Source organism: Sphingomonas alba (assembly GCF_023516555.1).
GTDB lineage: Bacteria > Pseudomonadota > Alphaproteobacteria > Sphingomonadales > Sphingomonadaceae > Sphingomicrobium > Sphingomicrobium album.
Genome location: NZ_JAMGBD010000001.1, coordinates 1,106,927 through 1,161,371 on the forward strand (window position 1 = coordinate 1,106,927; position 54,445 = coordinate 1,161,371).

The following is a 54,445-nucleotide window of genomic DNA, read 5'->3' on the forward strand; positions in this document are numbered from 1 at the left end:
TCGCCGCCGCCGGGCGCCAGGGTCTCGACTTCCCGATCATCGTCCGCCTTGCCGGTTCGCACATGGGCAAGATCGTCGGCCTCGTCGAAACACCGCAGCAGCTGGACGAGGCCTGCAGTGGCAAGGGCGAATTCCTGCTAATCGAATTCGTGGATTTCAGGAGTGCCGACGGCCTCTATCGCAAGAGCCGCCTCTGGTCCCTCGGCGGCCGGACGATCCTCCGGCATTCGGTGGCCCAGGATGACTGGAACGTCCACGTGCGCGCCAGGCATTATATGCTGTCGCACCCCGAGTTGATCGAACAGGAATTGCACCTCTTGCGGCGGCTGGAGGGCGATTTTCCGGAGCCGGTCCATAAGGTTTTCAATGCGGTCAAGGAGCGCATGGGTCTCGACTTCTTTGGCATGGACTTTGGCATTGCGCAGGACGGCCGCGTCGTCCTGTTCGAAGCCAATGCAACGATGAGCTTCTTCCCGCTCGTCCCCCACCCGCGTTTCGCCTATTTCGAAAGCTTGCTGCAGCCGGCCCGTGCCGCGGTTGCCGCCATGATCGGACGTCGGGAGTGAATGCATGACCAATGACCGCCGCACCCTCTACCCAGAGTTCGAGCCTTATGAGAGCGGCATGCTGGACGTCGGCGACGGTCACAGCCTCTATTGGGAGCTATCGGGCAATCCCGACGGCAAACCCGTCGTTTTCCTGCACGGCGGTCCGGGCGGCGCCTCCAGCCCGAGCCACCGCCGCCAGTTCAATCCCGAGAAATACAAGATCCTGGTGTTCGACCAGCGCGGCTGCGGCAAGTCGACACCCTTTGCCAGCCTCGACAACAACACGACCTGGGACCTGGTCGCGGATATCGAGAATCTGCGCACGCAAGTCGCGGAGGTAGAGAAATGGCAGGTGTTCGGCGGAAGCTGGGGGTCGACGCTGAGCCTTTGCTACGCTGTCACCTATCCCGATCGCGTCACCGAGCTGGTGCTGCGCGGCATCTTCCTCTTCGACCAATATGAACTCGACTGGCTCTACAAGGAGGGCGGCGCCTCCTCGCTTTACCCGGACAAGTGGGACGACTTCGCCGGCTTTATTCCCGAGGCCGAGCGCGGCGATCTCCTCACCGCCTATCGCAAGCGGCTCACCAGCGAGGACCAGGATATCCAGCTCGCCGCCGCCAAGGCCTTCGCGGTCTGGGAAGGCAATGTCGTCACCTTGCTTCCCGACCCGGCCGTGATCGATGACTTCGCCGAGCCTCACAAGGCGGTCGCCATCGCCCGGATCGAGAACCATTACATGATCCACAAGGGCTGGCTGGACGACGGCCAGTTGCTGCGTGCGGCGGCGGAAAAGCTGCGCGGCATTCCGGGAATCATCGTCCAAGGGCGTCACGATTGCTGCACTCCGCCCCGCGCCGCCTGGGCGCTCAAGAAGGCATGGCCCGAAGTCGACCTGCAAATCGTCCCCGACGGCGGTCATCTGTACAGCGAACCCGGTGTGCTCGACGGACTGGTGCGGGCGACAGACAGGTTCGCGGAACTTTGAGGCAAGCGGGCACGCGACCCTTCGCTAAAGCCCAAAGGAGCGGGCCGAAAAAGGCCGTTAGTCAGGCGGCAGCCGCATCTTTCATGCGCTCCGGCATCGGACGCACGATGCGGTTGTGCAGCCGGAAGTCACGGCTGAAGAGGACATGGAATAGGAGCCTGGTCCACGACCGGTGGTGATAGAGGTGATCGTAGAACTCCGGTGCAGCCGCGCGGACGGCCGGAAGCCGCGACCACGACACGTGGGGAAAGTCATGGTGCTCATTATGGTAGCCCATGTTGAACGATAGTTTGTTGAGCGGGCCATAATAAGAATAGGTCTCCTGCCCATCCTTGAACATGTAATGCTCCTGGATCCATCGCGCGCCCACGGGGTGCACGCCGAGGGCGAAGACAGTCGAGGCAAACAGATAGGCGACCGGCCACCACCCAAAGAACCAGATGACAGGCGCCATGGCCCCGACCATCGCGACGGCGTTGATCACTACCCAGCGGTCGACGCGGCGGATCGCCCTTACGGTGGTTGGACGCAATAGGCCCTGCACTGCCCAAAACATGCCGAGCCACACAGTCTTGCGCCACGGACTGTTGCCGACCCAACTCGCTTCTTTGGGTGTCGGCACGTCGGCGTCGAGCCCCGGTGTGCCGAGATAGGAATGGTGAAGGAGATGGTAGTTTCGAAAGCCGATCGCGGCCGGGAAGACAATGGCGACATTGGCGAAGATTGCGCCAAGACGGTTGGAGTTCGCGGTCCTGAATACCAAGTTGTGCGAGTAATCGTGGATCAGCACGAACAGTGCATGATTGGCGAAAGCGCCGACCGCATAGGCCGCGACGATGATGATCCACCAGTGCGCCCCGAGGACCGTAAGGCCAACGCCGATGGCCAATTGCAAGGCGACGAGCAATATTGTCCACAGAGCCGACCGTCGGTCGCGCTTGAAGAGCGCCCGAACCTCGGGATGGTTTGCGAGGATCTGCTTTGCCCGCTCCCGGTGCGGGATCGGCAGGTTGCTCAGCGCGAACGCCGTAGGTGCTGGTTCGGCGACCACATGCTCACATTACGACAGTCAAGATTGTCTGCAATGGGTCGAAAGCAAACCCTAGGCGTTCGGCAGCTTTTGCTTCGCTTCGCCCCAGCCGGCGAGCAGCTTCGACGACGCACGCTCGATCAGCTTGTCGGCGTCGAGGATGGAAAAGATGTTGCCGCTTTTGATGTCGTCCAGCTCTTCCCAGGCGATGGGAGCGGCGACGGGGGCGCCGTCGCGGGCCCTTGCCGAATAAGGCATGACCGCCGTCGCGCCGCGCTGGTTGCGGAGCCAATCGAGGAAGATGCGGCCCTGCCGCGCCACTTTGCGGATGTTGGCGGTGAAGGTCTGCGGCTCGGCCTCGGCAATGGCGCGGGCGAAGCGTTCCGCGAAGTCGCTGACTTTGGGCCATGCCACACTTGCGTCCAACGGCACGATGACGTGAATGCCCTTGCCGCCGGTCACCATCGGGAAACTGACGAGACCAAGGTCGCCAAGAAGCGCCTTTAGCCGCACCGCCGCGGCGCGGACGTCGGCGAAGTCGAGGCCGACATCCGGATCGAGGTCGAAAACCAGGCGGTCCGGTTTCTCCAGCGGCTTCACCCGGCTGCCCCAGCCATGCACTTCGATCGTCCCCATCTGCACCAGGGTCAGCAGGCCCTTGGGGTCGGCGATGTAGAGATAATCCTCCGTTGCGCCGTTCTTTTCCTTGACCGGGACATGCTTCACGTCCGGGCCGAAACTGCCGCTGTCATGCTTCTGGAAGAAGCATTTCTTTCCTCGACCCTGTGGACAACGCACCAGGCTGATTGGCCGGTTGGCGCTGTCGACCATCATCAGGTCGGCGACGGCGGCATAATAATCGGCGAGCTGGCCCTTGGTCAGCTTGTCGGCGTCGAAGATGATGCGGTCGCGGTTGGTGACCCGGATACCCAGCGCCTCGGCGGTCGGCCGGTCTCCCTTGGCTTCGGATTTGGCGAGATGCTTGGGCACTTCGCGGACCACCTCTTTCGCGCTCTTGTCATCGCGCAGGGCGATGAAACTCGGATGCCGTAAAGTACCAGCAGTCGTGAATTCGGTGAACGCCACCTCGCCGACCAACTTGGGCTGCAGCCAGTGCGAGCCGCGACGGGCGGAGCGTGGGACCTCGAGCGGCGGTGCATCGACCTCCAGCGGCTTCATCGTCGCGATGAGGTCGCTAATCATCTTGGTGTCGAAGCCGGTGCCGACCTTGCCGGCGTACGTAAGCTTGCGGCCCTCCTTCACTGCCAGGTGCAGCGAGCGGAAGCCGCGGCGTTTGTCGCTTTCCTGCCAGCCGACGATGATGAATTCCTGCCGCTGGATGCATTTGATCTTCAGCCAATTACGGGAGCGCGTGCCGGAATAAGGTGCGTTGGCCTTTTTCGAGATAATTCCCTCGCCACCCTCCTTGCAAATGGCGTCGAACAGGGCCTCGCCCTTGCCGATAACATGGTCGCCGTAGAGGATCGGATGGCTCGCCGACTTGAGCAACGCCGCCAGGCGCTCCTTGCGCTCGACGTTGGGCAGCTTGGTGATGTCTTCGCCGCGATCGACGAGCAGGTCGAAAGCGTAGAAAGCCAGGTCGGCCTTCCCGCCTTTGAAGCTCGCCTGGAGGAGCTGAAAGTCAGGCTTGCCGTTGGTATTTAGGGCCACGGCCTCGCCGTCGATCAGGCATCCGGCTGGTAATGCCGAGGCAGCTTTAACGAGTGATCGGAACTTATCGCTCCAGTCATTGCCCTTACGGGTGAAAGCGGTCGCAGCCCCGCCAGCCGTCGCGATAAGGAGCCGATAACCGTCATATTTATATTCATGCAGCCAGCCGCTGCCGGTCGGCACTTCGTCGACCAATGTCGCCAGCTGCGGCGCCTGGAATTTCGGCGGTCCGGCGCCGGCCTTTTTCTTGGCGCGGCCGCCCTTCTGCCGGCCGCGATCGGAGCGCCACACGTCGGCCCCGGCGGCGATCTCGGCCATGGTCCGCCCGGTGGTGACGCTGGTCACGCATTCCTCAACCAGCGCATCGCCCTCTTCGGGCTTGGCAAAGTCATCGGTGATCTTCTTCAGCATCCACGGCTCGGCCTTCTCTCCTGGCTTCGGTTTCAGGCGGAACATCACCCACTCTCCTTTCATCCGCTCGCCATCGAGAGCGAAGTGGAGATGGCCTTCCTGGATCGTCTTGCTGGGGTCCTTGCCGGGTTCGGGAATCCAGCGGCCCTGGTCCCAGAGCATGACCGTCCCGCCGCCATATTCACCCTTGGGAATAGTGCCCTCGAACCCGCCATAGTCGAGCGGATGGTCTTCGGTCCGCATGGCGAGCCGGTTTTGGCCCGGGTCGAGGCTGGGTCCTTTGGGTACCGCCCAGCTTTTCAGCACGCCGTCGAGCTCCAGCCGGAAATCCCAGTGCAAGCGCGAGGCATCGTGCTTTTGGACGACGAAGCTGTCGCCCCTGCCTTTCAGCTTGCGGCCTCTTGGCTCCTTCGTCTTCGAGAAGTCGCGTTTCTTGTTGTAGGTCTCGATATCGAGGGGAACCTTGCGGGCCATGACCTAGCGCCGCCCTCCCGCTGCGCGCTTCTTTGGGGCGGCTTTCTTCGCCGTGCTCCGCCGCGGCGCCGGTTTGGCCGAGGCAGGCTTCACTGCCGGCTTCTTCTTTGGCTCTTCCTCATCACCGCCGAGGCTCTTTTTCAGCGCGGCCATCAGGTCGATGACGTTGGAGCCCTTGGGCGGTCCCTTGTCCGGATCCTGGATGACCAGTTCGCCCTTCTTCTTGCGCTTTTCCGCGATAAGGCCCTTCAGCGCGTCGACATAACGGTTGTGGAACTCGCTGGCGTCGAACTTGCCCGCCTTCTTGTCGATCAGGCTTGTCGCCATATCGAGCAGGTCTTCGTCTGGCTTCGTGTCGCCGATGTCGCGGAAGTAGCCCTGGGCCTTGTTGACCTCGTCAGCATAGCGAAGTGTCTCCAGCAGCATGCCGCGGCCACAGGGCTTCAGCGCTACAACATATTCCTGGCCGCGCATCGCCAACTGGCCGATGCCGTATTTCTTCGCTTGCCGAAGCGCCTCGCGGATAACGACGAATGCCTCTTCCGCGAGGTCGTCCGCCGGCACCACGTAATAAGGCTTGTCGAAATACATGGGATCGATGTCGCTTGAATCGACGAACTGGACGAGGTCGAGAGTCTTGCGGCTCTCCAGCTTGACGTTCTCGATCTCTTCGGGCTCGAGCAGGACATATTCGCCCTTCGAGACCTCATAGCCTTTGATGATTTCGTCGCGGTCGACCGGCCCGATGCCGGGCACGACCTTCTCATATTTGATCCTCTTGCCGGTCGGCTCGTGGATTTGATGGAAGGCGATCGTCGCGCCGCTCCGGGTCGCCGAATAGAGCTCGACCGGGATCGAGACCAACGCCAACCTGATCTGTCCACGCCATATCGGCCGCGCCGCCATTCTCGCCTCCGTTGCTGCCGGGGGGATTCAATCGCTAGCCATGCGGACTCGTTCCGCATCTGCCCATCGGCTAGAATGCCGAGACGGGAGACTTTTGCTTATGGTGCCCATGACGACGATCAATGCTGCGTCCGCCCAGAAGCAGGCCGCGAGGCAGAAGATCATCAAGCAGTTGCAGGGGGCGGGCGCCACCAGCATGCAAATGCCGGGCTCGGTCGAAGTCGAGGCCGACGAGGCCCAAGAAGCGCTTGCCGACTTGCTGGCTAAGGGCGAGGTGCGGGAAGCCCGCTCCGGGCTCTATTACCTGGATGAGACCAATGTGAAAGAAGCGCAACCGGGAAACGGGTTTGTCGCCCTTCTGATCATTCTTATCGTCATCAGCGTCACGGCCTCGGTCGTCGCACTGACCACCAGCGGCGGATAATTATTTCCGCGGGGCTCATCCAAAGCCCAGATCCGCAGCGTCTATTGCTCAGAAGAGCGAAAGGACCAGTCATGGAAGCGGATATTGCAGGTTTCATCACCATTGGCGCAGTCGTCGCGTTCGTTGCAGCGCAATTGCTGCGGACCCTCAGGACGCACATTACCCAGAAGACGCTACGGGAGGCGGTGAAGAAGGGGACGGCGATCGATCCGGAACTGCTGATGGACGCGGACCGTCCGGCGCCGGCCGGCACCAACGACTTGCGCATCGGGATGGTGCTCATCGCGCTGTCGCTGGCGATCGCGGCTTTCGGCCTTTTGGAAGGCGGCAGCTCGATAAGGGAGTCTATGGAAATAGCGCTATTCCCACTGTTTGTGGGGTTGGCACTCCTGCTTCGCCTCCGGCTGGTCCGTGATCGGGTTGAAGGCTGATCCTGGATTCCACATCCGAGCGCATGCTCGCTCGCCGCACCGCGGCGGGCGAGCTTGGCGCGTTCGGCGAATTGGTCCGCGCGCATGAGCCCGCGCTTCGATCCATGTTGCGGCGATTGGCCGGGGATGCCGCCGACGACCTCGCCCAGGACACGTTCATCGCTGCGTGGCGGGCCGCCGCTGGCTGGCGGCAGGACGGCAGTTACCGATCGTGGCTTTACCGGATCGCCTGGCGGCAGTTCCTGTCCTACCGGCGCCAGCAACGCCCGACGGAACCGCTTGAGGTCGTCCAGGACGTCGGCATGGACAATGGCGCCGGTCCCAAGGCGGAGATCGCCCAGGCCATGGCCCGCCTCGGCGAACGCGAACGAATGGCAGCACTGCTTTGCTTTGCGGAAGGATACAGCCACGGGGAGGCGGCGGACATCATGTGTGTGCCTTTGGGAACGCTGAAAAGTCTGGTGGCACGGGCAAGGCGGGGGCTGGTTGAATGCCTGGAGGACGAGCAATGAACGAAGCTGATCTCGACAAGCGACTGTCGGCCCTGTTGCAGGAGCCGGACGCCGCGCCGGATCCGGCCTTCGTCGATCGAGTCGTCCTGGCCGCGCGGGTAGATCGCCAGATCCGGGTCGCGCGGCGACGAGCCTTCAGGCGGACCTTGATCGAATGCGGCGCAGCAATCGCGGTCGCGGGCGCATTCTACCTTATGTCGCAGGAACAGGCGCCGCTTCCGGACGGGAGATTCTCCTTGTTCGGGCCGGCCATGGCAGGGCTGGTCATGCTGGGGCTCTGGGCTCTTGTGACGCTCCCGACGCCTGGATACGCTTCGACCGCTTCTTGACCGAAGCGCTCGCGCAGGGCATCGGCAGGCAAGCGAGCGGGTGTAGCTCAATGGTAGAGCAGAAGCCTTCCAAGCTTACGACGAGGGTTCGATTCCCTTCACCCGCTCCAGTCTAGCCAGTCCGAGGGACGGGCGTTGGCTGGAGCGCCGGAAGGGACGACAATTTCCTAGTCGCATCGGTTGACAGCGGCATCTGACGCCGCCAATTGGCGCGCCTGCCAACACCTGGAGAGGTGGCCGAGTGGTTAAAGGCAGCAGACTGTAAATCTGCCGGGCTTCGCCCTACGCTGGTTCGAATCCAGCCCTCTCCACCATCCCGACATCGCCGGCGCCCAAAATGAGCCCAAGCAACGCTCATGACTATAAACGTTCATAAACTAAACTTTGTTAAGCAAACGAGCCTTTTGACCGGCGCAGCAACAGGGTTTTGCCTTCGCTCGTCTTTGTCGGTAAACCGCCATTCGTGCCGATGCCCGGGGAATTCACAGACGGCCATTCCAATGGCGGTGGCGCGATGCCGCTTGAAACGGATTCGCGCGCCGCGAATCTCGTCGCCAGGCTGAGCAAGGGACAGCTCGATGCCCTGCTCCTCGTCGACCAGCATCTTTCCTCCAAGGAGATCGCGGTCGAGCTCGGCATTTCGCCCCACACTGTCGACCAGCGTATTCGCGGCGCCCTTCAGGTTCTCGAAGTGGAGCGCCGTGCCCACGCCGCCCGCATGGTCGGGCAGGTCCACGGGCCATATCAGCGATTGATACATCAAACGCCGCACATTGAGAGCGGCGATTCCAAGGGCCAACCCGATGAGGCGGTCGGTTTACAGATTCGGCACGCTGACCGTGCAGGAAGGGCTGGCGACCTCGGTGTCATTACCGAGCAGAGACCGGGGGCAAGCTGGTCTTTCCTGCCTTTGCCGTTCGCAACGAGGAGTCGCCCCAGGAATGAGATGAGCGTTGGCCTTCGGCTGGTCTGGATCCTCCTGATCGCCATGGGCGCAACCCTCTCGGCCGGGATGTATCTCGCCGGCCTTGAGAGCCTGGCCCGAATGTTGGGCCACTAAGGCCGCCGACGCTTCGCTTCAGTCCTGTTCGGTTTGACCGGGAATGCGGGGACCCGCGCTTCCGGAAAGGAGAAGGTCATGCGCAAGCAACAAATTCAAAATGCCGCTTTCGAAGTCGCTACCCAGGTTCGGGCTGTCGAAGGCACAATCGACACGGCGTTGGCCGAAATGGCGGAGCTGCAGGCACGAATCATGCGCGCCAATGCGGTTGCCGGCGCCGGCGTCGTCACTGCGCACGAAGCGATTGAGCAGCTCTCGGCCGCCCTGGGCGGACTGGTCAGAGCGCGCGGCGCCATGGGAAGCTGCCATTCGGCCCTCGTCGAGGCGAAAGACCGGGTTCCGGGCCTGCGCACGACGTCGTTCGGCGACGGCACCGAATGCCCGCCGCAGACAGGCTTCAGCGACCTCCGCATCGTCGCCTGATAAAGGCTTGACCGGGCCGTGTCGAAAGGCATGGTCCGGTCGACTTCCCCATGACCCCTCACCTCTACTGGACCATCCTGACTCTGACCTGCTTGTACGCAGGGATCGCCGGCGGCAGCGACGAACGCAGTGTGGCAATCGTCTGCCTGGTGGCGAGCGTTGTCACCGCCTTCGTGCTTTCCCCCTGGGGACACCGCTATTCCCAACTCGAAGCCGGCGAAATGGTGGTGGATCTTGCGGTCTTTGCGTCCTTCGTCCTGGTCGCGTTGCGATCCGACCGCTTCTGGCCATTGTGGATCGCGGGTCTGCAGCTGACCTCCAGCCTCGCCCACCTCATGAAGGGGATGAATCTGGACCTCGTGCCGCAGGCATATGCGGCGGCGACCAAGTTCTGGAGCTATCCGATCCTGCTGATCGTCATAATCGGCACCTGGCGCCGGCAGCAGCGCGTACGCCGCGAACACCGCACTCACACAGCCTAGCCCCAAGACATCAGGCTGGGCTAGAGGACGGCCCATGCTGCTGTCGATCGACTTGGCCCGTTCACTCATCGGAGTGCTCGACGAGCCTGCACTGATTATAGAGGGCGCGCGAACCGCAGCGGCCAACGACGCAGCGAAGTCCCTTTTGGGACAAAGGATCGAGGACTCGGACCTGCGCTTTGCGATCAGGCATCCGGAAGCATTACGGACCATCCTTGCAGGCAAGGTAGCAGACGTTGAAGTCGTTGGGATCGGCTCCGCTGATCGTCCCTGGTTGCTGTCGGTGCGACCAATCGAGCGCGGGCTTACACTTGCCCGGCTCATTGATCAGTCGGCGGGCCGCGCCGCCGAGAGGATGCGAGTCGACTTCGTGGCCAATGCCAGCCACGAATTGCGGACTCCCCTCGCCACCATTGCGGGCTATGCCGAGACGCTTGCTGACGAAGGCGAAGTCGATGAACAGACGCGCCGACGTTTCGGTTCGGTCATTCAATGCGAAGCTCGGCGCATGCTCCGCATTGTCGAAGATCTGATGAGCCTGTCCCGGATTGAAGCCGAGCGTTTCCTGGCGCCCCGCGAAGCAGTCGATCTTGGCGAAGTCGCCCGCCTTGCGGCCGACCATGCTGGCCCATTGATCGAGAAGCGCAGCTGCACCGTCGAGCTCAAGATCGAAAGCGGCATGCCGCCTGTCGCCGGCGACTTTGCCCAGTTGCTGCAGACGGCGGACAATCTTGTCGGCAACGCCATCCGTTATGGCTGCACTCAGGAGAATGCAGCCGTCATCATCGAAGTGCGACGCGACGGTGATCGCGCCCTGTTCTCCGTCCATGACTCAGGGGATGGAATAGCCGCCGAACACCTTCCGCGCCTCACCGAGCGGTTTTACCGTGTCGATGCCGCTCGCAGTCGCGACAGCGGCGGTACGGGTCTAGGTCTTGCGATCGTAAAACACATCGTCGAGCGGCACCGCGGCCGCCTGACAATTGAAAGCCAATTGGGTCAAGGCACGACCGTACAGGTTGCGCTGCCATTCGAAGCCGCCGCGCTCTAAGGCTGGATCGGTGTCACATATTTGTAATGACAACGTCACTTCGAAGTCGCGATTGCGTCGTAGACGCGTCGGCATGATCTCATCGACTGCACGGGGCGCGGCAGGCGCCCTTTTTCTCATCCTGCTGGCAAGTCGCGCGGAAGCTCGTGACGACAACCAGCTGTGGACTGGCGCCACCGCCACCGTCAAAGTCAGCGACAAGTTCCGAATATCGCAGGAGGTCGTTGCCCGCTTCAGCGACAATCGCAACGGCCTTTACGAAGTCGAGGCGGTGACGATGCTCGGCTACAAGCCGACCAAGAACGTCACGATCGCCGCCGGCTACGTCCACAACCCGCTCTATTCAAGCGGTGATTTCACCGCGATGGAGCATCGGGCTCGAGAGCAGGTGCAGGTCGACAATTTCGCCCAGGTCGGCTCCGGACAGCTGAGTGCGCGACTGAGGTTGGAGCAGAGGTGGCGCGAGCATGCCGACGGCACGGCCTGGCGCGCCCGTCCTTATATCAAATATGCTATTCCGCTGACCAAGGACGGTAAGACGAACCTCAACCTCAGCAATGAGACCTTCATCAACCTGAAGAACACCGCATTCCAGGCCGCCGACGGCGTCGACCGGATGCGAAACCTGATCTCGATCTCGACGCCACTGTCGGGCAAGCTCGGGATCGAAGCCGGCTACCTCAACCAATATGGTTTCGTGAAGCATGGCGACGACACGATGGACCATGTCGCCACCGTCACGCTCAGCCTCAACCTGTGATGCGTGTCACAAAACTGAAATCATAACGTCACAAGCGGGTCCCCATTCGGACGCTAGGGCGTGCCTCAGGGAATTGAAAACCCGGCACGGGGAGTAACAGAGCAATGAAGAAGATGATCTTTGCGCTGCCGATGGTAGCGCTCGTCGCCGCATGCGGCGGTAACGATTCCGGCGGCGCCGCTGGCGCACAGATCAAGATTGTCGGTTCGTCGACGGTCTATCCGTTCACGACCGCGGTCGCCGAGGAATTCCAGCGCGCCAATCCCGGCATCAGCGTGATCGTCGAATCGACCGGCACTGGCGCCGGCATAAAGCTGTTCTGCCAGGGCATCGGCAAGGACTTCGCCGACATCGTCGACGCCTCGCGGCCGATGAAGGCCAGTGAATATGCCGACTGCGCGAAAGCAGGCGCCAAGCAGGTGATCGAAGTGCCGATCGGCATCGACGGCCTTACGCTGATCGAAGGCAAGGACGGCCCGGGCTTGGACCTGACCGTGGCCGATATCTACAAAGCGCTCGCCGCTGACCCGTTCGGCAAGGGCGCGAACACCGCCAAGACCTGGAAGGACGTCAACCCGGCCCTTCCCGCGATCAAGATCCGCGTCCTCGGCCCGCCCCCGACGTCCGGAACGCGCGATAGCCTGGCCGACCTCATCCTCACCAAGGGCTGCGAAAGCGACCCGGCGATGAAGGAACTCAAAAAGTCGGACGATGCCAAGCACAAGGAGCTTTGCACCAAGATCCGCGAAGACGGCGCTTATGTCGAAGCCGGAGAGAACGACAATTTGCTGGTCCAGAAGGTCGCCGCCGACCCCGATACGCTGGGCGTGCTCGGCTACAGCTTCCTTGAGGAAAATGCGGACAAGGTGAAGCCGGTGAAGCTTGCCGGCGTGGCTCCGACCGAAGCAACCATCCAGGATCTCAGCTACCCGGGCAGCCGCACGCTCTACATTTATGTGAAGGGCGAGCACATGGCGGCCAAGCCGTCGATCAAGGCATTCGTGGAAGCTTATTCGAAGGCATGGGTGAAGGACGGTTCGCTCGAGAAGCGTGGACTGGTTCCGTTCGGCGCGGCGCAGGCGGAGACCGCCAAGGCGCAGGCCGCGGCGCTCAAGCCGCTTGACCCGACGACCCTGAAGTAGGCTGGAGCGGCGGGCGCATGACGCTCCTCATCGCGCTCATCGCAATCGGCCTCGTTGCCGTGTCAGCCTGGTGGCTCGCCATCGGCCGGGCACGCGACCTGCGCGGAAAGGGAAGGCTCAACAGCCTTCCCGCCTACCATGGCGTCCATACCCTCCTGTGGGCCCTCCTCCCGGCGCTTTTGATGCTGGCGGTCTGGGCGCCGATCCAGACGACACTGGTCAACCAGGCGGTGCTGGCGAGCGCGGAGGGCAAGGCGCTCCCCGCTTTCGACATGCAGCGGGACGCCATCCTCGATGAGGCCCGCCAGATCGCGGCCGGGAACATCGATCATGGCTACAACCCGCAATCGGAGCAGCTTGCGCCGCGCTTCAGCGAAGCCGAAAGCCGCTACGGCGCGATCGGCGGCGGCATTGCCCTGCTCCTCACCTTTGCCGGTGCGGCGCTGGCATTGCGCCGGGTCGTTCCGGAATTCCGCGCACGAGCTGGAGTCGAACGGTGGATTCAGGCACTGCTGGTCGCGGCATCGCTGATCGCCATCCTGACGACTCTGGGCATCGTCCTGTCGTTGCTGTTTGAGTCGCTGCGCTTCTTCAAGCTGGTCAGCCCGGTCGAATTCCTGTTTGGCACGAGTTGGAGCCCGCAGACCGCGTTGCGGGCCGACCAGGCCGGGTCGTCGGGCGCTTTCGGATCGGTGCCGCTCTTCTGGGGCACCGCCTTCATCGGTGCGATCATCGCTATGATCGTCGCCATCCCGCTGGGCCTGATGAGCGCGATCTTCCTGACACAATATTCGCCGCCGCGCCTGCGCGCATGGCTGAAACCGATCCTGGAAATCCTCGCCGGCGTCCCGACCGTCGTTTACGGATATTTCGCCGCGTTGACGGTGGCGCCGATGGTCCGCGACTTCGGCCTCGCCATCGGCATCACCTCCGCCAGCAGCGAAAGCGCGCTGGCCGCCGGCCTGGTGATGGGCATCATGATCATCCCGTTCGTCAGCTCGATGGCGGACGATAGCATTGCCGCCGTGCCGCAGGCGATGCGCGACGGCAGCCTTGCGCTCGGCGCGACCAAAGCGGAGACCATCAAGAAGGTGCTGCTTCCCGCCGCGCTCCCCGGTGTCGTCGGCGGCGTCCTGCTCGCCGTCAGCCGCGCCATCGGCGAAACGATGATCGTCGTCATGGCGGCCGGCCTCTCGGCCAACCTGACCGCGAACCCCTTCGCCAGCGTGACGACCGTCACGACCCAGATCGTCCAGCTACTGACTGGCGACCAAGAATTCGACAGCGCCAAGACCCTTGCCGCGTTCGCGCTCGGCCTGGCGCTGTTCGTCATCACACTCATTCTCAACCTCATTGGCCTCCGCGTAGTGCGCAAGTACCGGGAAGCATATGAGTAGCTCGTCAGCCAGCCGCTGGACCGACGGGTCGATGGATAAGCGCGTACGGCGCCGCTACGCCGCCGAGCGGCGGTTCAGGCTGCTCGGCCTGCTCGCCATCGGCCTCAGCGTCGCCTTTCTCGCCTTCCTGCTGATCAATATGGCGGCAAAGGGGCTTGGCGGCTTCAACCAGACCGAGGCGAAGCTGACCATCGACTTCCCGCGGTCGGACATCATCCTCGACCCGGCCACATTGAAGGGTCCCGAAGCCAAGCGTGCAGTCGCGTCGGCCGACCTCGAAACCGCGCTGAATGCTTCGGCCGTCAGCGAATATGGCACTGGCGCCAGCGACCTGTTCGGCCCGGCTGCCGCCCGGCAACTTGGCCGCGACCTGATCTCCGACCCGTCGCTGCTTTCCCGGCGTGCTGACCTCTGGCTGCCCGTCGCCAGCGCCTATGATGTCGCCGCCAAAGACGAGGGTTCGACGAAAGCCGAGCAGATGGTCGCGGCGATCGGCGCCAAGGGTGCATTGCAGCGCGGCTTCAATTCCGACTTCCTCGGCGCGTCCGATGCAACCGACCCCGGTGCGGTCGGTGTCTGGGGAGCGCTCAAGGGCAGCTTCCTGACCATAATCGTCACCATTCTCCTGGCTTTCCCGGTCGGCGTGCTTGCGGCCGTCTATCTTGAGGAATTTGCGCCGAGAAACCGCTGGACCGACCTCATCGAGGTGTCGATCAACAACCTTGCCGCCGTACCGTCGATCATCTTCGGCCTGCTGGGCCTCGCAGTGTTCCTCAACTTCATGCACCTGCCGCGCTCCGCGCCCTTGGTAGGCGGCCTGACGCTCGCGCTGATGACTATGCCGGTCATCGTCATCGCCGGGCGCAACGCCATCAAGTCCGTGCCGCCGTCGATCCGCGATGCAGCTTTGGGTGTCGGCGCGTCGAAAATGCAGGTGGTCTTCCACCATGTCCTGCCGCTGGCGTTGCCCGGCATTCTTACCGGCACGATCATCGGCATGGCCCGCGCGCTCGGAGAGACCGCGCCGCTGCTGATGATCGGCATGCGCGCATTTATCGCCAATCCACCGCAAGGAATTGCCGATCCTGCCACCGTCCTGCCGGTGCAGATCTTCCTTTGGTCGGACGAGGTCGGCCGTGGCTTCGTCGAGAAGACCAGCGCGGCAATCATTGTCCTGCTCATCTTCATGCTGTTGATGAACGGCATCGCCATCTATCTTCGTAATCGCTTCGAGCGCCGCTGGTGACACTGATGAACGAAATCCATGCCCCCGTTCCCGCCGACATCGACGAGCCGCCGGCGGACGCGAACCGCGCGCCGAAAATGAGCGCGCGCGATGTCAGCGTTTTTTATGGCGACAAGCAGGCGCTGAATGGCGTTTCGATCGACATTCGCGACGACCGCGTCACCGCCTTCATCGGCCCATCGGGCTGCGGCAAGTCGACGTTCCTGCGCTGCCTCAACCGCATGAACGACACGATCCCGAGCGCACGGGTGACGGGCAAGATCTCCCTCGACGGCCAGGACATCTACCACTCCAACATGGATGTCGTGCAGCTGCGCGCCCGGGTAGGCATGGTATTCCAGAAGCCGAACCCCTTCCCCAAATCGATCTATGACAATGTCGCTTACGGTCCCAAGATCCACGGCCTTGCAAGCAGCAAGGGTGAGATGGACGGCATCGTCGAAAAGAGCCTGAAGCGCGCCGGCCTTTGGGACGAAGTGAAGGACCGGCTGAGCGAAAGCGGCACGGCCTTGTCCGGCGGCCAGCAGCAGCGGCTGTGCATCGCCCGCGCCATCGCCGTCGATCCCGAGGTCATCCTGATGGACGAACCCTGCTCGGCGCTTGATCCCATCGCCACCGCCAAGATCGAGGAGCTGATCCACGAGCTTCGCGGCCGCTATGCGATCGCCATCGTCACGCATAATATGCAGCAAGCCGCGCGCGTGTCGCAGCGGACCGCATTCTTCCACCTCGGTGAGATGGTGGAATATGGCAAAACCAGCGAGATCTTCACTAATCCGCGCGAGCGCCGCACGCAGGATTACATCACCGGCCGCTACGGTTGATCGGAGCAGCAGCAATGGCGACTTCATCCGGACATACACTCAAGGCCTTCGACGACGATCTCGATCGGCTGCGCGCACTTATTAGCGAGATGGGCGGGCTTGCCGAGCATGCGATCCGCGAGGCCATGCGCTGCCTGCAGCAGCGTGACGTCGAAGGCGCGGCGAAGATCGTCGAGAATGACGCGAAGCTGGACGCGCTTGAGGTCGAGACAGAGCGCCGCGCGGTGCAGCTGATCGCGCTGCGGGCGCCGATGGCGGGCGACCTTCGCGACGTCGTGGCCGCCCTTAAGATCTCGGGCGTCGTCGAGCGTATCGGCGACTATGCCAAGAACATAGCGAAGCGGGTGCCGCTCCTGGAGACAATGGGCAATATCGAACCATTGTCGCTCCTTCCCGAGATGGCGCGCATCGCGACAGAGATGGTCCACGACGTGCTGACCGCTTTCGTCGAGCGTGATGCAGACGCCGCGCTCCGGGTGATGGAGCGCGACCATGCGGTCGACGATTTCTACGATTCCATTTTCCGCACCTTGCTGACGCACATGATGGAAGACCCGCAAAGCATCGGCCAGTCCGCGCATCTACTGTTCATCGCCAAGAATATCGAACGTGCCGGCGACCACGCCACCAACATCGCCGAGATGGTCTATTATGCCGCCACCGGGCAGCACATGACCGAGGCGCAGACGGGTAAGAAGCCATGATGGCCAAGCGCCTCCTGCTTGTCGAAGACGACCGCCAACTCGCCGAGCTGGTCCGCTTCCACTTCGACCGCGCCGGATATGAGGTGACGCGGACCGGTGACGGCGACGAAGCGCTGATCCTGGCCGAGGAGGTGCGCCCCGACCTCGTCATCCTCGATTGGATGATCGAGGGCATCAGTGGCATCGAGGTCTGCCGCCGCCTGCGCCGCCGCCCGGCGACGGCCAACATGCCGATCATCATGCTGACCGCGCGCGGGGAAGAGAATGACCGGGTGCGCGGCCTGGAAACTGGCGCCGACGATTATCTCACCAAGCCCTTTTCGCCGAAGGAACTGGTCGCCCGCGCGGGTGCCGTCCTGCGCCGCGTGCGACCGGCACTCGCGGCGGAGACGCTCGATTACAACGGCATCGAGATGGACCTTGCTGCCCACCGGGTTCGTCGCGACGGCAAGAGCATCCAGCTCGGCCCCACAGAATATCGGCTGCTGCGCCATTTCCTAGAAAATGCGGGCCGCGTCTTCTCGCGCCAGCAGCTGCTCGAGACGGTCTGGCCGCATAGCGAGGATATCGAGCTGCGCACGGTCGATGTGCATATCCGGCGCCTGCGGCTGGCGCTCGGCGAGCCGGACATCATTCGGACCGTCCGCAGCGCCGGTTATGCGCTCGATGCGGAGGGGGTTGCCTAGGCAACGCGTCCGCCGCATGGGACGGCCATGTCCCGGCGCAAGAAATCGCACCAGAGCCACGGCAGTCCGAACCGTCCCCGATTCTGGGGAAAACATGCGGTCGCCGCCGCGCTCTACAATCCCGACCGCAGGGTGGTTCGCGCCTGGGCGACGCGGGAGGCAGCCGGCTTCATGCAATTTCCGGACAGCGTCCCCGTGACGTTGGCGGACGTCGCCGACCTGGGCCGACTGGTGCCGCACGATGCGCCGCATCAGGGGGTCGTGATCGAGGCCGAGCCGCTGGAGGATATGTGGCTGGCCGACCTGCTGGCCGAAGCCGGCGAGCGATCGATCCTGCTGGTGCTCGACCAGGTCACCGACCCGCATAATGTCGGCGCGATTTTACGCTCGGCCGCCGCCTTTGGTGCGCTCGGCATCGTCACGCAGGATCGGCATTCGCCACCGGAGGGAGGGGTTATCGCCAAGGCGGCGTCGGGCGCACTGGAGCGAGTGCCCTGGGTGCGGGTTGTGAATCTCGCGCGTGCCCTGGAAGAGATGGCCGAGGCGGGCTTCTGGCGCATCGGCCTTGCAGGCGATGCGAAGACCGACTTGAAGGACGCGCTGGGACCGCCGCGGGTCGCACTGGTGCTGGGGGCGGAAGGTCCGGGCATGCGTTCGAATACCCGTGAGCATTGCGACGCGCTTGCGCGGCTGCCGATTACGGATGCGGTCGAGAGTCTGAACGTTTCCAACGCCGCCGCCATTTCGCTCTACGCGGCGAGTATCGCCTGATGGTCCGCACGGTGAATTCCATCAATGCGGCGGTCGATGAGCTGGCGCGGCGTGAAAAGGCCTTTGCCAAGGTCTTGGAAAAGCACGGCCGGCCTGAGCCGCGAGTCAGCGAACCCGGCGCGACGACCCTGCTGCGAACGATTGTCGGCCAGCAGGTCAGCGTCGCCGCCGCGCGGTCAATGTGGGCCAAGTTGGAGGCGGGTTATGGCTCCCCGCCCGACCTCTCCAAGATCCTGAAAGCGACGGACGAGGAACTGCGCGTGGCAGGCCTGTCGCGGCAGAAGGCGGGCTATGCGCGCAGCCTTGCCGGCCTCGTGCTGTCGGGTGAGCTCGACCTCGGCAAGCTGCCGGTCGACGATGAGGAGGCCATCGAGCTCCTCACCAAGATCAAGGGCATCGGCCGCTGGTCGGCGGAGATTTACCTGCTGTTCGCGGAAGGGCGGACGGACGTCTGGCCGGCGGGGGACCTCGCCGTCCAAATTGAGATTGGCAAGCTGCTCGGCCTCGAAGGCAAGCCGAGCGAGAAGCAATTGCGCGAGCTTGCGGATAAGTGGCGGCCGCATCGCGGCGCCGTCGCCGTGCTCGCCTGGCACAGCTACAATTCGCAGGTCCTGTAACTAGCTGCGAATGCCCTTTTCGTAGCGGCGGGCGGCGAGCGCCTTCCAGCCGCGCTTCCCCTGATCGAGACGGAGCGGCGACAGCCGCGCGCCGTCATTGGCGGCCTTGCCTCCAACCAGGAAGCTCGCGGCGCTCTGCCCCTCGCCGCTCGACCAGCGATAGCGCGAATTCAGCGCGACCATGGGCATGAACAATTTGCGGCCCTCGACTTCATATTCGCGCACCGACGCTCGCGGAAGGCGGACGGCGCTCTTGAGCGTGATGCGCGCCATGGGCGCCACCGCCGGGATCTTGTCCCGAACCTGCGACGGCGCGGTGTAGAATTCGCCCAGCTGCGCGTCCTGCTGGTCACCGGCGTTGATCATACAGGCCTCGACGGCGACGTCGCGAGCCGGAGCGCTTCCCGAATTGAAGATGGTGACATCGAAGGCGATGGCCGCATGGTCTTCGGTCAGGGTCGCCTGGCTGGGCTCAAGCTCCAGCTCGATCCATGGACGAAGGCTGGAGGCCACAACGCCAGCAGGTACTGCTGGCTCGGCGCTGCGTAGGCTGGAGGTGACGACGCCTGAAGGCACCGGAGGCGCCTGGGGCTCGGGCCGGCGGACAAGCGGCTCCTCAGCCCGGCGCGGCGCTGCAACCGGAGCCGAAGCAGGTTCGGGAGTTGCCTCGAAGTAATCGGATACCCCGGCTGCCTCGTAACGGCGGCCGCGACGCTGCAGCCCGAAATAGACGGCAGCGCCGGCGGCGAGCAGGAGGATCGCCGCAATCCACGGCAAGGGCGAGAAATCTGACGAGGCCTGAGCAGGCAGCGCGACAACTACGGGCGCCACTGCGGCGGGCGCCGTAATGGGCCGCGTTGCCGCCGGTGCTGGCGCGTTGGTCCCACCCGGGATGGGATCGATCACGCTGCTCGGCTGGGCCTGAATGGGGCGCGGTTCGCTTGTGGCTGCCCGGACCTGAGCGGGCCGCTCCACAACTGATGTGGCCGGCGCAGCCGTCCGCGTTGCGGGCTCGCGGGGCGGAGCGGCAGCCGGTTGCTGCTCGGCAGGCTGCGGCTGCGCTTCGCGCGTGACCGTGCCGCTGAGGCTGAAATTGGATAGCTCGCGCGGGCCAATGTCAGCCGCGGGCTGGGTAGCGGCCGGGGCGGCCGACGTGGAATTGTCCTGAGCAAGCACTGGCGAGCTGGCGATCAGCAATGCCGCCAGCCCGCAATGTCCAACCAAACCCCTGAACTTATTCACCAAAATCCGAATCCCCGTCGCCGCTGAAACGCGCCTTTGGCCCGCATCGTGCCGCGCTTCAAGGCTTCGGCACGCTAGGCCGCGTCGACCAGCACCAATTCCGCGTCGTCCTCCGCCTCGATCCGCAGTCCGGTTTCGCCCTTGATGGCGATTCCGTCGCGCGGACCGGCGGCGACGCCGTTCACCCGGACCCGCCCGCTCGGCACCAGGTAAAGGTGGCGATCAGGGTCGGCCGCGAGCTCGATCGCGTGACCGGCTTTCACCGTTGCACCAAGTACCCTTGCGTCGGCATGAATGGTCAGCGCGCCGTCGTCCGGATTGCCGCTGGCCAGCACCTGGAATTGGCCCTCGCGCTCCTCTTTCGGGAAAGGCATGGCGCCCCAGCCCGGCTGGACTCCCCGCTCGTCGGTTTCAACCCAAATCTGGAACAAGGTCGTCGCCTCGTCCTCGAGGTTATACTCGGCATGGACGACGCCCGAACCGGCGCTCATTACCTGGACGTCGCCGGCGCCGGTACGGCCCTTGTTCCCCATCGAATCCTGATGCGTGATCGCGCCGGTCCGGACGTAGGTGATGATTTCCATGTCGCGGTGGGGGTGCGGCGGAAAACCGGACTGGGCGGCGATCTGGTCGTCGTTCCAGACGCGAATCCGGCCCCATCCCATGCGGGACGGGTCGTGGTAATTCGCGAAGCTGAAGTGGTGGCGGGCATTGAGCCAGCCGTGGTCGGCGTGACCGAGCGAATTGAATGGGCGGATATCGATCATGGCACCCAATTTGGCCGAGTGCCGCCTGCCTTCAAGTGTCAGCCATGTAACCTGAGTGCAGCGGCGTAATGAGCGGCCTTCTCAGCATAGTGAGCCGCGGATAGCTCCAACGCGGACTTTTCCAAATCCGTAAGTGGGCGAAGCGCCCGGGCTGGCGAGCCGACGATCAGCATTCCCGGCTCAAACACCTTGCCCTCGGTCACGAGCGCACCGGCGCCGACCAGGCATTTGTCGCCGATGACCGCGCCGTTGAGGATACGGGCGCCCATTCCGACCAGCGCGAGGTCGCCAATTGTGCAGCCGTGCAGGATTGCCTGGTGGCCGACAGTGACCCGCTTGCCTATGGTCAGTGGCGCGCCCGGGTCGCTGTGACCGACGGCGCCGTCCTGGATATTGCTTTCATCGCCGACGATGATCGGCGTGTTGTCGGCCCGGATGACGGCACCGAACCAGACGCTGGCGCCAGCTCCGAGACGGACATCGCCGATCAGGTCCGCGGACGGCGCGGCCCAGGACCCTTCACCAAGCGATGGCGTGAGATCGTCAAGAGCGTAGAGTGGCATGGCGCAGCCTTAGCAAGCTGTCCCATCGCCGGACAGACCGGACTCGCGCGTCGACCGCTTGCGGGGCGGCAATGTAAAGACGGCGCACCAAGCGGAGTGGAATCATGGCTGGGGAACAGGAACGACGGCGCGATGAGCGGCTGTCGCTCGACGCGGATGTAGAATTCCGCCGCAAGCGCGAGGCGCATTACACCGTCCGAATGCAGGACCTGACGCCGCACGGCTGCAAGATCGCGCCGCCGGAAAGAGTCGATGCGGGCGAGATGGTCTGGGTCCAACTGCCCAGCCTTCATTCCATTGTCTCACGTGTGAAATGGACAACCGGGTGGCAATCCGGCGTGGAGTTCGAACAGCCCATGCATCCGGCCGTGTTCGATATGCTCGCGGCAAGGCTGGCGCCCGTCGAGGCTTAGGCGCTAGGTCGGCCCGATGGCCGACTCCAGCAACGCATTCGCGATCCGATTTCACGAGACGGGCGGGCCCGAGGTCCTGGCCGTCGAGCCGATTCATGTTGGTGATCCAGGCCCTGGCGAAGTCCGGATCCGCCACAAAGCTGTCGGCCTCAATTTCATCGACACCTATTTCAGGACCGGCCTCTATCCCGTCGAATTGCCCGGAGGGCTCGGCAATGAAGCCGCCGGCGTTGTCGAGGCAGTCGGCGCCGACGTCACCGGATTCATGGCCGGTGACCGTGTCGGTTATTTCAGCGGGCCGGTCGGCGCCTATGCGACACACCGCCTCGTCAGGGCGGACTTGCTGGTGAAGCTGCCTGACGGGATCTCCAGCGAACAGGCTGCGGCCGCGATGTTGAAGGGCTGCACCGCCGAATATCTCATCGAACGCTGCGCCAAGGTTGAACCCGGTCAATGGGTGCTGGTCCACGCCGCGGCCGGCGGTGTCGGCTCCATCGCCGTACAATGGCTGAAGGCCATCGGCGCCAAGGTCATCGCCCACAGCGGCAGCGCCGCCAAGGCGGAGCTAGCGACCGGACTGGGTGCGGATATCTCCTTGCACTGCCCGATGGATGAGCTTGCGGCGAAGGTCCGCGAAGCGACCGGGGGCGAAGGCGTGCCAGTCGTGCTCGACGGCGTCGGCGAAGCAAGCTGGGAGGCATCGCTTGCGTCGCTCGCGAGGCGCGGCCTGATGGTCACTTATGGCAATGCGTCGGGGCCGGTTCCCGCCTTCGCACCGCTGGAGCTCAGCCGCCGCGGCTCGCTGTTCGTTACGCGGCCGACCTTGTTCGATTATTGCGCGACGCCTGCCGAAATGCGGTCTTCAGCAGCCCGCTTGTTCGAAATGATGCTGTCTGGCAGTGTCGAGGTGCAGATCGGTTCGCGCTATCCACTGGCCGACGCCGCCGAGGCCCACCGGGCATTGGAATCGCGGGCGACGACCGGTTCGACGATTCTGATGGCCTAAGCTGTTGCTGGCCCCCCGCTTTGAGCGAGAATGGTGCCCAGGAGAGGAATGGACCCCTCGACCCCAAAAACGGCGGATTCAAGCCAACCACGGCACGACCGACCCGCACGATTGTAGCGCCCTTTTGTAGCGTGTCGTCAAGGGATGCGAAACGTTATCCGCCTCTGGTTTTCGCCGCCGCACGCTACGCACGCGCCCTTCACAAGCTGGGGATCATCTTGCAGGTCGCGCAACAGCTTTGGAGAGGAAGGCAGCGCAAGGAAAGCGGACACTGACACGGCGGCACGTTCACCGCACGCGCAACAAACGACCTCAACCTCAATTCCGTCCTGCTCAGCCTGTTCAAGAGTGAACTGTCGCAGCCATTTTTTGGGCAAGTCCTCTTTGGTGATGGGAGGCCCCGCCTTGTTTTGCAAAGTTGTCTGATTGGCGATGTCATAGCCCCGCGTCCGACACAGGCGGGCATAGTTGGTCTCCGAGAGCAACGATTGGAGGCGCGTCGGCTGGCGATCCAGCACCTCAAAGTTCGGCACAACTCCAGCATGTAGCAGCTCTTTCAGCCGGTATTTGATTCCCTTCCCCTTTCGGGCGAGCTTCTCGGACTTGCGCAGATGGTTTCGCACCCGCTGCCCGAACTCGTCCGTTTGGCCGACATAGACAGGCCAACCAGCAGGGTTACCTCGCAAGTCGGGACGCCGTGGGTCCCGCATCAGGTAGGTTATCCACGTTCCTTCCTGGTTCGCCGCCTGGGCCAAGGCAATCTGGCGCTCTATCGCCGCGTTGACCTCCTTGCCGCCCATGACGGTTAGCTACCCGCCAGTAGAGCGGATGCCTGCTGGAGCTTTTGGGCGACATATTCACGGTAGCTGCGCAACATATCCGCGTGGGCCGCTTCGCCTTCTGCCTGCATCTTGGCGGCTTCTTCGTCAGCCGCTGCCAGGGTGAGGAAAGGGGCCTTTTCACAACCGTGTCCAAGCAGCCTCATGGCGACGAGCCGCGCCCGCTCCGTCCGCATTTCAGAGGGCAGGCTTTCTGGGCAATGCGAATAGATCAGGCGCATAGCCAATGCGCGGAACCTAGCGTCTTGAATCTGCACGGCGATGGCAAAACGGTCGCACCAAGGTGCCGCATGAAAACGCAACATGGCAGCATTGTCTGAAGGCGATGCGAACCCGTTGTAGATTTGTTCCTCAACGTGGTCACTGGGATCGTATGTCTTGCCTGGGGTCAGAGCGATTATCCGAGCAACCAGATCAGGCCGAGACGCGAGAAAGGCCGCACGCTCGGCGAGCGTGGCATAGGCAATCCCGTCAAATGGTTGCCCGGCCCAGCCAGCTACCAATGGAGCCTTATTCGGCTTGATTGTGCGCAAGGGACTGGTTTTTCGTCGGAGCCACACCCCTAGCTGTTCGTCATCTAGACCAACGAGCTGACTCGGATCGACGGTGAGGTCATACGCCAGCACTGCCCCCATACCGTTTAACTGGTTACCCAACGTGGTCAGAACGTGTTCCTTGAGGCCACCTTGGTATGAGTAGCTCCGCGCAACGTAGACCGGATTGTCGTGGATGACTGCCAAGGCACGCGACTTGGACGCGCAGTGGAGGAGTTGCTCCCAGGCGGCGGGCGCCTTCTCCTTGATCTTGCGACAGATGAAAATTGTCGCCTCCACATCCGCCATAGCGTCGTGAGCGTTGAGGTGAGGAAAGCCATTTGCTGGCGCGAGCTGGGCCAGCCCATAGACTGGCTTACCCTTCTCGTCTCTCGGCAAGGTTAGGACGTCGCTGGCGAACGCTTCAACGCACTGCGCCAGTTTCAGAATGTCCGCTCTTTGGTTGCCGTTCGTGTTGGTCAGGTAAGGTGGATGGAGGCAACGGTAGAAGGCCTGCTGCAGGAGCGGTTCATCATAGCCGATCGTGTTCCAGCCGACGAACGTAGTCGGGCACCAGGCGGCGATACGATCTCGGACCTGGCAGATCATCTCATAGTGGCTGGGAAGTGCTGGGTCGGTGATCCGCTCGATCGTCATACCCGTTACACGGAGAGCACCCGCTGAAGGGACTGTGTGCTCGTCCAGTCGGCAGCGAATCTCAAACCGATCGATCTCGTTTAAGTCGTCGTCAGTTAGGATGGCGCCGAACTGTAGGATTTGGTCAAAGAACTTGTTCTTGCCGGTAGTTTCGGTGTCATAGAAAACGAAGCTCATCGGAAAACACCCCGCGGCGATTCGGCAAGGTCTATCGTCATTTAATTGACGTTAATGCGCAAGGTTGCACGCTCCCTCTCGCCTTTCGTCGGACCCAACCAACAACAACAGCCGAGGGCCTTTAGCCCTTTTTTTGAATCGCCCGAGCCTTGGTAGCTGGGACCCTCATGGGCGAACAAATGGGGCCCAATGGCTGCTTGCGTCTCCGTATAAAATGGCCTAACGAACGTTACGCCATTCGATACAGGGGCATCCATGATGAAAGTCGTCATCTACTACCGCGTTTCCACTGTCGCGCAGGGACGTTCGGGATTGGGCCTCGACGCCCAGCGAATTGCGGTCGAGCAATACTGTCGTGGACGCTCCTGTGAGGTCCTCGACGAGTTCGTGGAGGTGGAGAGTGGTAAATACAACGACCGTCCGAAGCTCGCAGAAGCGCTTCACCTCGCCAAGGTGACAGGGGCGACGATGCTGGTAGCCAAAATGGACAGACTCTCCCGCAATGCCGCCTTTCTCCTGACACTTAGGGACAGCGGGGCCAAGCTGGTTGCGGCAGACCAGCCCGATGTGAACGATATGACCGTGGGTATCTTGGCGGTAGTTGCTGAGGAGGAGCGCAAGGCGATCTCCGCTAGGACCTCAGCGGCTCTTCAAGCGGCGAAGGCAAAGGGCCGTAAGCTGGGCAACCCGAACGGCGCGGCGGCGCTACGTCGAGCCGGAAAAGGCAACAGCGCGTCCGTGAAAGCAATCAAGGAGGCGGCGGACCGCCACGCCAACGATATCGCTCCCATCATCCGACACTTGCGCGACCAAGGCCGCGTTTCGTTACGCGAGTTGGCGGCTGGCTTGAATGAGCGCCACATACGGACCCCGCGTGGCGGCGCATGGCATCCTACGTCCGTCAAGAACCTTCTCAATCGCGTCGGATTTGGCTAACAACAAACGGTGATTAACCGAGGCTTCCGCTTCCGGCTCTATCCGACCGAAGAACAGGCTGTCAGGCTGAGTCAGTTCGCGGGCGCAACTCGTTTCGTTTACAATCTTGCCCTGGAGCAGCGCTCGACGTTCTGGCGTCCAGGCCGCCGTTTCAATTACGTTACCCAAAACAGAGAAGTGACCCAGCTCCGCGCGGAAGTGCCTTGGCTGGCGGAAGTTTCGGCGGCTTCGTTGACGAATGCGCTGCGGGATTTGGATCAAGCCTTTGCGGCATTTTTCGCCCATCGTTCCGGCTATCCGACCATGCGGACTCGGGAGCGCAACAGCAGTTTCCGTGTCAAAGGCGAAGAAATCGCCGCCAAGAAACTGAACCGCCGTTGGGCGGCTGTTCGCATCCCTAAGATTGGCTGGGTTCGTTACCGCGACACGCGCCCTTTGCGGGGCCGAACCCTGAACGCCACGATTGGCCGGGATGCCCTTGGATGGCATGTCTGTTTCGCCTGCGAAATCGAACACGAAGCGCAGCCGTCAGCGTTGCCCTCGGTCGGCATAGACAGAGGCGTTGCGAATACGATTGCGCTCTCGACTGGCGAATTGCTCTCGACGCCCGCTACGAAAACCCTGGAGCGCCGCAAGAAACGCGCCCAGCGCATCCTCGCCCGCCGCCAGCGCGGCTCCGCGCGCTATCGCAAGCAGCGCCAGCGCCTCAGCCGCATCACCTCCAAGATCGCCCGCGTCCGCGCAGATTGGCGACACAAGGCCACGACAGGCATTGCCGATCGCTTCGGCCTGGCCGCAATCGAGGATTTGAACACCAAGGGCATGACCGCAAAGGGGCGCGGCAAGCGCGGCCTCAATCGGTCGATCCTGGAGCACGGCTGGCACCGTTTCGAGACGACACTGGCCTACAAATTGGAAGAGCGCGGCGGGACGCTGGTTAAGATCAATCCCGCTTATACGAGCCAAGAATGCTCGGCGTGTGGTGTCACCGACAAAGCGAGCAGAGAGAGCCAATCGCGCTACGCTTGTCGACATTGTGGCACCACGATCCACGCCGACACGAATGCGGCAATCAATATCCTCCGGCGAAGCTCGCCGGCTATGCTCGTGGAGGGCGCCGGTTACGGCCCCGCTGAAGCGAGAACCGTCAATCATGCGCTGGTCGCATGAGGAAGCTGATCCACACATGGGTTAGTTGGTCATCAGTTCTTGGGTTCGCGCCCTCGCATGACTTAAACGTCCAACATCTTCTCCCTGTCTAACGGGAGGTTCGACCGGTAGATTGCCTCCATGTATCGCGTTTCGCCGTTCGCCAGACGGTCAGCTACGCCCAACAGCCGATACATCGCCTCCGGCTGTTCGCCCTCGTCCAACTGGAGAAACAACTCCTCGGCATAGGCTAGCGCCTCCTCGAACTCGTCGAGGCCAGGACTAATAAAGCGCTTGTCGGGTTCGGGTGGGCCTTGCGCGTCATCGGGGTCTTCGGCGGGCGTGATGCCTTCGGCCTTGAGCCAATTCCTGACTGTCGCGTGGGAGACAATGTAGTGGAGGTCGCTCGCCATCCGCCGAAGGGACTTTGGAGACCCGTCGCGACCCAAGTGGTCGCCGCGCTCCAGGTAGATGCGGAAGATGTTCCGCTTGTCCTTCCGGTTCAGATTGAGGCCGTGGTCAACGTTCGCCTTGAAGGCCTCGCGGACGGCGGCCTGTTCGCTTAGCTTGGCTATCTTGGCGTTGAGGGCGGGAAGGCCCGCCTGGAGCGCCGCCTCCACGCGGTGGAAACCGTCCAAGATGTAGAGGCGTCCGTCAACGCTCGCGACGGTGATAGCCGGAAACCCATCACCTCGGCGCATGTCGTAGACGTATTTCTTGACCCGCTTTGCATCCAGGCCCTCGGCGCGAATTTGGAAACGCTGGTCGATGTTCAGGGCCTTCAAACCGACTGACTTGTAGCGCCAGTTGGGGCCGTCGTTTGATTTCGGAATTGCTCTTCTCCTTGTAAAGTTTGAACAGTTGGGGAGGACGTTTTTCAGAGGGAAAGTTGGGGTGGGCCGTCCACCCGGCCGGACACGATATTGAATTGGGTCGCGCTCTCGGGAGCGGGCTGTCGCCATCTGCTTCGGTGACCCCGCTAAAGAGGAGGCTCCCAGTGGCGGACCTTCTCCAGGCCCCAGCCGACGAACGACAGCTTCAGCATCTCGCGGCTCAGCGGCTCGCGCGAGCCATACCTCGCGTTCATGTCGTTAGCCTTGGGCGCGTGACCCATCAGATAATCTTGAGCCTCGCGACTTACGCCGCTCTCGCGAGCAATCGTTGCCCAAGTTGGCCGGAACTCGCGAGCGGGCCGCTTCCCCTTCAAGCCGACGCCGCTCTCGCCGAGATAGTTGCTCCACCATTCGCCGAAACTCGCGAACAGTTCGCGTCGTTCGCCCTTGGGGCGCAGCGCCGGAAATAATGCGATTTCGCCACGGCTCTTCAGCCACGCGACGTAGCGGTCGAACCCAAGGTCCGTAAGGACAGAGGGCAAGGGGATGATGCGCTCGGCGCTCGGCGACTTGAGCTTCCTTGGTCCCTTGTGGGGATGCTCGCCGAGCATGGTGATGGCGAGGGTCCAGCTTCCGCTTTCGTTGTCATGGGCGACGTCGGCGACGAGCGTCTGAGCCAGCTCCTCGGGCCTGGCCCCTGTCGTCAGAAGAAGCAACGGCAACCAGTAAGAAGCGTCCCCCCTCCCCCGCGCAGGCCGCTCTCCGGCTACAAAGATTGGAAGGCCAAAGACGGCCTTTGCCTCGTCGCGGGTCAACCCATGGTTCTTGCGGGTCGCGGGAGCCTTGCCCAGCATCGGGCGGGTAAACGGATTGCCCAGCGCATCGGCGATGCGACCGGAGCGCTGACACTTGCTCCAAGCGGCCTGGAGCGCGCCGATGATAGTAGCGCGCGTCTTGTGGGATAACCGGTCAACCTGATCCCCGTCATAAGCCTCGACGAGCCTCCGCAAGGTCCATCCGCGCCGACTTTGCGGCACAGCCCTCTTGAGAGGCGAGAGAGCCAACAGGTCGGCTAGGTCGCTGACATGGCGGCGGGTGATTTGTTCAGGCGCAAGATCGCCGTGGGCCTCGGTGAAGTAGCGCAAGGCCGTGTTCCAGCTTTGCTTCGTGGACGGCCCTCCCGAAAACGTCGGCCTCGTCATCTCCTCGCGGACGAGAGCCGCGAATGAGTTGGCTTCTGCGCGCGTCGCCACCTCGCGCTTGGTCGGCGGCGGCTCGGGGACAATCGGCGTCAAGATTGGATTGCCCCTGTCGCGCTCCATGCGGGCGCTGTTGGCGCGAATGGTGGCGCGCAAAAGGTCCAAGCAAAGAGCCGAGAAGGCGTCGGTGGACGTATCGAACACCCAACCTTGTTTCGCCGCGAGCGCAATCGCGTCGCTCTCGAACATCTCCCGAATGAGAGGAATATTGTTCCGGTAGAGGGTCTCCCTCAATCCGTCGTCGGCGGCGTCGTGACAGTCGGGGTCGGCGGTCCCCGCGACCCTCGCGGCGTCGTCGGCCTTGAGGCAAGCGGCCTCGTGGCTCTCCACCAGCCACGCACTCCGGCTTTCGTCCAAAGTATCAAACGAGCGGGAGGTGACCTTACGCGCTTGAAGGAGGAGCCGTTCGTAACCTGTGAGGGCTGAACGATAGCGCTCGATCGCCCCAGCTTCGCTGAGACAGCGAGCCTCAAGGGTTACAATATGCTCACGGCGACGAATGTAGTGTCTGACGTCGCTGGGATAGGCGCGACGGAACTCAAGGCGGCCCGATTTAAGCCGCCGAACGAACTTCCCTGTAATCGGCATTCCACACACTCCTGCTGGCGGCGCTGTGGAGCGCCGATTTGTAGCGTCGGAGTGGATGGAAGTGCTTGTAGTTCGCCATTTTTCTTGTCGCCCAATCACTTAGGCGGCTGATGGTGCCCAGGAGAGGACTCGAACCTCCACGCCCTTGCGAGCGCCAGCACCTGAAGCTGGTGCGTCTACCAATTCCGCCACCTGGGCACAGATGATTTGGAAATCAGTTAGGTAGGGCGCGGCCAATGGCGTCCGCGTGAGCGCTTGTCAATGTGCCGTCGCGAGGGCAAAGGGCGGGCCCATGTACGACAAGCGAAACGGGCTGGTGACGGTCTTCGGCGGCGGCGGATTCATCGGCCGTTATGTCTGCGAGCAGCTGTTCAAGACGGGCGTTCGCGTCCGGGTTGCCGAGCGCCATCCGCGCCGCGCCTATTTCCTCCAGCCCTTGGCCGCGGTTGGCCAGCTCGACCTCATGCAGGCCGATATCACCCGCCGCGATTCGGTTGCCCGAGCGGTCGATGGGGCCGATGCGGTCATCAATCTCGTCGGCACGCTGAAGGGCGATTTCGAAGCCCTGCAGGCCGATGGCGCCGGCATCGTCGCGGAGGAGGCGAAGAAAGCCGGAGCGGGTGCGCTGGTCCATGTCAGCGCCATCGGCGCCGATCCCGAGAGCCCCTCGCGCTATGGCGCGAGCAAGGGCCACGGCGAGGCCAAGGTCCGCTCAGCTTTTCGTAACGCAACGGTGATCCGTCCGAGCTTGGTGTTCGGGCCCGAAGACCAGCTTACGAACCGCTTCGCGACCCTGATGAGCCGCCTTCCGGTCTATCCGGTGATTGCGCCCAGGACCCGATTCCAGCCCGTTTACGTCCGCGACCTCGCCAAGGCGATTGCGGCCTCGGCACTCGACCCCACGGCCCATGCCGGCAAGACATATGAGATTGGCGGCCCGGAAGTCCTGACCATGCGGCAGCTTTCGGAAGAAATCGCGTCGATCGCGGAGCTGTCGCCGAGCATGGTCGACATGCCGAACCTTGCCGCCAATGGCCTGTCCTACCTCGGCTTCCTGCCGGGAGCGCCGCTGACGCGCGACCAATGGCTGATGCTGCAAACCGACAATATCACGGGCAAAAAGTCGGCAGGGTTGAGCGCGTTCGGCATAGAACCGACGCCGATGACCGCCGCCGCGCCCGAATGGCTGGCGCGCTTCCGCGAAGGCGGCCGCTTCGCTGCCCGCAATCAAGCCGCCGCCTAAATGCCGGTCCTCCTGCTCGTCATCATCCTCGGCATCGTCGAGGGCGTCACCGAATATCTGCCGGTCTCGTCAACCGGGCATTTGATCCTCGCCACCGAGCTAATGGGCTATGACGCGGATCGCTGGGCCTTGTTCAACATCGCCATTCAGCCCGGGGCGATCCTCGCCATCGTCATCCTCTATTGGCGGACATTCTGGGACGTGCTGACCGGCCTATTCCAGCGCAGCCCCAGCGCCTGGGCGTTCACGCGCAACCTGCTGGTGGCGTTCGTCCCCGCCGTCGTGCTCGGGCTTGCTCTTGGCGACCAGATCGAAGGCCTGCTCGGCAATGCCACCGTCGTTGCTGTGGCCTTGATCCTCGGCGGGTTCGCTATCCTCGCCGTCGAACGCTTCGCAAAGCCGGAATATTCAGGCGGCGTCGCGGCCATGAGCCTGAAGCAGTCGGTCCTGGTCGGCATCGTCCAGTGCCTGGCGATGATACCGGGCGTCAGCCGCTCCGGCGCGACCATCCTCGGCGCCATGAGCCTCGGCGTCGATCGCCGAACGGCGGCCGAGTTCAGCTTCTTCCTCGCGGTGCCGACGCTGGCCGGCGCGACCGTGCTCCAGCTGTACAAGCATGGCGCCGGCATCGGCGGCGACATGATCGGCTACATTCTCTTGGGCGCGCTGATCTCGTTCATCGTGGCGATCATCGTCGTCAAAGCCTTCCTGGCCATCATCACTCGCTATGGCTTCGGACCCTTCGCCTGGTACCGGATCATTGCCGGCGGCGCGGCATTGATCTGGCTCACGGCGCGCTAAGCCTTTCCATCCCCACGGCTATTGCCGATAATGGCCGTCAGTGATTCGAAAGGACGCGGCTATGCGTGCAATTGCCCTCCTGCTTCCGTTTGCCCTTACGGCGACGCCGGCTCTTGCCGCGGAGCCCGCCGCAAAGGGCGGCCAAATCCAGATCCCGCATGAGCTGACGGATCCTGCGACCGGCGAGAAACTGGGCAGGATGGCGGGCGTGCTAGCGCGGGCGCTGATGGACATGCCGGTGGGCGAGCTCCAAGCCGCCGTCGAGGGCCGCGACGCCACCGCCGCGGACCGCAGGCGCACCGTGCGAGACATTGCAGGCGGCGACCGTAACCTGGATCACAAGGTCGAAACCCAGGTCGCGGAGGCGATGCCGCGGCTTCAGGCGGGAATGCAGGCAATGGCAGCCTCATTGCCTGCCATCATGGCGACGCTGCAGCAGGCGGCCGAGCAGATGGAAGGCACCATCGACCGCGCAAGGGCGAACTTGCCCGATCCAACCTATCCCAAGCGCTAGACGCGTCGGCCAATGGCGCTAAAGCTGCCCCGACATGTGGCAGCTCTATCAATTTTCACTGTGTCCCTTTTCCCGCAAGGTCCGGCTGGTCCTGGGCGAGAAAGGCGTCGCCCATGAGCTTGTCCGTGAGTATCCGTGGGAACGTCGCGACGAGTTCATCGACCTCAACCCGGCTGGCGAAACGCCGGTATTGGTCGACAGCGAGGCTGGGACGACCCTGATCGGCAGCCAGCCGATCTGCGAATATTTCGACGAAACCAACGCCAAGATGCCGATGATCCACGGCGATGCGGCGCTGCGTGCGGAGATCCGGCGGCTCACGCAATGGTTCGATGAAAAGCTGTTCCGCGAAGTCGTCGAACCCTTGATGCACGAACGGATGCGCAAGCGGCTGGTATCGAACGCCTCACCCGACACGCGTGTGCTGCGTGAGGCGATGCGGATCGGCAACGGCCACCTCGACTACATGGACTTTCTGCTGGATCACCGCCGCTGGCTTGCCGGTGCGGGCCTCAGCCTGGCCGATTTCACCGCGGCGGCGCATCTTAGCGTGATCGACTATCTCGGCGCTCTCGACTGGCGCGGACACAAGCAGACCAAGGACTGGTATGCGGTCATGAAATCACGCCCCGCTTTCCGGCCGCTGCTCGGCGAACGGATGGAGGTCATCGTGCCGCCGTCCCATTACGACAAAGTCGACTTTTAAAGTCGCTAAGTTCGCAAAAGTCTTGGGATGAGTGACCAAATTTCCGTGAGCTCGACCCGCCCCCCGATCTCGATCACCTAATCTGACGATAAGAAACAGCCCAGGGACTTATTCCCATGGCCGAGCAGCTGTAGGACAGCGAATTCCGGCCGCTAACCGGAACGCATCCGGAACGATTAATTCGTTGTCGGCCAAACGAACGCAGCCTGCGGCGGCTGGAACTCGACGCATCCCCCCAACCGGCAGATAACTCACTGACAGAACAATATTTCTCCGGGGGGAGGCCGATGAATTTTCCGCTCTTCAATTTCGGCTCTCGCGATCTTGCCATCGACCTCGGGACCGCCAACACCGTCGTTTACCTGCGCGACCGCGGCATCGTCATCGAGGAGCCATCGGTCGTCGCCATCGAATATGGCAACGGGATGCCCAAGGTCCGCGCGGTTGGCGACGATGCCAAGCTGATGCTCGGCAAGACGCCCGCGAATCTGCGCACCATCCGGCCGCTCCGCAACGGGGTCATCGCCGACCTCGAGGTCGCCGAGCAGATGATCAAGCATTTCATGACCAAGGCGCTGGGTAGCCGCAGCAAGTTCGGGAAGGCCGAGGTCGTCATCTGCGTGCCCTCGGGATCGACGAGCGTCGAACGCCGCGCCATTCGCGATGCCGCCTCGAACGCCGGCGCGAGCGAAGTGCGGTTGCTGGAAGAACCGATGGCGGCGGCTCTCGGCGCGGGCCTGCCGGTCGCCGATCCAGTCGGTTCGATGATCGTCGATATCGGCGGCGGCACCACCGAGGTCGGCGTCATTTCGCTCCAGGGCCTGGCCTACAGTCAGTCGGACCGCGTCGGAGGCGATAAGATGGACGATGCCATCATGTCCTACGTCCGCCGCACCCATAATCTGCAGATCGGCGAGGCGACCGCGGAACGCGTGAAGAAGCAGATCGGCGTAGCCCGAATCCCCATGGACGGACGCGGTTCCACGATGGTCGTCAAGGGCCTGCACGTCGAGAAGGGCGTGCCGCGCGAAATCGAGCTGACCCAGGCCGAGATCGCCCGGGCGCTGAGCGAACCGGTGGCGCGCATCGTCCACGCCGTGCGCGAAGCTCTCGAACACACCGAGCCGGAGATCGCCGCGGACATCATGGATGCCGGTATCACCATGACCGGTGGCGGATCGCTGCTTCGCGACATCGACGGTGTTTTGGCGGACGAAACCGGCCTTCCGGTCCAGGTTGCCGACAACCCCATGCAGTGCGTCGCGCTCGGTGCTGGCCTTACCCTGGAAGACCGGATCTACCGCGGGGCTCTGCAGGCCGCCTAGGCCGCGAGAGGCTCGCCTTCGGGTGCGCCCCGGCCGAGGCGGTCGGGCAAATCTTCGCCGACAGGCGTGAAGTCCAAGCTCACCGAATTGATGCAATAGCGCTCGCCGGTCGGCGGCGGGCCGTCAGGGAAGACATGCCCCTGATGCGCGCCGCAGCGCGCGCAGACGATCTCGGTCCTGACCATGCCGTAACTTGTGTCGCGGATATATTCGAGGTGGTCAGTCGAATAAGGCGTGGTGAAGCTCGGCCAGCCAGTGCCGCTTTCGAACTTGTTGCCAGCCTTGAAGAGCGGAAGCCCGCAGAGGCGGCAGGTGTACACGCCTGCCCGTTTCTCATCGAGGAAAACACCGCAGAACGGAGCCTCCGTGCCATGTTCGAGCAGGACGTGGCGCTCTTCCTGACTGAGATCGGCCTCCAGCTGGCGGCGTTCCTCGTCGGTCGGCGGCGTCAGGTCGAACTGCATCGTGGTCGTTTCAGTCATAACCGCTCCTCATGGTTAGACTCGCAGGAACGCACGCCCCGCGAAATAGAACACAAAAGCCAAGGCGGCGAGCACCACGACGCCACCGACGCGCCCGATATCAGTCGTCTGCCGCTGCAAATCACGCCAGGCAACAATGATGAAAGCCGCGGCCGCAGCAGTGTCCAGAAAGAGGATGATGCGTTCCGCGAGGTCCAGCGTCATCGCCGCACCCCGATCAGAATGCCGACGCGATCCAATAGAAGATCGCGGCGACTGTCGCCGAAGCGGGAATGGTGATCAGCCAAGCGATCATGACATTGCCGGCGATGCCCCAACGCACCGCCGATGCGCGGCGCGCCACGCCGGCGCCGATGACGCAGCCAGTGATGGTGTGCGTGGTCGAGACGGGGATGCCGAGCCAGGACGCGGTAATGAGCATGACCGATCCGCCAAGCGAGGCGCTGAAGCCCTGGTGCTGCGACAATTTGGTAATCCGCGTGCCCATGGTCTCGATGATCTTCCAGCCGCCGGACAGGGTCCCGAGGCCAATCGCGATGTAGCAACTGATCGCAACCCAGTGCGGGACCGCGAACTCGCCGTGCAGATAGCCGGTCGAGTAAAGCAGGACGGTAATGATACCCATCGTCTTCTGGGCGTCGTTCAGGCCGTGGCCAAGAGAGTAGGTCGCTGCCGATATCAGATGGAGCGACCGGAATGTCCGCTCCGCTCCCCGGGCGCTGGCCCTCCGCCCGAGCCAGCTCGTCACCAGCATGATCAGCATCGTGAGCAGCAGGCCCAGGGTGGGCGACAGGACGATGGCGATCAGGGTCTTGTTGAGGCCTGTCCACTGTACGCCGGTCATACCGGCATGGGCCACGCCCGCGCCGATAATGCCGCCGACCAACGCGTGGCTGGATGACGAGGGAATGCCCTTCAGCCAGGTGACGACGTTCCAGAACATGGCGCCGACAAGGGCGCCAAACACGACCGCCGGCGTCACCAGGTCCTTGTCGATGAGGCCCTTGCCGATCGTGTCGGCCACCTTGTGCAGTTCTGGCACCGCCAGCGAGAGGAAGTAGGCCGCGAAATTGAAGAAGGCGGCGAACAGCACGGCCCAGCCGGGCGAGATCAGTCGCGTTCCAACGACCGTCGCGATCGAATTGGCCGCGTCGTGCAGACCGTTGAGGAAATCGAAGGCGAGCGCCACCATGATCAGTCCGATCAACAGCGGCAGTGCGAGTTCATGCATGGGGTTTCAGACCCTCAGGCGTGATCGATGACGATGCCGTCGATCTCATTGGCGACATCCTCGAAGGCGTCGGCCACGCGCTCTAGATGCTTGAAGATCTCGCGGGCGACGATGAACCTGATGGCGCTGGTCTCGCCATATTCCTGGAAGGCCTTTTTGAGGCCGGCGGCGTGGATGTCGTCGGCGACGCCCTCGAGCTGGACGAGGCGTTCGGTCAATTCGTGGATGCGGGCGCCGTTGCGGGTGATGTCGCGGAGCAAAGGCATGGCCTCGACGGTGATCGCCGCCGATTCCTGCGTGATCGCGGTCATCTTCTTCATCTCATCCTGGAGATGCTTGAGCTCGTAGAGGTCGATGGCGCGGGCGGCGGCCTGCATCTCATCGATCGCATCGTCCATGGCCCCGATGAGCGAGGTAATGGCGCCCCGGTCGAACGGCGTCAGGAAGGTCCTGCGGACGCTGCGCAGCACCTCGCGGATGATGTCGTCAGCTTCATGCTCGCGCTGCTCGACAATGCTCAATTGCTCTTTGGTCGAGGAATCATCATCGGCAAGCCGGTTAAGCGCCTCCGCGGCCGCCAAAATGGTCGCCGCATGAGCCTCGAACATGCCGAAAAAGTCGCCCGTTTGCGGGAGCAGGCGCTGAAACCAACCGAACATCAATGAATCCCCTGCGTCGGGGTTCGGGCGTTAGTTTAGGCGTCCGGCATTAGCAATATGACGCTTTGGTTACAGCGCTCGGGGCGTAACGGGCGGCGCCAGTCCAACGCCGCCCGTATCGAAGCGCTAGTTCCGAAGCTGCCGGAACCCTTGCCGCATGTCGTCGACCAGGGCTTCAGGCTGTTCCCAGGCAGCGAAATGCGCACCCTCCGGATGCTGCCGATAGTAGATCAGGTTCGAGTAAGCCTTCTCCGCCCACTTCCTTGGGATCGGGCAGATCTCCTCCGGGAAGGCGCTGACGACGGTCGGTACCTTGACGCCCTTCGGAGCGAAGAAGACCAGCTTGTTCTCCCAATAGAGCCGGGCCGAGGACACGCCCGTCCGCGTGAGCCAGTAGAGCGTGATATTGTCGACAATGTCTTCGCGCGTCAGGCCGAGTTGCTCGCTGTCGAATACCCGTGTGATCTGCCGATACGTCCAGATGTCATGATCGATGATCCAGGCGGCGAGGCCAACCGGGGAGTCCTCGATGCCATATAGCGTCTGCGGCCGGTTCCCCATCTCGTTCGCATAGCCAAGGCCATGTTTATAGAAGAAGGAGACATGGTCGAACGACCGGCGCTCCTCTTCGTCGAGGCCGTCGGGCGGCGGCGCACCGGCAAATGCGGCGGCATCCACTTCAGGCGGAATGGCGCCGGCCATGTTGGTGTGGATGCCCAGCAGCCCAGCCGGCGCCTGGACGCCCAACTGGTCAGTGATGATGGCGCCCCAGTCGCCGCCTTGCGCGACATAGCTTGCATAGCCGAGGCGGCTCATCAGCTTATCCCAGACTCGCGCGATTTTTTCCGGCGTCCACCCAACTTCCGCCGGCTTCCCGGAGAAGCCGTAACCGGGCATCGACGGGATGACGACGTCGAACGCGTCCGCCTCCGAACCGCCATGCGCGGTTGGGTCGACAAGGCGATCGATGATCTTCAGTTGCTCGATGACCGAGCCGGGCCAGCCGTGGGTGACAATGACCGGGAGCGCGCCCTCGTGTTTTGACTTCACATGAATGAAGTGGATGTCGCCGCCGTCGATATTGGTGATGAAGTTAGGGTAGGAGTTGATTCTGGCCTCGATCTTTCGCCAGTCGTGCTCGTTCAACCAGAAGTCGGCGAGTTTCTGGATCGTCGCCAGTCGCACACCTTGTGTGTCGTCATCGACGAGTTCGCGGTCGGGCCATCGTGTTGCGGCGATCCGGCGTTTCAGGTCCGCGAGTTGCTCGTCCGATGCGCGAAAGCTGAAGGGCCTGATCGACTCATCGACGGCGCCAATGATGAATGTTTCAGTGGCGCCTGAATCGGAAACAGGCGGAGCCGCGGCCGGCGCTTTGGAAATGGTTTCAAGCTCGGGTGTTTTGGTGTCGGCCATGGAGGTCTCCAGCGTTCGAGGTGCACGCGGACACGGCCGAAGATAATGCTGGTGCGCAACCTGACAGGCGGCCCGCGAGCGCCCTGCGCTCCCGGAAACGAGTCGGTCAATCGGCCGACTCGGCAAATTTATGCGTGGCGGGCGGCGATCAGATAATTGAGGCTGAGGTCGTCGCTGAGATGCAGTCCTCGCGTCGCTGAGAAGGCAATGCCTTCGCAGTCGATGACCGACAGTCCGGCCACCGCCATCATTGGCTTCATTTCATCGGGCGTGATGAACTTGCTGTGATCGTGCGTCCCCTTGGGAATCTGGCCAATCCCCTCGGCGATGGTGATCATCAGCAGGCGCGATTTCGCCGTACGATTGGGGGTCGAGAGGACCAGCAACCCACCCGGAGCGAGCCGGGCAACGAGCGAATTGAGGAACGCCTGCGGTTCGGCGACATGTTCGATCACTTCCATCGAGGTGACGAGGTCGAACTGGCCGTCGAGCGCTTCGACTGCCGAGTGGCGATAGTCGATCTCCAGACCCTGCCCTTCGGCATGCGACTTGGCAGCCTCGATCAGCGGAGCGGCCGCGTCGATCGCCGTGACGTTCGCGCCCAGCCGGGAGAGCGGCTCTGCCAGCAGGCCGGCGCCGCAACCAACATCGAGCGCGGTCTTGCCTTCCAGAGGACGCAGGCTGTGTTCGTCCGCCTGCCAATGCTGGTCGACCATGTCGCGGACATAGGCGAGACGGACCGGATTGAGCTTGTGCAGCATCCGTTCCGAGCCGTCCGGATCCCACCAATCGGCGGCCTGCGCACCGAACTGAGCAATCTCTTCCGGAACGACGCTGCTTCTTGTGTCCGCCATGCGCGCCCCCTAACAGTGCGCCGCTTTTCAACCAAGGATGAAGCTCACTCTCACATGGCCCGCATCGTCATGAAATTCGGCGGCACGTCGATGGCGGGCATCGAGCGCATCCGCAATGTCGCCGGCCGCGTGAAGCGGGAGGCCGAAGCCGGAAACCAGGTCGCGGTGGTGGTCTCGGCCATGGCCGGTGAGACCGACCGGCTAGTACAGCTCTGCCGCGAGGCGGCGCCGCTCTATGACCCGCGCGAATATGACGTGGTTGTCGCCAGCGGCGAGCAGGTCACCGCGGGCCTTTTGGCGATGACGCTGCAGGGCATGGGCCTCAACGCCCGCTCGTACATGGGCTGGCAGTTGCCGATCCGGGCTTCGGGTCACGCCGCCGCGCTGATCGAAGGCATCGATGTCGCCGTACTGGAACGCGTGTTCGACGATGATGGCATAGCTGTCATCCCCGGCTTCCAGGGCGTCACCAGCGATGGCGCGGTCGCGACACTGGGCCGCGGAGGATCGGACACGTCTGCAGTGGCACTGGCGGCGGCGATGAAGGCTGACCGCTGCGACATCTATACCGACGTCGACGGCGTCTACACGACCGACCCGAGGATCGTCCCCAAGGCGAAGAAGCTCGACTTCGTCACCTATGAGGAAATGCTGGAGCTGGCTTCGGTCGGCGCCAAGGTGCTGCAGACACGCTCGGTTGGGCTCGCCATGCGCACGAAAATGCCGGTGCAGGTGCTCTCCTCTTTCGAAGACCGGCCCGGAACATTGATCGCCGACGAGGCGGCCATTGAAGGACAGATTATGGAACGCAACGTCATCACGGGCATCGCCCACGACCGCAATGAGGCGCTGATCACTCTGGTCGACCTACCCGACACGCCGGGCACGGTCGCGGCAATCTTCGGACCGCTGGCCAAGGCCAACATCAACGTCGACATGATCGTCCAGTCGGTGCGCCAGGCGGGCGAGGCTAGCGACCTGACCTTCACCGTTCCAAATGCCTCGCTGGCTCAGGCGGTGGCGGAGCTGGAAAAGGCCAAGGGGAAGATCGGCTTCAAAGAGATCATCACCAACATGGAGATCGCCAAGGTCAGCGCCGTCGGCGTCGGCATGCGCTCCAACGCAGGCATCGCCGCGCAGATGTTCGAGGCGCTCGCCGAGCGCCGCATCAACATCCTCGCAATCACGACGTCGGAAATCAAAGTGAGCGTCCTTATCCCCGAAGAATATACCGAGCTGGCGGTGAGAGTGCTGCACAGCGCCTTCGGCCTGGACGCCGAGGCCGACAGCGCGGGAGCGGCGGCATGAGCGGCGAAGGGATGATCGCCGAGCCTCGCTCGGTCCATGGCAGCGAGGGCCATGCCAAGCTTAAGGAACTGATGCATCGCGGCACCGCATTCCTCGGCTGCGAATATGCTATTCTCGGCGGCGCGATGAGCTGGGTATCCGAGCGCAACCTCGTCTCCGCCATCTCCAATGCCGGCGGCTTCGGGGTGATTGCCTGCGGTGCGATGAACCCCGAACTGCTCGATACCGAAATCGCCGAGACAAAGAAGCGGACCGAGAGGCCGTTCGGCGTCAACCTCATCACCATGCATCCGCAGCTAAGCGAACTTATCGATACTTGCGCGAAGCATGGGGTCAGCCACGTCGTGCTTGCCGGCGGCCTGCCGCCGGGCGGCGCCATTGAGCGCATCAAGGCGAGCGGCGCCAAGCTCATCTGCTTTTCGCCGGCCTTGGCCTTGGCGAAGAAGCTGATGCGGTCGGGCGCAGACGCACTCGTCATCGAAGGCATGGAGGCAGGCGGCCATATCGGCCCGGTTTCGACGTCGGTGCTGTGCCAGGAAATCCTGCCCCACGTCGCGAAGGACATTCCGGTTTTCGTCGCCGGGGGAATCGGCCGCGGCGAGGCGATCGCGGCTTATCTCGAAATGGGCGCGGTCGGCGTGCAACTCGGCACGCGCTTCGTCTGCGCGCACGAGAGCATTGCGCATGCCAACTTCAAGAAAGCCTTCATCCGCGCCTCGGCGCGCGAGGCCATTCCCTCGGTCCAAATCGACCCGCGGCTGCCGGTCATCCCGGTGCGGGCGCTCAAGAACCGCGAAATGGAGAATTTCGCCGCGAAGCAGCGCGAGGTTGCCCAACAGCTAGACGACGGCGCGATCGAAATGGCCGAGGCCCAGCTGCAGATCGAGCATTATTGGGCCGGCGCGCTCCGCCGCGCAGTCATCGACGGCGACGTCGAAAGCGGCAGCGTCATGGCCGGTCAGTCCGTAGGTATGGTGAACCGCGAGGAGCCAGTCACCGATATCATTCAGGAGCTGGTCGACGAGGCAGCGGCGGCGCTCGAGAGCCGAGGCTGAAAGTTCCAGTCCTTACGAGCGCGAAATCGTTGAAACGGATCGCGAAATTGTGCGTTCCGGCGGGAAATGGGGAAATCGGCAACATTTGTTAAAACCATGACCGCACCAACAAACGACCCAGAATTTAACGACCTCGACGATGCCCGCAGCGACCTTCGGGAAGGGCTCGCAAACAGCCGGGCGATTGTCCGCCAATCGCGCCTTCTGATCGAATTGTCGGAAAGCGACAGCGCGCTGCCTGCGAACGACGATTTGGGCCCGATCGCCAACTAGACTTTGACATCTTGGATAAGCGCGACGCTTTCTGATAGCGCTGCGCCATGCCGCTGACCGCCGCCAAGTCCGCCCGCGAAATCCTGACCGGGCTGCACGACCTGATGGCGAGGCGCGCTTCGGCGCAAGCCAAGCTCGACCATGTCGTCGACCTGATCGCCGAGGCGATGCAGAGCGAGGTCTGCTCGATCTACCTCTTGCGCAACAACAAGCTGGAGCTGTCGGCGACGCACGGCCTTCGCAAGGAAGCCGTGCACGTCACGCGGCTGGCAATGGGAGAAGGACTGGTTGGCACCATTGCCGCCGAAGGCCGCATCCTCAACCTTGCCGAAGCCGACAGCCACCCGGCCTTCGCCTACCGCCCGGAAACCGGCGAAGAGAGCTTCCACAGTTTCGCTGGCGTGCCAATCGTTCGCCGCGAAAGCGCCATCGGCGTGCTTGCCGTCCAGCATGCCGATCCGCGACGCTACGAAGAAGTCGAGATCGAGGCGCTGCAGACGGTGGCGATGGTGCTCAGCGAGCTCATCGCCAATTCGCGGTTGGTCGATGGCGGGCGGACGGTGCGCACCGACAGCGGACCGGTGCGCATGGCCGGCCTCAAGCTGGTCACCGGCATGGCGCGTGGCGCCGCTGTGTTCCACGAACCGCGCGTCAGTATCGAACATACTGTCGCCGACGACACGGAGGCCGAGCGCGCGCGCGTCTATTCCGCCTTCCGGCGCATGCGGGAACAAATCGAGGCGATGACCCGGGAGGCCGAGTTCGGCACCGCGGGCGAACATCAGGAGATCCTCGAGACCTACAAGATGTTCGCCTACGACGAGGGCTGGTCCCGGCGCATCAACGAGGCGATCGACAGCGGCCTGACCGCCGAAGCAGCCATCGAACGCGTCCAGCAGCGCACCCGCGCCCGCATGCAGGAGATTGACGATCCGCTGCTGCAGGAGCGGATGCACGACCTTGAAGACCTGTCGAACCGGCTGCTGCGCATCGTTTCCGGTCGCATGGGCACCGCCGCCCAGACCGGCCTTGCCCGCGACAGCGTCCTCATCGCACGCAACCTCGGGCCGGCTGAACTGCTGGAATATGATCGGCGGCGGTTGAAAGGCGTGGTGCTGGAGGAGGGCTCGCTCACCGCGCACATGACGATTGTCGCACGCGCCATGGGCGTGCCCGTGGTCGGCCGCGTCGGCGACATCCGCCACGTCGCTTCCGAAGGCGACACGATCCTGGTCGATGGGGACCACGGCACGGTCGTTGTCCGCCCGACCCGTGCCCTGACCAACGCTTTCGAACAGCGCATGGCGCTGAGCCAGAAGCGGCGCGCCGAATATGCGTCGCTCAAGAACCTCCCATCCGTCACTACTGACGGCGAACGGATGACGCTGATGGTCAACGCGGGCCTGGCCGAAGATGCGGCTGCACTCCACCTCGCCGGCGCCGACGGCATCGGCCTTTTCCGCACCGAATTCCAGTTTCTGATCGCCGCGCAGCTGCCGGGCCGCGAAAGCCAGCTCCGGCTCTACAAGCAGGTGCTGGACGCGGCGGGCGACAAGCCGGTCGTCTTCCGAACCGTCGACATCGGCGGCGACAAGGCCCTGCCCTACCTGACCGACGAAAAGGACGAGGCCGAGAACCCGGCCATGGGCTGGCGGGCGCTGCGCCTCAGCCTCGAGCGCACGACCCTGATGAAGGCACAGGCGCGCGCGTTGATCGAAGCATCGAAGGGCCGTGTGCTGCGGGTCATGTTTCCGATGGTCAGCGAGCCGTGGGAATATGAGGAGGCACGCGCTTTGTTCGAAGAACAGCTTGCCTGGTCGAAGCGGGCAAAGAAGCCGGTTCCGAAGAGCATCGAGTTCGGCGCCATGTTGGAGGTGCCAAGCCTCGCCGAAATGCTCGACGAACTGCTTCCCCGGGTCGATTTCCTTTCGATTGGCACCAATGACCTGACCCAATTCCTGTTCGCCGCCGATCGCGCCGACCCGCGCCTGGCCGAGCGCTACGACTGGCTGAGCCCGGCGATCCTGCGCTTCTTGCGCCGCGTCGTGCGACAGGCGGACGCCGCCGGCGTACCGGTGCGCGTCTGCGGCGAGATGGGCGGCAGGCCCCTGGAAGCCATGGCGCTGATCGGCGTCGGCATCGGCAATTTCTCGATCACGCCGGCCGCCGTCGGCCCGGTCAAAGCGATGATTCGCTCGCTCGATGCCGGCGCCGCCAGGGCACGAATGGAGAAGCTGTTGGCCAAGCCGCCGCGCGACATGCGCAAGGCCCTGCACGATTGGGCAAAAAGGCATTCGGTGGCGCTCGGCTGACGGTTGACAGACCGCCCAGCGGCCCCGACAACCACCAGGGATTTTCGAAGTGTTTGGCCCCGGGGAGTGGCGATGGGCGACGCTGAATTTGTCGAAGAAGAAGGCGCACAGAGTAGCGTCGGACAACGCCTGCGCGAGGCTCGCGAAGCATCCGGCCTTAGCCTGGAGGACATAGCCACCCAGACGCGGATTCCGACCCGCCACCTGGAAAGCCTTGAAGCCGGGGATTTCAGCCGACTGCCGGCGCCCACCTACAGCATCGGCTTCGCCAAGAATTTCGCCGGCGCCGTTGGGCTCGACCGGACGGAAATCGGCGAGCAGTTGCGTGCCGAAATGGGCGGCACGCGGCCAACCTACACCAATACCGACGTCTTCGAACCGTCGGACCCGGCCCGGGCCATGCCGAAATGGCTGATCCTGGGAGGCATCGTCGCGATCGTCCTGGCCGTGCTGATCTTCAACTGGTTGAACAATCGCTCGCTGTCCGAGCCTGACCAGGTTGCCACGGCGAACGAGGCAGGTGCGGCTCCGGCCACGCCGAAGCAGGCCCCGCCTGCGCAGCCGCAAGCGCAGGGTCCAGTAGTCATCGCCGCCAGCGACACCGCATGGCTCCAGATCAAGGATGGCACGGTCATCCTGAAGCAGGGCATGATGCAGCCGGGCGAGACGTTTGAAGTTCCGGCGAACGCCGCCGCGCCGACACTGACCACCGGCAAGCCTGAAGCATTGCGGATCACCGTCGGCACCACCGTCGCGCCATCGATCGGCGAACCTGCCAAGAAGGTGACAGTCAGCCTCAAAGGCGCGGATTTGCTGCGTCCGGGCGCCGCTCCACCGGCAGCCTCCCAGCCCGCCGTGGCTCCGCCGCCAGCCCAATCGGCTCCGGCCCGCGTTCGTCCGGCTCCACGCAAGACCGCGCCCGTTACGACGACGAACGCGCCGCCGCCAGCCGAGCCGCCCGCGAACACGACCGCGCCGGCCACCAACACGCAGTGATGTTCATCGCCGGGAAAGCCCGTTCGGGCGAACCTCCAAACTTCGTCAATTCAGTATCTTAGGACTTCAAATGCGATCCCTAAAGTTCGCCTGCCTGACCGCCCTTGCATTGATCGCCGTCGCGCCGGCCGACGCCCAGCGCCGCCAGGCCACTCCTGAGGAGCGGATCGAACGGCTGGAGAAGCAGGTCCGCCAGGTCCAGAAGCAGGTCTTTCCCAAGGGCCAGCCCGCCGACACCGCCGGCTTCAGCGACGATCCGGCCGCGACTTTGACCCTCACCAACCAGCTTTCGAACCGCCTCGATGCGATCGAACAGGAAATGGCGCAGATCACCCGCGCCTCCGAAGAGAATGGCAATCGACTGGCGACGATGGAGGCGGAGCTCGCGCGGCTTCGCGCCGACCAGGACCGTCGCCTGCGCGCGCTGGAGACGAACAGCGGCGGATCCGGCACTTCGGCCAACGATGGTGCGACGGGCAACGACGACCAAACCGACGATCAGGCAGCGCCGCCGCCAGAAACCCGAGACAGCGGGCCACTGGTTTCCAAACCAAAAGTCGAGAAGCCGAAGCCCAAGCCCAACGCGCCCGTAATTGCTTCCGCCAAGCCGGGAGACGCCAATTTCGATGCGACCGGCGAGGAAGCCTATGACCGGGGCTACCAGTTGTGGAGCACCGGCCGGTACGACGAGGCGATCACGACGCTGCGCGCCTTCTCCTCCTCGTTCCCCGGTCATCGCCGTGTCAGCTGGGCCAACAACCTCGTTGGCCGCTCCTTGCTCGACAAGGGGCAGGCGCGCGCCGCCGCCGAGGCGCTCCTCGCCAATTATCGCGGCAACCCCAAGGGCGAGCGAGCGCCCGACAGCCTCTATTACCTTGGCCAGGCCCTGATGAAGCTCAACCAGCCTGCCCAGGCCTGCAAGGCCTATGGCGAGCTGGAGGATGTCTACGGTTCGACCATGCGCGCCGAATTGAAGAAGATGCTGCCCGCGGCCCGCACCGCGGCAAAATGCGGCTAATCTGCTAAGCTTGGGCGCGTGACCGACGCGCTCATCCCCCGCCCGGACCTCGTCGCCCGTTTCGAGGCGGACCTAAAGCCGCTCGTCGGCAAAAAGGCGAAGCTCGGCATTGCCGTCTCCGGAGGGCCGGACAGCCTGGCGCTGCTGCTGCTGGCTGCCGCATCCCGGAAGGATCGAATCGAGGCGGCGACGGTGGATCACGGCCTGCGGCCGGAGAGCGCTGGTGAGGCCGCGTTCGTACAGTCGGTCTGTGAGCAACTCGGCGTTCCCCATGTCACATTGCCGGTGAAGGTCGCCCCCGGCTCCAGCATCCAGGCACAAGCACGGCGCGCGCGTTATGACGCGCTTGGCGAATGGGCCATCGCCCGCGACCTGGGTGCCGTCGCCACTGGTCATCACGTCGACGACCAGGCCGAGACGCTGCTCATGCGCATGGCGCGCGGTGCCGGCCTCGGAGGATTGGTCGGCGTCCGTTATTCGCGGCCACTGGAGCCGGGGGTCGACCTTGTCCGCCCGCTCCTGGAATGGCGTCGCGACGAGTTGGGGGCGATTGTCGCCGCAAGCGGCGTCACGCCGGTCGACGACCCCGCCAACCGTGACCCTCGGCACGACCGCAGCCGGTTCCGAACGACGCTGGCCGAAGCCGACTGGGCTGATGCCGAGAGGCTAGCGGCCTCCGCGAGATGGCTCGCGGACGCTGATGAGGCGCTCGAATGGACTCTCAAGTCCTTACTGGAAACGCGCCTTGGACGAAGCGAAGGCGCCCTCACCATCGACGCCGAAGGCCTGCCTCGCGAGTTCCAGCGCCGGCTGCTCGTTGCCGGCTTCGATCGCATGGGCGCGCACCGCCCGCGCGGGCCCGAGCTCGACCGGGCGAGGAAAGCGTTGCGGGCTGGCAAGGCGGCGACCTTGGCTGGCCTGAAGCTCGACCCCGGCCCCCCTTGGAAGCTGTCAGTTGCCCCGCCGAGGCGGCGGAACTGAGCCTGTTCCATTGTTATTAAGGCCAGGAAGCTTATTTTAAGCGCTTCAAACAAGGTGACGAATGGACATGAACGAGAAGAAGCCCGGAAACCCCTGGACCAAGTCGCTACTGATTTGGATGGCGGTGCTGCTTGCGCTGGTCGTGTTCGTCCAGTCGATCGGCGGCAGCCGCGCAACGACCGGGCAGGCCGTCGCTTATTCCGACTTCGTCAACCAGGTCGATGAGGGCAATGTCCAGGCCGTCACCATAGCCACGACGCCGGGCGGCAATTCATCCATCAGCGGCAAGCTGAACAGCGGCCAGACCTTCCGCACGACCGCGCCTGCCGATGCCAATGTCTCCGACCGGCTGATCGCCAAGGGCGTCGCCGTCTCGGTCAAGGCGGAGGAGCAGTCGAGCTTCTGGCTGATCCTGCTCTACCAGTCGCTGCCGTTCCTGCTCATCTTGGGCATTTCGTTCTTTGTCATGCGCCAGATGCAGAAGAACGCCGGCTCCGGTGCGATGGGCTTCGGCAAGAGCCGCGCCCGCATGCTGACGGAAAAGCAGGGCAAGGTGACCTTCGCCGACGTCGCCGGCATCGACGAGGCCCGCGAGGAGCTTCAGGAAATCGTCGAGTACCTCAAGGATCCGGGCAAGTTCGCGCGCCTCGGCGGCAAGATCCCCAAGGGTGCGCTGCTGGTCGGCAGCCCCGGCACCGGCAAGACCCTTCTCGCCCGCGCCATCGCCGGTGAAGCGGGCGTGCCCTTCTTCACCATCTCCGGCTCGGACTTCGTCGAAATGTTCGTCGGCGTCGGCGCCAGCCGCGTCCGCGACATGTTCGACCAGGCCAAGAAGTCTGCGCCGTGCATCGTCTTCATCGACGAAATCGACGCTGTCGGCCGCCATCGCGGTGCCGGTCTCGGCAATGGCAATGACGAGCGCGAGCAGACGTTGAACCAGCTGCTGGTCGAGATGGACGGCTTCGAAGCCAATGAAGGCATTATCATTATTGCCGCGACCAACCGCCCTGACGTTCTCGACCCGGCGTTGCTGCGTCCGGGCCGCTTCGACCGGCAAGTTGTGGTCCCGCGTCCCGACATCGACGGCCGCGAGCAGATCCTGCAGGTCCATATGAAGAAGGTGCCGCTTGCGCCCGACGTCGATGCGCGCGTTATCGCGCGTGGCACGCCGGGCTTCTCAGGCGCCGACCTCGCAAACCTTGTCAACGAAGCTGCGCTCCTCGCCGCCCGCAAGGGCAAGCGCCTCGTCGCCATGCAGGAGTTTGAGGAAGCCAAGGACAAGGTGCTGATGGGCACCGAGCGCAAGTCCATGGTGATGACCGAGGACGAGAAGAAGATGACGGCCTATCACGAGGCCGGTCACGCCATCGTCGCTTTGCACGAGCCGGCTTCCGATCCGATCCACAAGGCGACGATCATCCCGCGCGGCCGGGCTCTCGGCATGGTCATGCGCCTGCCGGAACGCGACAATTACAGCTATCACCGCGACAAGATGTACGCGAACCTCGCCGTGGCCATGGGCGGCCGCGTCGCCGAGGAAGTCATCTTCGGCTACGACAAGGTAAGCTCCGGAGCTTCGTCGGACATCAGCTACGCTACCGGCCTTGCCCGCGACATGGTCACCCGCTGGGGCATGTCTGATGCACTCGGTCCGCTGCAGTACGCGGAGGCCGATGAGGAGGTCTTCCTCGGCTATTCAATGAACCGGCAGAAGAACATGTCGAACGAGACCGCGCAGGCGATCGACAAGGAAATCCGTCGCATCGTCGAGCAGGGCTACGATCGCGCCAAGGGCCTTCTCGACGAGCATCGTGACGAGCTGGAGACGCTGGCCAAGGCGCTGCTCGAATACGAAACCCTCTCGGGCGACGAGATCAAGATCGTCCTCGACGGGGGCAGCATCGACCGCGGCGGCACGTCCAAGCCGACGATCCCCACCGCCGGATCCTCAATCCCGAAGGCGAAAAGGCCAAACACCGGCCTTGGCGGCCCGGCCACTGCCGGCGCCTGATCTTCGTTCAAACGGCGTTCATTCCGCTCCCGCTCAATTCGAAACGGATTGAGCGGGAGTTTTTGCATGAAATTTGGAATCGCGGCGGTGCTGGCAGTGGTGTCATTTCCGGCCACGGCGCAGACCATGAACGCCGAGGCCTTCAACCAGCGCATTCAGGCGCTGAAGGCCAAGGGTGCCATGGCCATGTTCTCGCCGGGCGAAATCAAGGCGCTGACCGCAGAAGGGCAGGCCGCCGGCAAGGCCGCTCGCGCCCAGCAGACGGCGGCCGTCAAGGCAGGCAAGACACCTCGCTTCTGCGCGCCCGATGGGCCACAAAAGATGAAAAGCGACGAGTTCATGACCCGGCTCGCGGCCATCCCGCAGGCGGAGCGTCAGAAAATCGACATGACCGAAGCCATGACCCGCATGCTCGCGGTCAAATTCCCCTGCAAGACAAGCTAGCGCCTAGGCCACTCCGACGGCAGCGACGACCACGAAGAACAGCGCGCCGGCGATGAACGCGAATGTAGTGAGGAACAGGGTGCGGACGATCGCGCTGAAGCGACCGAGCTGGTAGGCGCCCTTCAGCTGCCGGTACATATGGATGGGCGGAACAAAGAACAGGAAGGCCGCCACCGCCGTCATGTTGAACTCAATGAGCGCGTCGGCAAGGATGACCAGCATCATCATGAACGACAGCGAATAAGTCACGAACACCGTGTGGTCGTAGAGATAGTATTTCCGGCTGAACGGGAACAGCAGCCACATGAAGGGCAGCGACAGCGGGATCAGCAGCCAGCTGTACTTGGATGCCGCATCCTGCATGTTGGTGACGACCAGTTGCGGGTTCTTTTGAACCCTTTCGACCACGCCGCGGACCCATTGCGGAGTGTCGTCGTCTGGGTCGGCTTTCGTGAAATTGCCTCGGCCTACCTTCTCCAATGCTTCAAGGCCCTTGCGGTCGTCGGCCAGCCGCTTGTCGATGGCGGCGACCGGCTTGCCTGCCTTGACCGCGGCCGCGCGCTTCGTCTCGAGTTTGGCGATCTCTTCCTTCTGCTTGTCGGTGACAAAACTGATGTTGGCGTTGCCTTCACCCACCTTGCCGGGATCGAGTGCGCCAGTGAAGTTGAGCACCGCGAAGGTCAGGAAGACGCTGAACAGGTAAAGCGCGATCGGCGAGATGAAGGTGGCGCGCTCGCCAGCGATGTAACGCCGGGTCAGTTCGCCCGGGCGCCAGGCCAGCATCGGCAGCGTCTTCCAGAATTTCCCTTCAAAATTGAGCACGCCGGCGACGAAATCGCCCATGAATGCCCGAAGCGAGCGATGGACATGCGCCTTCTGGCCGCAATTCGAACAATAGCGGCCAACCAGCGGCGCCCCGCAATTGAGGCAATTGGCCTCATGCGTGTGCCCGTCCTTGCCAACGCCCGTGCGCGGCTCAACCGCCGCCGCCAGCATTCCGCCGGTCACCGCGTCGCCGATCGCATCGAATTCGCCCATTGCTCCTCCCTTCCCGATTGTGGCGCAGGGAGGCCGCGGATGCTAGCCATTTGGCAGCATGAAAAAGATTGGCCTTCTCGGCGGCTCCTTCAATCCGGCGCATCGCGGCCACCGGCGGATCAGCCTGGCGGCAATGGCGGCGCTGGGCCTGGACGAGGTCTGGTGGTTGGTCTCGCCCGGCAATCCGCTGAAGCCCGCCAAGGGCATGGCGCCCTATGAAGCCCGGTTAGCTTCGGCACGCGAAGAGGCAAGAGGCACCCGTATCAAGGTTAGCGATTTCGAACGCGAGGCCGGTACGCGCTACACGGTGGATACTCTTGCCGCGATCAAACGGCGCTACCCCAATGACCGCTTCATCTGGCTGATGGGCGCCGACACTGTGGCCCAATTCCATCAGTGGCGGCGCTGGCGTGAGCTGTCGGCAATGGTTCCAATTGCGGTGATTCACCGCCCCGGCTATGATGCACCTGCCCGCGCGGCGTCCGCGATGGGCTGGCTCAGGTGGTTCGTCCGCCCCCTGAGCCAGGCGAAACGATGGACGGACTGGAGTGCACCGGCGATTTTCTTTCTTCGCCTGCCGCCCGACCCGACGTCCGCTACTCGCCTTCGCGCGCTAGACCCCAATTGGCACCGCCGTTTCACCGGTTCGAACCGGCGGGCCCTGTCGTCATAGGAGCAATCTTGGCCAACCCAAGCCCAGCGACCGAAAAATCGAACCAACCGATCGACGTAGAAGCGCTTCACGCGCTGGTGATGCAATCCCTCGATGACGACCAGGCGGTCGAGCTCGTCTCGATCCCGCTGACCGGCAAGTCGAGCATCGCCGATCATATGATCATCGCCAGCGGCAAGTCGTCGCGCCAGGTGGCGTCGATGGCGAACAAGCTTGCGGATCGCATAAAGGAGCAGTTCGGCAAGATCGTTCGCGTCGAAGGGTTGCCAACCGCGGATTGGGTGTTGGTCGATGCCGACGACGTCATCGTCCACCTGTTCCGGCCCGAAGTCCGGACCTTTTACAACCTAGAGCGGATGTGGGCCTTCGGCGACGAAGCCAAGAGCGGCACGGCCTGACGGGGCAGTGCTCCTCCACATCATTGCCCGCGGCAAGATCGGCCGCTCGCCCGAAGCCGAGCTTACCGACCGTTACCTGAAACGCATCGCCTGGCCTGTGAAGGTGACCGAGCTACCAGACCGCGGCGGCAATATGCCGGCGCCGCCGGCCGGGAGCATCACGGTGCTGCTCGACGAGCGCGGTGAGCCGATGAGTTCGACGGCGCTGGCGAAGATTCTCGAGAAATGGCGCGACGGCGGCAAGCGCGAGGCGCGTTTCATGATTGGCGCGGCAGACGGTCATGACGACAAAGCGCGCGGCGAAGCCGATTTATTGCTGTCCTTCGGGCCGGCGACCTGGCCGCATCTTCTCGCCCGAGCGATGCTGGCCGAGCAATTGTTCCGCGCCACGTCGATCCTTGCGAACCACCCCTATCATCGCGAAGGATAGGGTATGCGCCGCCTCGTTCCGCTAATCGCTGTCTTGCCACTGATGATGGCGGCCGCGAGCGCGCCCGTAACAGCGGAGACGGAGCCGGTCGACACTGAACTCGCGCGTGCCCGGGTCGAGGCGAAGGCGGCCGAGGCGGATGTCCAGAGGTTTGAACAGGCCGCGGCCAAGGCGCGCGACGAGGCGGAGAAGCTGGCGGCGGAACGGCAGGCGGCGGCCTCGGCTATTACTGCCTCCGAGGCGCAGATCAGCGCCGCCGACGCCCAGGTTCGATTGACCGAAGCCTTGGTCGCCGAACGCCGACAGCGTCTGGCTGAGCGGCAGGCGCCGGTCGCGGCCCTCCTCGCGGGCATCGTCAGCATGGGACGGCGGCCGCCGTTGCTGAGCTTCGCCGATTCTTCTTCGCTCGACGAATTCGTCCGCGTCCGCGCGCTGCTTGATACGACAATGCCGCTCATCCGCCAGCGAAGTGCCGCGCTCTCCGGTGACCTGGAGCAGAGCCGCAGGTTGCAGGCCTCCGCAGCGGCGGCACGGAAACAGCTGACAGCCGCGCATGAACAGCTGAAACAGAGGCAACAGAGGTTTGCCGCACTTGAGGACAAAGCGTCCCAGCAAGCGGCCAGACTTGGCGCGAGCGCGGTTGGCGCCGGCGATGTCCTGACCGCAACCGGCGAAAACGAGGCAATATTGGTCGGCGAGGCAAAGCAGCGCCGCTCGTCACTGGCCCTTGCCGCAGACCTCGGCGCGCTGCCTCCAGCGATTGCCCGACCCGGCAAGGCAGGGGCTGGCAAGCCTCCTATCGCTTACTCGCTACCCGTCGCCGCGCCGGTCGTGGAAGGCATGGGCGCGGTCAGCGACAACGGCATCCGCTCGCGCGGCATCACGATCAAGGCCTATGCCGGCGCCGACGTCCGGGCGCCCGCCGATGGCACGATATCCTTTGCCGGGCCGTTCAGGCGCCATGACGGCGTCGTCATTATCGATCATGGCCATGGGTGGATGACCCTGATGACGGGAGTGCGGACAGATTTGCGGAAAGGCGCCCGCGTCCGGATCGGCGATCCGCTCGGTCGGGCATTGGGTCCGGTCGGGGTCGAATTGTCTACGAACGGGACGCCCGTTTCGGCAGCCCTCATCGCCGGTTCATCTCAAATAGTGTCCAATGGACGGAAGAGCGGCTAAATACGCCGTAGATTTGCAGGGATTCGTAGAATGAAAGCCTTCGTCGCCAAGCTGCTTCCGCCCCTCGCCGTGGTGGGCGCGCTGACCCTGATCCCGCTGACGACCAGTTCGGTTGCGGCCGCCGATGCGGATACCATGAAGGAGCTGGATACCTTCATGGACGTCTTCAACCAGGTGCGCGCGACCTACGTCGACCCGGTCGACGACCACACGCTCATCAAGGGTGCGATCGACGGCATGCTGGCGGCGCTCGACCCGCACTCCTCCTACATGGAGGGCACCGATTATTCGCAGTTGAAGACGACGACCGACGGCAATTACGGCGGCGTCGGGCTTTCGGTGACTATCGAGGATGGCGCGGTAAAGGTCATCACCCCGACCGAAGACACGCCTGCCGACAAGGCCGGGATCAAGGCCGGCGACTACATCACGCATGTCGACGGCGAACTGCTCTACGGCCTCGACCTCGACGAAGCGGTCGATAAGATGCGCGGCAATCCGGGTACGCAGACGACGCTGACCATCGTCCGGCCGGGCCGCGACAAGCCGTTCGACGTCAAACTGACCCGCGCCCGCATTGAGCTCCGGCCGGTGAAATGGGAGGTCAAGGACGGCATCGGCATCGTCAACATTAACACCTTCGCCGGCAACACCGGCCAGGCGACCGAGGCGGCGCTGACGGCGATCGACAAGGCGACCGGCGGACACCCGCTCGGCTATGTCGTCGACCTGCGCTCTAACCCGGGCGGCCTGCTCAATGAGGCCGTTCGCGTCAGTGACGCCTTCCTCGACCGCGGGGAAATCGTCTCCGAGCGCGGCCGCGACAAGAAGGACGTCGAGAATTGGTATGCCAAGCCAGGCGACATGTCGCACGGCCTGCCGATCATCGTCCTCACTGACGTCGGCACCGCCTCGGCGGCGGAAATCGTCGCTGGCGCCCTGCAAGACCACCGCCGTGCGATCGTCATGGGCGAGCGCAGCTTCGGCAAGGGATCGGTCCAGGGCGTTTCGGAACTGACGCCGAACAGCGCTCTCAGGCTCACCATCGCTCGATACTACACCCCGTCGGGCCGCTCGGTTCAGGCCGGCGGAATCGAGCCGGACATCGTCGTCCCGCAGCTGTCGGATCCGGATTACAAGACCCGTCCGGCCGTGCGCGAAGCCGACCTTCGCCGCCATCTGCTGAGCCAGGCCGCGGTCAAGGAAGACGTGCTTGAAAACGACTCGACGCCCGACCCGCGCTTCTCGG

The 54,445-nt window shown here is 63.5% G+C and carries 58 protein-coding genes, 3 tRNA genes and 1 pseudogene (2 of these 62 cut by a window edge); 44 read left to right on the forward strand and 18 right to left on the reverse strand.

The window, feature by feature from the left end; translation table 11 throughout:
* Together LZ536_RS05845 and pip are read left to right on the forward strand one after the other, a co-directional pair.
* Positions 1-566: the 3' portion of an ATP-grasp domain-containing protein gene (locus LZ536_RS05845; protein ID WP_249847352.1), read on the forward strand. 439 nt of this gene lie to the left of the window's left edge; the window shows 566 of its 1,005 coding nt (coding positions 440-1,005); its start codon lies off the left edge, out of view; it ends in the stop codon at positions 564-566.
* 4 nt (positions 567-570) lie between these two features.
* Positions 571-1,536: a prolyl aminopeptidase gene (gene pip, locus LZ536_RS05850; RefSeq protein WP_249847353.1), complete on the forward strand. Its 966-nt coding sequence runs from the start codon at positions 571-573 to the stop codon at positions 1,534-1,536.
* A gap of 61 nt (positions 1,537-1,597) precedes the next feature.
* Here pip and LZ536_RS05855 read toward each other — a convergent pair whose 3' ends face one another.
* The 3 genes from LZ536_RS05855 to ku are packed head-to-tail and all read right to left on the reverse strand — an operon-like array spanning position 1,598 to position 6,028.
* Positions 1,598-2,587 carry a fatty acid desaturase gene (locus tag LZ536_RS05855; RefSeq protein WP_249847354.1) on the reverse strand — a complete coding sequence of 330 codons (990 nt, stop codon included), beginning with the start codon at positions 2,585-2,587 and terminating at the stop codon, positions 1,598-1,600.
* A 51-nt stretch (positions 2,588-2,638) separates the two neighbouring features.
* Positions 2,639-5,122: a DNA ligase D gene (ligD, locus tag LZ536_RS05860; protein WP_249847355.1), complete on the reverse strand. Its 2,484-nt coding sequence runs from the start codon at positions 5,120-5,122 to the stop codon at positions 2,639-2,641.
* 3 nt (positions 5,123-5,125) lie between these two features.
* Complete coding sequence (gene ku, locus LZ536_RS05865; RefSeq protein ID WP_249847356.1) at positions 5,126-6,028, reverse strand: non-homologous end joining protein Ku; 903 nt, start codon at positions 6,026-6,028, stop codon at positions 5,126-5,128.
* A gap of 109 nt (positions 6,029-6,137) precedes the next feature.
* On the opposite strand from ku, the gene LZ536_RS05870 reads away from it, so the two are divergent.
* The 19 genes and pseudogenes from LZ536_RS05870 to LZ536_RS05960 all read left to right on the forward strand — a co-directional run bounded on the left by LZ536_RS05870 (position 6,138) and on the right by LZ536_RS05960 (position 18,887).
* Entirely contained in the window at positions 6,138-6,452 is a 315-nt protein-coding gene (locus tag LZ536_RS05870) for a hypothetical protein (protein WP_249847357.1), read from the forward strand.
* 71 nt (positions 6,453-6,523) lie between these two features.
* The gene (locus LZ536_RS05875) at positions 6,524-6,883 is read left to right on the forward strand and encodes a DUF6249 domain-containing protein (RefSeq protein ID WP_249847358.1); all 360 of its coding nucleotides are present in this window, start codon (positions 6,524-6,526) and stop codon (positions 6,881-6,883) included.
* 23 nt (positions 6,884-6,906) lie between these two features.
* The gene (locus tag LZ536_RS05880) at positions 6,907-7,395 is read left to right on the forward strand and encodes an RNA polymerase sigma factor (protein ID WP_249847359.1); all 489 of its coding nucleotides are present in this window, start codon (positions 6,907-6,909) and stop codon (positions 7,393-7,395) included.
* Complete coding sequence (locus LZ536_RS05885; protein WP_249847360.1) at positions 7,392-7,724, forward strand: hypothetical protein; 333 nt, start codon at positions 7,392-7,394, stop codon at positions 7,722-7,724. Before LZ536_RS05880 ends, LZ536_RS05885 begins: the two co-directional genes overlap by 4 nt.
* 36 nt (positions 7,725-7,760) lie before the next feature.
* Positions 7,761-7,834 (forward strand) — tRNA-Gly (locus LZ536_RS05890).
* Between the two features lie 117 nt (positions 7,835-7,951).
* Positions 7,952-8,038, forward strand: a tRNA-Tyr gene (locus LZ536_RS05895).
* A gap of 200 nt (positions 8,039-8,238) precedes the next feature.
* A pseudogene (locus LZ536_RS05900) lies at positions 8,239-8,388 on the forward strand (sigma factor-like helix-turn-helix DNA-binding protein); the annotation flags it as partial.
* Between the two features lie 474 nt (positions 8,389-8,862).
* Entirely contained in the window at positions 8,863-9,207 is a 345-nt protein-coding gene (locus LZ536_RS05905; RefSeq protein WP_249847361.1) for a hypothetical protein, read from the forward strand.
* A gap of 50 nt (positions 9,208-9,257) precedes the next feature.
* Complete coding sequence (locus LZ536_RS05910) at positions 9,258-9,689, forward strand: hypothetical protein (protein ID WP_249847362.1); 432 nt, start codon at positions 9,258-9,260, stop codon at positions 9,687-9,689.
* Positions 9,690-9,723: 34 nt separating this feature from the next.
* Entirely contained in the window at positions 9,724-10,740 is a 1,017-nt protein-coding gene (locus LZ536_RS05915; RefSeq protein WP_249847363.1) for an ATP-binding protein, read from the forward strand.
* 73 nt (positions 10,741-10,813) lie between these two features.
* Positions 10,814-11,500 (forward strand): DUF2490 domain-containing protein, encoded by a 687-nt coding sequence (locus LZ536_RS05920; protein WP_249847364.1) that lies wholly within the window; start codon positions 10,814-10,816, stop codon positions 11,498-11,500.
* A 104-nt stretch (positions 11,501-11,604) separates the two neighbouring features.
* Positions 11,605-12,642, forward strand: a complete 1,038-nt coding sequence (locus LZ536_RS05925) for a substrate-binding domain-containing protein (protein ID WP_249847365.1) — start codon at positions 11,605-11,607, stop codon at positions 12,640-12,642.
* Positions 12,643-12,659: 17 nt separating this feature from the next.
* Entirely contained in the window at positions 12,660-14,039 is a 1,380-nt protein-coding gene (pstC, locus tag LZ536_RS05930) for a phosphate ABC transporter permease subunit PstC (protein ID WP_249847366.1), read from the forward strand.
* Positions 14,032-15,285: a phosphate ABC transporter permease PstA gene (gene pstA, locus LZ536_RS05935; RefSeq protein WP_249847367.1), complete on the forward strand. Its 1,254-nt coding sequence runs from the start codon at positions 14,032-14,034 to the stop codon at positions 15,283-15,285. The genes pstC and pstA overlap by 8 nt, the downstream gene beginning before the upstream one ends.
* Positions 15,286-15,290: 5 nt before the next feature.
* A complete protein-coding gene (gene pstB, locus LZ536_RS05940; protein WP_431357938.1) occupies positions 15,291-16,109 on the forward strand; it encodes a phosphate ABC transporter ATP-binding protein PstB in 819 nt (272 codons plus the stop codon).
* A gap of 14 nt (positions 16,110-16,123) precedes the next feature.
* On the forward strand, positions 16,124-16,813 hold the full coding sequence (phoU, locus tag LZ536_RS05945) for a phosphate signaling complex protein PhoU (RefSeq protein ID WP_249847368.1): 690 nt from the start codon (positions 16,124-16,126) through the stop codon (positions 16,811-16,813).
* Positions 16,810-17,499, forward strand: coding sequence for a phosphate regulon transcriptional regulator PhoB (gene phoB, locus LZ536_RS05950; RefSeq protein ID WP_249847369.1), 690 nt, complete (start codon positions 16,810-16,812; stop codon positions 17,497-17,499). The genes phoU and phoB overlap by 4 nt, the downstream gene beginning before the upstream one ends.
* 27 nt (positions 17,500-17,526) lie before the next feature.
* The gene (rlmB, locus tag LZ536_RS05955; RefSeq protein WP_249847370.1) at positions 17,527-18,270 is read left to right on the forward strand and encodes a 23S rRNA (guanosine(2251)-2'-O)-methyltransferase RlmB; all 744 of its coding nucleotides are present in this window, start codon (positions 17,527-17,529) and stop codon (positions 18,268-18,270) included.
* The gene (locus LZ536_RS05960; protein WP_249847371.1) at positions 18,270-18,887 is read left to right on the forward strand and encodes a DNA-3-methyladenine glycosylase family protein; all 618 of its coding nucleotides are present in this window, start codon (positions 18,270-18,272) and stop codon (positions 18,885-18,887) included. Before rlmB ends, LZ536_RS05960 begins: the two co-directional genes overlap by 1 nt.
* On the opposite strand, the gene LZ536_RS05965 is transcribed toward LZ536_RS05960, so the two are convergent.
* The 3 genes from LZ536_RS05965 to LZ536_RS05975 all read right to left on the reverse strand — a co-directional run bounded on the left by LZ536_RS05965 (position 18,888) and on the right by LZ536_RS05975 (position 21,459).
* On the reverse strand, positions 18,888-20,129 hold the full coding sequence (locus LZ536_RS05965; RefSeq protein ID WP_249847372.1) for a hypothetical protein: 1,242 nt from the start codon (positions 20,127-20,129) through the stop codon (positions 18,888-18,890).
* Between the two features lie 74 nt (positions 20,130-20,203).
* Entirely contained in the window at positions 20,204-20,896 is a 693-nt protein-coding gene (locus LZ536_RS05970) for a pirin family protein (RefSeq protein WP_249847373.1), read from the reverse strand.
* A gap of 38 nt (positions 20,897-20,934) precedes the next feature.
* Positions 20,935-21,459, reverse strand: coding sequence for a gamma carbonic anhydrase family protein (locus LZ536_RS05975; RefSeq protein ID WP_249847374.1), 525 nt, complete (start codon positions 21,457-21,459; stop codon positions 20,935-20,937).
* A 104-nt stretch (positions 21,460-21,563) separates the two neighbouring features.
* Here LZ536_RS05975 and LZ536_RS05980 point away from each other — a divergent pair, with 104 nt between their 5' ends.
* Both LZ536_RS05980 and LZ536_RS05985 read left to right on the forward strand, forming a co-directional pair.
* Positions 21,564-21,872 carry a PilZ domain-containing protein gene (locus tag LZ536_RS05980; protein ID WP_249847375.1) on the forward strand — a complete coding sequence of 103 codons (309 nt, stop codon included), beginning with the start codon at positions 21,564-21,566 and terminating at the stop codon, positions 21,870-21,872.
* A gap of 16 nt (positions 21,873-21,888) precedes the next feature.
* Complete coding sequence (locus LZ536_RS05985; protein ID WP_249847376.1) at positions 21,889-22,878, forward strand: quinone oxidoreductase family protein; 990 nt, start codon at positions 21,889-21,891, stop codon at positions 22,876-22,878.
* 137 nt (positions 22,879-23,015) lie between these two features.
* Here LZ536_RS05985 and LZ536_RS05990 read toward each other — a convergent pair whose 3' ends face one another.
* Both LZ536_RS05990 and LZ536_RS05995 read right to left on the reverse strand, forming a co-directional pair.
* Complete coding sequence (locus LZ536_RS05990; RefSeq protein WP_249847377.1) at positions 23,016-23,678, reverse strand: GIY-YIG nuclease family protein; 663 nt, start codon at positions 23,676-23,678, stop codon at positions 23,016-23,018.
* A gap of 5 nt (positions 23,679-23,683) precedes the next feature.
* A complete protein-coding gene (locus tag LZ536_RS05995) occupies positions 23,684-25,084 on the reverse strand; it encodes an exonuclease domain-containing protein (protein ID WP_249847378.1) in 1,401 nt (466 codons plus the stop codon).
* Between the two features lie 255 nt (positions 25,085-25,339).
* Here LZ536_RS05995 and LZ536_RS06000 point away from each other — a divergent pair, with 255 nt between their 5' ends.
* A complete protein-coding gene (locus LZ536_RS06000) occupies positions 25,340-26,020 on the forward strand; it encodes a recombinase family protein (RefSeq protein WP_249847379.1) in 681 nt (226 codons plus the stop codon).
* A 9-nt stretch (positions 26,021-26,029) separates the two neighbouring features.
* Positions 26,030-27,190 (forward strand): RNA-guided endonuclease InsQ/TnpB family protein, encoded by a 1,161-nt coding sequence (locus tag LZ536_RS06005; protein ID WP_249847380.1) that lies wholly within the window; start codon positions 26,030-26,032, stop codon positions 27,188-27,190.
* A 62-nt stretch (positions 27,191-27,252) separates the two neighbouring features.
* Here the strand turns inward: LZ536_RS06005 and LZ536_RS06010 are convergent, their stop codons facing one another.
* The 3 genes from LZ536_RS06010 to LZ536_RS06020 all read right to left on the reverse strand — a co-directional run bounded on the left by LZ536_RS06010 (position 27,253) and on the right by LZ536_RS06020 (position 30,047).
* Complete coding sequence (locus LZ536_RS06010; RefSeq protein ID WP_249847381.1) at positions 27,253-27,954, reverse strand: ParB N-terminal domain-containing protein; 702 nt, start codon at positions 27,952-27,954, stop codon at positions 27,253-27,255.
* A gap of 194 nt (positions 27,955-28,148) precedes the next feature.
* Entirely contained in the window at positions 28,149-29,849 is a 1,701-nt protein-coding gene (locus LZ536_RS06015) for a site-specific integrase (RefSeq protein ID WP_249847382.1), read from the reverse strand.
* A gap of 111 nt (positions 29,850-29,960) precedes the next feature.
* Positions 29,961-30,047 (reverse strand) — tRNA-Leu (locus LZ536_RS06020).
* 94 nt (positions 30,048-30,141) lie between these two features.
* On the opposite strand from LZ536_RS06020, the gene LZ536_RS06025 reads away from it, so the two are divergent.
* The 5 genes from LZ536_RS06025 to LZ536_RS06045 all read left to right on the forward strand — a co-directional run bounded on the left by LZ536_RS06025 (position 30,142) and on the right by LZ536_RS06045 (position 34,438).
* A complete protein-coding gene (locus tag LZ536_RS06025) occupies positions 30,142-31,092 on the forward strand; it encodes a complex I NDUFA9 subunit family protein (protein ID WP_249847383.1) in 951 nt (316 codons plus the stop codon).
* Positions 31,093-31,893, forward strand: coding sequence for an undecaprenyl-diphosphate phosphatase (locus LZ536_RS06030; protein WP_249847384.1), 801 nt, complete (start codon positions 31,093-31,095; stop codon positions 31,891-31,893).
* A gap of 61 nt (positions 31,894-31,954) precedes the next feature.
* Positions 31,955-32,407 carry a hypothetical protein gene (locus LZ536_RS06035; RefSeq protein ID WP_249847385.1) on the forward strand — a complete coding sequence of 151 codons (453 nt, stop codon included), beginning with the start codon at positions 31,955-31,957 and terminating at the stop codon, positions 32,405-32,407.
* A gap of 34 nt (positions 32,408-32,441) precedes the next feature.
* Positions 32,442-33,113, forward strand: coding sequence for a glutathione S-transferase family protein (locus LZ536_RS06040; protein ID WP_249847386.1), 672 nt, complete (start codon positions 32,442-32,444; stop codon positions 33,111-33,113).
* Positions 33,114-33,400: 287 nt separating this feature from the next.
* On the forward strand, positions 33,401-34,438 hold the full coding sequence (locus LZ536_RS06045) for a rod shape-determining protein (protein WP_249847387.1): 1,038 nt from the start codon (positions 33,401-33,403) through the stop codon (positions 34,436-34,438).
* Here the strand turns inward: LZ536_RS06045 and msrB are convergent.
* The 6 genes from msrB to ubiG all read right to left on the reverse strand — a co-directional run bounded on the left by msrB (position 34,435) and on the right by ubiG (position 39,077).
* Positions 34,435-34,920, reverse strand: a complete 486-nt coding sequence (msrB, locus tag LZ536_RS06050; protein WP_249847388.1) for a peptide-methionine (R)-S-oxide reductase MsrB — start codon at positions 34,918-34,920, stop codon at positions 34,435-34,437. The genes LZ536_RS06045 and msrB overlap by 4 nt on opposite strands.
* Before the next feature lie 15 nt (positions 34,921-34,935).
* On the reverse strand, positions 34,936-35,124 hold the full coding sequence (locus LZ536_RS06055; RefSeq protein ID WP_249847389.1) for a hypothetical protein: 189 nt from the start codon (positions 35,122-35,124) through the stop codon (positions 34,936-34,938).
* A 13-nt stretch (positions 35,125-35,137) separates the two neighbouring features.
* Positions 35,138-36,151 (reverse strand): inorganic phosphate transporter, encoded by a 1,014-nt coding sequence (locus LZ536_RS06060; RefSeq protein WP_249847390.1) that lies wholly within the window; start codon positions 36,149-36,151, stop codon positions 35,138-35,140.
* A 14-nt stretch (positions 36,152-36,165) separates the two neighbouring features.
* Entirely contained in the window at positions 36,166-36,810 is a 645-nt protein-coding gene (locus tag LZ536_RS06065; RefSeq protein WP_249847391.1) for a DUF47 domain-containing protein, read from the reverse strand.
* A gap of 126 nt (positions 36,811-36,936) precedes the next feature.
* The gene (locus LZ536_RS06070) at positions 36,937-38,223 is read right to left on the reverse strand and encodes an epoxide hydrolase family protein (RefSeq protein WP_249847393.1); all 1,287 of its coding nucleotides are present in this window, start codon (positions 38,221-38,223) and stop codon (positions 36,937-36,939) included.
* A gap of 128 nt (positions 38,224-38,351) precedes the next feature.
* Positions 38,352-39,077, reverse strand: a complete 726-nt coding sequence (gene ubiG / locus LZ536_RS06075; RefSeq protein WP_249847395.1) for a bifunctional 2-polyprenyl-6-hydroxyphenol methylase/3-demethylubiquinol 3-O-methyltransferase UbiG — start codon at positions 39,075-39,077, stop codon at positions 38,352-38,354.
* A gap of 54 nt (positions 39,078-39,131) precedes the next feature.
* Between ubiG and LZ536_RS06080 the strand changes: the two genes are divergently transcribed.
* The 9 genes from LZ536_RS06080 to LZ536_RS06120 all read left to right on the forward strand — a co-directional run bounded on the left by LZ536_RS06080 (position 39,132) and on the right by LZ536_RS06120 (position 49,475).
* On the forward strand, positions 39,132-40,385 hold the full coding sequence (locus LZ536_RS06080) for an aspartate kinase (RefSeq protein WP_249847396.1): 1,254 nt from the start codon (positions 39,132-39,134) through the stop codon (positions 40,383-40,385).
* A complete protein-coding gene (locus LZ536_RS06085; protein WP_249847398.1) occupies positions 40,382-41,440 on the forward strand; it encodes an NAD(P)H-dependent flavin oxidoreductase in 1,059 nt (352 codons plus the stop codon). The genes LZ536_RS06080 and LZ536_RS06085 overlap by 4 nt, the downstream gene beginning before the upstream one ends.
* A gap of 96 nt (positions 41,441-41,536) precedes the next feature.
* Positions 41,537-41,713 carry a hypothetical protein gene (locus LZ536_RS06090; RefSeq protein ID WP_249847400.1) on the forward strand — a complete coding sequence of 59 codons (177 nt, stop codon included), beginning with the start codon at positions 41,537-41,539 and terminating at the stop codon, positions 41,711-41,713.
* A gap of 47 nt (positions 41,714-41,760) precedes the next feature.
* Complete coding sequence (gene ptsP / locus LZ536_RS06095) at positions 41,761-44,025, forward strand: phosphoenolpyruvate--protein phosphotransferase (RefSeq protein WP_249847402.1); 2,265 nt, start codon at positions 41,761-41,763, stop codon at positions 44,023-44,025.
* A 72-nt stretch (positions 44,026-44,097) separates the two neighbouring features.
* Positions 44,098-45,021, forward strand: a complete 924-nt coding sequence (locus LZ536_RS06100) for a helix-turn-helix domain-containing protein (RefSeq protein WP_249847404.1) — start codon at positions 44,098-44,100, stop codon at positions 45,019-45,021.
* 70 nt (positions 45,022-45,091) lie between these two features.
* Positions 45,092-46,039 (forward strand): tetratricopeptide repeat protein, encoded by a 948-nt coding sequence (locus LZ536_RS06105; RefSeq protein ID WP_249847406.1) that lies wholly within the window; start codon positions 45,092-45,094, stop codon positions 46,037-46,039.
* 18 nt (positions 46,040-46,057) lie between these two features.
* A complete protein-coding gene (gene tilS / locus LZ536_RS06110; RefSeq protein ID WP_249847407.1) occupies positions 46,058-47,020 on the forward strand; it encodes a tRNA lysidine(34) synthetase TilS in 963 nt (320 codons plus the stop codon).
* Positions 47,021-47,081: 61 nt separating this feature from the next.
* Positions 47,082-49,031, forward strand: a complete 1,950-nt coding sequence (ftsH, locus tag LZ536_RS06115) for an ATP-dependent zinc metalloprotease FtsH (RefSeq protein ID WP_283938391.1) — start codon at positions 47,082-47,084, stop codon at positions 49,029-49,031.
* A 66-nt stretch (positions 49,032-49,097) separates the two neighbouring features.
* Entirely contained in the window at positions 49,098-49,475 is a 378-nt protein-coding gene (locus LZ536_RS06120; protein ID WP_249847412.1) for a hypothetical protein, read from the forward strand.
* A gap of 3 nt (positions 49,476-49,478) precedes the next feature.
* On the opposite strand, the gene LZ536_RS06125 is transcribed toward LZ536_RS06120, so the two are convergent.
* Positions 49,479-50,513: a DUF3667 domain-containing protein gene (locus LZ536_RS06125; protein ID WP_249847413.1), complete on the reverse strand. Its 1,035-nt coding sequence runs from the start codon at positions 50,511-50,513 to the stop codon at positions 49,479-49,481.
* 58 nt (positions 50,514-50,571) lie between these two features.
* Here LZ536_RS06125 and LZ536_RS06130 point away from each other — a divergent pair, with 58 nt between their 5' ends.
* The 5 genes in view from LZ536_RS06130 to LZ536_RS06150 are tightly spaced (at most 30 nt apart) and all read left to right on the forward strand, a layout consistent with a single transcriptional unit that may run on beyond the window.
* Entirely contained in the window at positions 50,572-51,186 is a 615-nt protein-coding gene (locus LZ536_RS06130) for a nicotinate-nucleotide adenylyltransferase (RefSeq protein ID WP_249847415.1), read from the forward strand.
* Positions 51,187-51,194: 8 nt separating this feature from the next.
* Complete coding sequence (gene rsfS, locus LZ536_RS06135) at positions 51,195-51,584, forward strand: ribosome silencing factor (protein WP_249847417.1); 390 nt, start codon at positions 51,195-51,197, stop codon at positions 51,582-51,584.
* Positions 51,585-51,591: 7 nt separating this feature from the next.
* Complete coding sequence (locus tag LZ536_RS06140; protein WP_249847419.1) at positions 51,592-52,014, forward strand: 23S rRNA (pseudouridine(1915)-N(3))-methyltransferase RlmH; 423 nt, start codon at positions 51,592-51,594, stop codon at positions 52,012-52,014.
* Between the two features lie 3 nt (positions 52,015-52,017).
* Positions 52,018-53,196 (forward strand): murein hydrolase activator EnvC family protein, encoded by a 1,179-nt coding sequence (locus LZ536_RS06145; RefSeq protein ID WP_249847421.1) that lies wholly within the window; start codon positions 52,018-52,020, stop codon positions 53,194-53,196.
* 30 nt (positions 53,197-53,226) lie between these two features.
* A protein-coding gene (locus LZ536_RS06150; RefSeq protein WP_249847422.1) for a S41 family peptidase crosses the window boundary here: on the forward strand, positions 53,227-54,445 show its 5' portion. Its footprint extends 116 nt past the window's final position; the window shows 1,219 of its 1,335 coding nt (coding positions 1-1,219); it begins with the start codon at positions 53,227-53,229; the stop codon falls past the right edge of the window.

Excerpts from the sequence above, each read along its gene's own strand:
- pip (WP_249847353.1), top strand. The coding sequence starts at position 571 with ATGACCAATGACCGCCGCACCCTCTACCCAGAGTTCGAGCCTTATGAG.
- ligD (WP_249847355.1), bottom strand. The coding sequence starts at position 5,122 with ATGGCCCGCAAGGTTCCCCTCGATATCGAGACCTACAACAAGAAACGC.
- ku (WP_249847356.1), bottom strand. The coding sequence starts at position 6,028 with ATGGCGGCGCGGCCGATATGGCGTGGACAGATCAGGTTGGCGTTGGTC.
- LZ536_RS05870 (WP_249847357.1), top strand. The coding sequence starts at position 6,138 with ATGACGACGATCAATGCTGCGTCCGCCCAGAAGCAGGCCGCGAGGCAG.
- LZ536_RS05875 (WP_249847358.1), top strand. The coding sequence starts at position 6,524 with ATGGAAGCGGATATTGCAGGTTTCATCACCATTGGCGCAGTCGTCGCG.
- LZ536_RS05880 (WP_249847359.1), top strand. The coding sequence starts at position 6,907 with ATGCTCGCTCGCCGCACCGCGGCGGGCGAGCTTGGCGCGTTCGGCGAA.
- LZ536_RS05885 (WP_249847360.1), top strand. The coding sequence starts at position 7,392 with ATGAACGAAGCTGATCTCGACAAGCGACTGTCGGCCCTGTTGCAGGAG.
- LZ536_RS05905 (WP_249847361.1), top strand. The coding sequence starts at position 8,863 with ATGCGCAAGCAACAAATTCAAAATGCCGCTTTCGAAGTCGCTACCCAG.
- LZ536_RS05910 (WP_249847362.1), top strand. The coding sequence starts at position 9,258 with ATGACCCCTCACCTCTACTGGACCATCCTGACTCTGACCTGCTTGTAC.
- LZ536_RS05915 (WP_249847363.1), top strand. The coding sequence starts at position 9,724 with ATGCTGCTGTCGATCGACTTGGCCCGTTCACTCATCGGAGTGCTCGAC.
- LZ536_RS05920 (WP_249847364.1), top strand. The coding sequence starts at position 10,814 with ATGATCTCATCGACTGCACGGGGCGCGGCAGGCGCCCTTTTTCTCATC.
- LZ536_RS05925 (WP_249847365.1), top strand. The coding sequence starts at position 11,605 with ATGAAGAAGATGATCTTTGCGCTGCCGATGGTAGCGCTCGTCGCCGCA.
- pstC (WP_249847366.1), top strand. The coding sequence starts at position 12,660 with ATGACGCTCCTCATCGCGCTCATCGCAATCGGCCTCGTTGCCGTGTCA.
- pstA (WP_249847367.1), top strand. The coding sequence starts at position 14,032 with ATGAGTAGCTCGTCAGCCAGCCGCTGGACCGACGGGTCGATGGATAAG.
- pstB (WP_431357938.1), top strand. The coding sequence starts at position 15,291 with ATGAACGAAATCCATGCCCCCGTTCCCGCCGACATCGACGAGCCGCCG.
- phoU (WP_249847368.1), top strand. The coding sequence starts at position 16,124 with ATGGCGACTTCATCCGGACATACACTCAAGGCCTTCGACGACGATCTC.
- phoB (WP_249847369.1), top strand. The coding sequence starts at position 16,810 with ATGATGGCCAAGCGCCTCCTGCTTGTCGAAGACGACCGCCAACTCGCC.
- rlmB (WP_249847370.1), top strand. The coding sequence starts at position 17,527 with ATGTCCCGGCGCAAGAAATCGCACCAGAGCCACGGCAGTCCGAACCGT.
- LZ536_RS05960 (WP_249847371.1), top strand. The coding sequence starts at position 18,270 with ATGGTCCGCACGGTGAATTCCATCAATGCGGCGGTCGATGAGCTGGCG.
- LZ536_RS05970 (WP_249847373.1), bottom strand. The coding sequence starts at position 20,896 with ATGATCGATATCCGCCCATTCAATTCGCTCGGTCACGCCGACCACGGC.
- LZ536_RS05975 (WP_249847374.1), bottom strand. The coding sequence starts at position 21,459 with ATGCCACTCTACGCTCTTGACGATCTCACGCCATCGCTTGGTGAAGGG.
- LZ536_RS05980 (WP_249847375.1), top strand. The coding sequence starts at position 21,564 with ATGGCTGGGGAACAGGAACGACGGCGCGATGAGCGGCTGTCGCTCGAC.
- LZ536_RS05985 (WP_249847376.1), top strand. The coding sequence starts at position 21,889 with ATGGCCGACTCCAGCAACGCATTCGCGATCCGATTTCACGAGACGGGC.
- LZ536_RS05990 (WP_249847377.1), bottom strand. The coding sequence starts at position 23,678 with ATGGGCGGCAAGGAGGTCAACGCGGCGATAGAGCGCCAGATTGCCTTG.
- LZ536_RS05995 (WP_249847378.1), bottom strand. The coding sequence starts at position 25,084 with ATGAGCTTCGTTTTCTATGACACCGAAACTACCGGCAAGAACAAGTTC.
- LZ536_RS06000 (WP_249847379.1), top strand. The coding sequence starts at position 25,340 with ATGATGAAAGTCGTCATCTACTACCGCGTTTCCACTGTCGCGCAGGGA.
- LZ536_RS06015 (WP_249847382.1), bottom strand. The coding sequence starts at position 29,849 with ATGCCGATTACAGGGAAGTTCGTTCGGCGGCTTAAATCGGGCCGCCTT.
- LZ536_RS06025 (WP_249847383.1), top strand. The coding sequence starts at position 30,142 with ATGTACGACAAGCGAAACGGGCTGGTGACGGTCTTCGGCGGCGGCGGA.
- LZ536_RS06030 (WP_249847384.1), top strand. The coding sequence starts at position 31,093 with ATGCCGGTCCTCCTGCTCGTCATCATCCTCGGCATCGTCGAGGGCGTC.
- LZ536_RS06035 (WP_249847385.1), top strand. The coding sequence starts at position 31,955 with ATGCGTGCAATTGCCCTCCTGCTTCCGTTTGCCCTTACGGCGACGCCG.
- LZ536_RS06040 (WP_249847386.1), top strand. The coding sequence starts at position 32,442 with ATGTGGCAGCTCTATCAATTTTCACTGTGTCCCTTTTCCCGCAAGGTC.
- LZ536_RS06045 (WP_249847387.1), top strand. The coding sequence starts at position 33,401 with ATGAATTTTCCGCTCTTCAATTTCGGCTCTCGCGATCTTGCCATCGAC.
- msrB (WP_249847388.1), bottom strand. The coding sequence starts at position 34,920 with ATGACTGAAACGACCACGATGCAGTTCGACCTGACGCCGCCGACCGAC.
- LZ536_RS06055 (WP_249847389.1), bottom strand. The coding sequence starts at position 35,124 with ATGACGCTGGACCTCGCGGAACGCATCATCCTCTTTCTGGACACTGCT.
- LZ536_RS06060 (WP_249847390.1), bottom strand. The coding sequence starts at position 36,151 with ATGCATGAACTCGCACTGCCGCTGTTGATCGGACTGATCATGGTGGCG.
- LZ536_RS06065 (WP_249847391.1), bottom strand. The coding sequence starts at position 36,810 with ATGTTCGGTTGGTTTCAGCGCCTGCTCCCGCAAACGGGCGACTTTTTC.
- LZ536_RS06070 (WP_249847393.1), bottom strand. The coding sequence starts at position 38,223 with ATGGCCGACACCAAAACACCCGAGCTTGAAACCATTTCCAAAGCGCCG.
- ubiG (WP_249847395.1), bottom strand. The coding sequence starts at position 39,077 with ATGGCGGACACAAGAAGCAGCGTCGTTCCGGAAGAGATTGCTCAGTTC.
- LZ536_RS06080 (WP_249847396.1), top strand. The coding sequence starts at position 39,132 with ATGGCCCGCATCGTCATGAAATTCGGCGGCACGTCGATGGCGGGCATC.
- LZ536_RS06085 (WP_249847398.1), top strand. The coding sequence starts at position 40,382 with ATGAGCGGCGAAGGGATGATCGCCGAGCCTCGCTCGGTCCATGGCAGC.
- LZ536_RS06090 (WP_249847400.1), top strand. The coding sequence starts at position 41,537 with ATGACCGCACCAACAAACGACCCAGAATTTAACGACCTCGACGATGCC.
- ptsP (WP_249847402.1), top strand. The coding sequence starts at position 41,761 with ATGCCGCTGACCGCCGCCAAGTCCGCCCGCGAAATCCTGACCGGGCTG.
- LZ536_RS06100 (WP_249847404.1), top strand. The coding sequence starts at position 44,098 with ATGGGCGACGCTGAATTTGTCGAAGAAGAAGGCGCACAGAGTAGCGTC.
- LZ536_RS06105 (WP_249847406.1), top strand. The coding sequence starts at position 45,092 with ATGCGATCCCTAAAGTTCGCCTGCCTGACCGCCCTTGCATTGATCGCC.
- ftsH (WP_283938391.1), top strand. The coding sequence starts at position 47,082 with ATGGACATGAACGAGAAGAAGCCCGGAAACCCCTGGACCAAGTCGCTA.
- LZ536_RS06120 (WP_249847412.1), top strand. The coding sequence starts at position 49,098 with ATGAAATTTGGAATCGCGGCGGTGCTGGCAGTGGTGTCATTTCCGGCC.
- LZ536_RS06125 (WP_249847413.1), bottom strand. The coding sequence starts at position 50,513 with ATGGGCGAATTCGATGCGATCGGCGACGCGGTGACCGGCGGAATGCTG.
- LZ536_RS06130 (WP_249847415.1), top strand. The coding sequence starts at position 50,572 with ATGAAAAAGATTGGCCTTCTCGGCGGCTCCTTCAATCCGGCGCATCGC.
- LZ536_RS06145 (WP_249847421.1), top strand. The coding sequence starts at position 52,018 with ATGCGCCGCCTCGTTCCGCTAATCGCTGTCTTGCCACTGATGATGGCG.